Source organism: Thalassotalea sp. SU-HH00458 (assembly GCF_040362795.1).
Lineage (GTDB): Bacteria > Pseudomonadota > Gammaproteobacteria > Enterobacterales > Alteromonadaceae > Thalassotalea_H > Thalassotalea_H castellviae.
The window spans coordinates 57672-115342 of sequence record NZ_BAABWW010000002.1; the positions used below are offsets into that span (position 1 = coordinate 57672).

The window sequence follows — 57671 nt, forward strand, 5'->3', positions numbered from 1 at the left end:
ATTAAGCCCATTAAGAACACTTCCCCATTTTCTGTGACAACTTTAATATTGGTAGCATCAAGCTGATCACTGGCAAATAAAGCTGTTTTTACTTTAGAGGTTAACCAAACATCATTACTTTTGGTGGTAACAGAGACAGTATTGCCAATGCGGATTTGATCGTAGATATGCTCAATCCCTTCAACTTGATTAATGGTTTTAATGGCTAAATCTTTTAAATAGCTATTTGGTGCTTGACCAACAACCAAAACCTTACCGTTGAAACTGACCACTTGTAGGTTAGTATTATCTGAAAGTCCGTTTACTTTCGCTAAATTATTATGAGCAACGAGTTCAATTTTTTGATCATCGACTTGGTTGCCTAAACTGCGATTATCGTTAACAACTGTTGCTCCGCCAATAACTCCTACAACAGCTGCAGCAACACAACCTTGCAAAATAACGGCTGTGGAAGCAATAAAAATAAATTGTTTTAATTTCATGCGGGTTATTCTTCTTGTGGGAAAAGGGTGGTATCAATAATGTCGCATAAACAATGAATGACCACTAAATGCACTTCTTGAATTCGAGCTGTACGTGAAGATGGTACACGGATCTCAACATCGCCTTCGCCTAATAAACCTGCGATATCGCCACCATCTTTACCGGTGAGGGCGATTATCGGCATATCTCGAGCTACGGCGGCTTCAATTGCTTTAATGACGTTACGAGAGTTACCACTGGTTGAAATGGCTAATAACACATCGCCATTATTCCCTAGCGCACGTACTTGCTTTGAAAACACTTCATCAAAGTGATAATCATTGCCTATTGAAGTTAACGTTGAACTGTCGGTGGTTAATGCGATAGCTGGTAAAGGAGGACGTTCAGTTTCATAACGATTTAATAACTCCGCAGAAAAGTGCTGAGCATCGCCGGCAGAGCCGCCATTTCCACAAGCTAAAATTTTATGCCCCGCAAGTAGGCTTTGTACCATCACCATACCCGCTTGTTCAATTGGACTGGCAAGCGCTTCGCTTGCAGCAATTTTAGTTTGAATACTTTCGGTAAAATTGCTTTTAATTCGTTCTAACATAAATGAACTTTGCTCCATATTTTAAGCTGGGTAATTAATTCTATTATAGACTTTAGCTAAAAGCATTTTTTAGCCACTGTATCTTTGGGTTGTTGGCATCGCCTTCAATGGCGACGATGTCAAACCGACAGGCGGTATTATATTCATTTAAGTTTTGCTGTTGTAGGAAAAATGTTGCTGTTTTGATGATTTTTTGTTGTTTTTGTTGGCTAACCGCCGAAATAGCGCCACCAAATTGATTATTCTTACGGTATTTTACTTCAACAAAGACAAAACAGTCGTTTTCTTTCATGATCAAATCAATTTCGCCTTGGCGACTATGAAAATTTTTACTTAATAAGCATAAGCCATTGTCGGTTAAATAACGCTCAGCGTAAAGCTCCCAAAAGTCACCTAACTCTTTGCTGGTTACTTTGCTCATTTGAGTTGCTTGACGGGTTTTATTCTGTTTGTTCCACAGCAATTTCTTGTACCATATCCATTTGGTAACGCCCCCATAATAAACTACGCGTTAATACCGTATTATTGTTTAATTTCAAAATACCCGTTTGCCCATAATGTCTGATATAAGGGTATTGCTTGAACATGTTAAATTTATCAATCAGCGATAAGCTGTCATAACCCATAGCAAATATGCGTTGTAGGCTATCACTTTTGTTGGGCCAAATAGTTTCTGTTAATTGCTTTAACGGTTGATTTTGTTGTTTACTTGGTAAGATCCAAGGCATTTCAGTAAACTGTAATCCTGTTAAATCACGACTATCACTTTTATCGGCGTTATCACTGTGGCTACGTGAACTAGCAAAAATGGGGATTTTTTTCGCAAAAGGACTGATATTTACATCAATGTAAGGTTTTAATAAACGGGTCTCATTGGGGGAGCCAACGACATAGATCATATCTAAATCACGTCTATTTCTTGCTTCTGTTTTAATTTTTTGCCTAATCCGCTTATCAATATTATTAATACGTGTTTGGCTTGTCGAAACACCAAGGCTGTCTTTCAGTTCATTCTGCATGGTTGCGCCATCATTGACATAAACGGTTTCTGGTGTTTTTCCGGTGATTTTATGCCATTGCTTAGCGAATGTTTCAGCGATACGTTTACTGACATTATCTTTTTGACTAAAAATAATAGGATGGTGAAAGTTTTTTTGGCTTAAGGTGGTTGCTGCCTGAATTGCTTCGTCTGCAGGGTTCATTGAAAGCACCATATGTTGATCTTTTAAAGCTTCTTTTGTCGGTGAATTAAATAACAATGTAGGTAAGGTAAGGTCTGGTTGAGCAAGGTATAGATCAACATTTTCTTTTAGCAAAGGGCCAATCACGTAGTTAATTTCTTGAGTTATAAAGGTTTGACTCAGGGTCGTCATATCAAGATGATTGGAATCGATAAAATAAAGTTTCTTGCTTTGATCATTATTATACGCCGATAAAATGCCTTGTTGTGCCGACTCTCCCGCTGCTTTCTGTCTTCCCGAAAGTGGTAGGATAATGGCAATGTTTTGCTGGTGTTCAGCAAAAGTTAATTGTTCGTTCATTAATTGTGGAATTAATGGGTTCGCAGGATGAAGTGGAAATTGCCTTTGCCATTGGGTTAAGTAACGGTTAAAGCTGGTTGAATCATACCCAAAGCGATGAGCAAAGTTTAACAGTTGCTGCCAACCATCGATATGAGGCGGCTGCGCTGAAACGAGTTGTTCAATTTCCCATTGGGATAATTGATTAAGGGCGAGCCAGAGCGTTTCTACATCTATATTCGTGATGTTGGGATGTAACTTAAATGCTCTTAAACGAGCATCTACAGCAGCTAAATTCAACCCTCGTTGGTGTTGAACTTCTGCGAGTGTTTGATAGTAGGTAAGCTGAAAAGACTCTGAAAGCAAATTAACTTGTTCAATTTTTTTAAGGCTTTCTAGTGATAACTCGGGATTATTTGCCAGGAGTAAACTTTGTGCTTTAATTAGCAAAAGTTGTTTTTGCTGAATGTCACTTTCCGTAAGAGGTAGTGTTTGGTCTGCGAGCCATAAAGCTTTGGCTAGTTGATTTTCCTCAATAAAACGAGCACTTGCTGCTATCAATAAATTGATTGACTGTTGAATAGGGGCTTGCTTAGCTTGTCTGAGATATTCTGCTGCGCTGACGGCCTTGTCTTGACGAATTTCAACAGTACTTTCAGTCGGGATCGTTTTTTTTGGGCTGACTTTGTTAGTGGAGCAACTAAACAATGTACTCGTTAGCAAGAATAAGATCAGTAGGGAAAAAGTGCGCTGTGATAATAAATTTTTGTTCACAAAGAAAAGCCCGTAATTTATCTAGTTACTGTATAATAAACGTCATCTTCAATTGGCTCAACACAAGTATAGATAAATGACAGATAAAGCAGAACTTTTAGGTACCTTATATATTGTTGCCACCCCGATTGGTAATTTAGCCGACATTAGTCAACGGGCGTTAGATATCCTTGCAAGCGTCGATATTATTGCCTGTGAAGATACTCGACATACTAAGAAATTATTGTCTGCTTTTTCTATCTCGAATAAAACCTTATCACTGCACGATCATAACGAAAGACAAAAACAAGACTATGTTGCCAGCTTATTGCAAGAAGGTAAAAATATTGCTTTAGTCTCCGATGCAGGTACTCCATTAATCAGTGACCCTGGATTTCATTTAGTTAGGCACTGTCGGAGTTTAGGTTTGAAAGTATCACCTGTACCTGGCGCTTGTGCTGCGATATCAGCATTGTCGGTAGCTGGTTTACCAACAGATAGATTCAGTTTTGAAGGATTTTTACCGTCAAAATCTGGTGCCCGAAAAACGGTTTTACAATCGCTAGAACATGAAGTCAGAACTATGGTGTTTTATGATGCGCCTCGAAGAGCAATTGATACAGTCAAAGATATCGTTGAAACTTTAGGTGGTAATCGATATGTTGTTATCGCAAGAGAGCTGACTAAAACCTTTGAGACAATATACTCTGACATGGCAGAAAATTTACTGACATGGTTAGAGCAAGATCCTAATCAATTAAAGGGTGAAATGGTTTTAATTATTGAAGGCTATAAAGCGGATGTTAATGAAATATCTCCACAAGCCATTGCGACGTTAAAATTATTATTAGCAGAAATGAAGCCTAAAAAAGCGTGTGCCATCACGGCTGAAATTCACGGCATTAAGAAAAATGCTCTTTACGATATAGCATTATCGTTTAAATAACTTATTATCTTGGTTATTAAAGCGAAAATCTTCGCTTAATTGGAAAGAAAAAAACATGGATTTTAGACGAAGATTTTTACATCGTTCATTCAATAAAATTTATATTTTATTATTATTTTTCAGTGGTGTACTCTCTGCTGAGTCAACCAAAAATACATTTAAAATAACAGCTCCAGATATCGCAGCTGTCTTACCTAGCGTTGAAAATACACTGCTTGAGTCCTATCAAAAAATTGGGGTGGATGCTGAAATTGTTCGTTTACCGACGATAAGATCATTAGCAACGGCTAATAACAGCGATTGGGTGGATGCTGAGCTTGTTAGGTCAGCAGAACTCGCTCAAAATTTAATTGACTACATTATGATACCTATTCCTATCTTATCACTCTCAATGAGAAGTTATGGCAATAATGTAAACCAATGTTTTTCAACATGGGAGTCGATAAAGTCTAGCAAAGTTGCTTTTTTAAGAGGTTTTATATCAATTAAGTCTCGTTTAATAAAACATAATATTGAATTTTTGGAAGTAGAGACCAATGAACAGGCTTTGGCAATGTTACAAGCACATCGCGTTGATGTGATTATTATTTCTGAAAAATTACTACCTGAAACAGTAAGATCTCGCCTAGAAAATAATAAAAACCATTGTATGAAAGAATTAGAAGTTATTGAGCTTTATCATTTTATTCGTAAAAGGCATCAAGCGATAGTGCCCCAGCTAACACAGGCCATTAAAGAATCGTTTACAGGGAAAGTTATTAACTAACGACTTTATCTGTTGGCCTTGGTGGTTCTATCAGGTAGAATGCGCCTCGAGTTGACTAGACAATCGCTGCCTAATTTATTTCGATATTATTAGGGGGAGGAAAGTCCGGGCTCCAATGAGCAGGGTGCCAGGTAACGCCTGGGCGGCGTAAGCCGACGACAAGTGCAGCAGAGAGAAGACCGCCGATGGTTATCTTTCGAGATTTCACAGGTAAGGCTGAAAGGGTGCGGTAAGAGCGCACCGGATTGCTGGTAACAGTAATTGCAAGGTAAACTCCACCCGGAGCAAGACCAAATAGGAATTCGTATGGCGTGGCTCGCGTTGAATTCGGGTAGGTTGCTTGAGCTATAGAGCGATTTATAGCCTAGACGAATGATTGTCACTTTTCTTCGGAAGAGATACAAAACCCGGCTTATGTGTTAGCTCATCAATTTTAGTAACCGCTTGAATTATCAAGCGGTTTACTAAAATCCTTTCATATCAAATCGTTACATTAAAAAAATTGGTACACGGATTGGTACACGGTTTTACTATTCAGCATCAAAATTTCATTTCAAAAAATTGACTCAGGTTTTTGTTTCTACTTTAATTTTTGCCTGATACGATCTATTCAAATTCTCAAAATTAAGCAGTAAAAATTGGTACACGGTGTGATACACGGTGACTAACTAACCTAATTTAATGAAAGCTGTTACTGGCAATAAGTACTTATACCTACGTAAACAGCGGTTCTATTTTCGAATAAAACTGCCAAAGCGGTTAGGCACTAGGGAAATCCGTATTGGACTACAAACTCAAAACCTGATTTCAGCAATCAAACGTGTTAATCAATTCAAGCCTTACATTCAACAGTTAAAACAACTTGTTATCATTTCAAAATCATTAGACACTAGTGACGTTAAGCCCATGCTAATGAAGATAAAGGACGCCATGCTAAAGCAACTTTCGGTAAGTGACATTGATGTTTTAATTGCAGAGCTTGAGCAAGGCTATTCTAATGGCGCACATGCTATTAAGGTTTTAGGCCAAACAAACCTGCTCAGTGACGATAATCACTTTAAAGAACAGCTTACGTATATTGCTCAAGCCCCTAGTAACGAAACGCGAACAAAGCGCCTGCAAGAAGTCATTGCTGGTTTATCAGAAGATGATAAATGGCCATTTATGGACGAGTTATCTTCAATGGTTAAAGTACTAGTTGGTTTATCTGATGATGTTGATGAAAGCGGTATTGATGAAATGGCAAGGCAGTTACTATTAAGTAAAGGCTATGAAGCGAATACCTCATCATTAGCATTTAAAATGTTAGTGAGTAAGTTAACCACATCAGTTAACGTGAAAAATGACTTACTACAGGCGGTTTTTGAAAGCGATACCACAACCGAGCGACAATTACAGCAACTCTTATCTTCCAATACTGCTAGTACGGTATTACCAAGCAAACCTGAAAAGCCTGTCTCAACGAAACCGTTATTCTCTAAAGTTTATACTGAGTTCTTAGACCATAAAATTAAGAAAGATAAACTTTCGGATAAAATGCAAAAGAGCTATGAGCGATTACATATTATCTGGCAAGCAATTGCTGAAGATAAACCTATTGATACCTATACACCACAAGATATAGGGCGTTTTATAGATAGGTGTTTTGAATTACCGCGAATGAATATTGCGCCATATAACAAAATGACTTGGGAACAACGATTGGAAGTTGATGTTCCAGATGAAGACTTACAATCACCTAAGTCGGTTGAGCAATATTATAAATGGATAATGAGTGTGTTTTCTTATGCGAAAAAAGACACCATCGCCTATATCACGAATTCTCCTTGCTCTATAAAGCGTAACTTTAAGGCGAGAACTCGTGGCATATTCAGTGATAATGAATTAATGCGGATGCTAAATGCAGCCGATAAAGAAAAAACGCTGTGGAAGAAGTGGATTATTCGCATTGGAATATACACAGGTGCAAGACGAGGTGAGTTGGTACAGCTTAGAAAAAGCGACGTTAAATATGATGAGAGTACTAAACGTTATTATCTACTTATTACTGATGAGCATGAAAGTCAAAACCTGAAAACTGTTAACTCTAAAAGAAAAATACCTGTGCATAATGCTTTAGTTGAAGCTGGTTTTATCGATTATGTTCAAAGTTGTAAAGATAGAGTTTTTGAAACATTAACTAATGTTGAAATAGTTACAGGCTGGATGCCTCGCCATATGGCAAGCTTAGAAATTCCACCGACGAATGAGCTAGATCATATTCGCTCATTTCATAGTATTCGTCATACGTTTATTACTAAATGTATGAGTGAGCCAGATGTGAATATTAATTTACTCCAACAAATTGTTGGTCACGAAATTAGTTCATTCGGTATTACCAGTAATTACACGCACAGAGTAACAGAGATTAAAAACCTGATACCGATTATTGATTCGTTTGAAATTTAAGTATTATTCTTATTAATATGTATACACGAGGGATACAAAATCCATTGTAGCAATGCGTGGCGGTTCGAGTCCGTCCTCCGGTACCATTATTAAAGCCTTATTCTTAATTGGATGGGGCTTTTTTTGCTTAAAATAAATAAAATCACTATTTCAGAATTAAATAGAACATAGGATTAAGTAAAGAAAATACATGGAGTTATTTCATTTTAAGTATAAAAGTGGCAGTATTAAATCATATTAATAAGAGCTACGAGAATAGTATGTCAGGTATTAAAAATGGATTTTATGCATATGCGGCAAACCCAAAATCTATTGGACAAACGATAGAGGTAGCGCTAAGTAAAATAAATAAAAGTAAAATATCAGTAAAGTCATGGACTGCAATGGATGTTGTGGGAAGTTTTATTGCTGAAGAAGTATTACAAAGTATTGATGAATCTGACTTTGTAGTGGCTGATATATCTGTTTTAAACTTTAATGTTACTTATGAAGCTGGGTATGCTATTGGGAAAGGTAAAAAGTTATTACTTACAAAAAATGCCAGTATTAAAGACCTGCACCCTTCAATAAGAGATGTTGGAATATTTGATACATTAGGGTATCAAATATATCAAAACTCAGATGAGTTGGCTGCTTTCTTCGAGTCGGTAGATGATTACAAAGTAATAAAAATACCGCAAAAAATTAATATTAAGTCACCAGTTTATTTACTTGAAGGACTATTTAAAACCGATTGGGCAACACGAATAGTTTCTAGAATAAAAAAAGCACGTTATCTATTTCGTTCATTTGATCCTAATGAACAGCCACGCCTTTCGGCAAATGATGCAATTTCTCAAGTATCTCAATCTCATGGTGTGGTCGTTCCATTGCTTGATTCAAGTGATGAAGGAGCAGAAATAAACAATATGAGAGGAGCTTTTTTAGCTGGTTTGTCACATGGCTTGGGAAAGGCCACTTGTATGTTGCAAAATGGTGAAGGTCCGGTTCCAATAGATTATAGAGACATTGTCAACGCAACTTATCACCCTAATGATATAAACGAGGTCATAGCAGATTTTGCAGGAAAAATTGCAGAAGCTTTTCAGCAGGATATTGTTAGCTTGCCTCAAGAAAAAGAGTCATTTCTTCAATCTCTAGAGTTAGGAGCTAGCTCTGCTGAAAATGAAATGAGAACCTTGCAAAATTATTACCTCAAAACGGATCAGTTCTTTAAATCGATCAGGGGTGAAGCAAATATAGTGGTAGGTCGAAAAGGCGCAGGTAAGTCTGCTATTTTTCTACAAGTTAGAGATAAAGAAAGAAATAAAAAAGACAATATTGTTTTAGATTTAAAGCCTGATGGCTATAAATTAATTAAGTTTAAAGAACTAATCCTTTCTTTTTTAGAAGAAGGTACGTTTCAACATACCATAATGGCATTTTGGGAATATGTTTTGTTATTGGAGATATGTTACAAGATTCTAGAGTCTGATAGAGAACAACATGTACATGATCATGACCTTTATGAGCCATACAGAAAGTTAGCAGAATTATATAATGCTGAAGGCTATGTCACAGAAGGCGACTTTTCCGAGCGAATGACTTCATTAATGGAAAAGATAACAACAGAGTATCGTTCGCAATATGGTGATGAAGTATCAGTAGGGTTACCGGTTTCAAAAATTACAGAAATGCTATATTCACATGACGTTAAGGAATTGAGCCAGCAGTTAATATCTTATATGAAAAGAAAGGATACTTGCTGGTTACTTTTCGATAATATAGACAAAGGTTGGCCTACATCTGGCTTACAGCACGAAGATTTATTAATTATTCGAGCATTGATAGATGCTACAAAAAAAATAGAAAGACAATTTAGTCGCTCTAATGTAAATGTTAATACAATCATCTTTTTGAGAAATGATGTTTATGAGCTTTTAGTTCGAGAAACCTCTGATAGAGGTAAAGAAGCGAAAGTTCTTCTTGATTGGACTGACTCAGATTTGCTCCGCGAACTGATTAGGTTAAGAATAGTATACAGTCACACTAACGGTGATGATTCGTTTGAAGGGTTATGGCGTAGGTTATGTGTTAGTCATTATAAAGGGGAAGAGTCGTCAGAGTATTTGATCAACAGATCACTTATGAGACCACGGTTTCTTTTAAACCTAATAAGCCAATGTAAGAGCTTCGCAATTAACCTCAATCACGAACGAATTCAAGAAGAGGATATCACTAAAGGCTTGGCTGCATATTCCACAGACTTGCTTACCGATATTAGTTATGAAATTTCGGATGTTGCCAATAACGCCGAAGATTTACTTTACGCGTTTATAGCTTCAAAAGCGAAAATATCGAAAGCTGAAATAAACAAAGTTTTATCTGATTTTGGAGTAAGTTCAGATCAAATTAATGACGTATTTGAGCTGCTTGTTTGGTATGGTTTTTTAGGCGTTCAGTTAAAAAGCGAAGTTCAATATATTTATAACTTCAATTACAGTATGAAACTGATGGAAGGCGTAATGAAAAAAAATAAAAGCTCAGTGTTTTTTATTAACCCTGCTTTCTGGCCTGCGCTTATGATTGAAACCTAGTTTTGAATAATTAGCTAGCATACCTATTATGTTAGCTAATCAATCATTTTTAAGTATGACCTTACATCTCATTTTTACCTCAGCTAGTACCTCATTTTGTAGTGGTAGAGTGATTTTGCTCTTCTTGTTCAGTAGCTTTTGTGTACCACTTTCTATCAACTTTAAAGGGGCATACAGAGATTGCTATTGTCATATTTAACAATGTGTAGTGTTTTATCTATTACATGTTTAGCAACTTGTTTAGCCATTTATTGAGTGTTTTAGATGTAAATAATATAGAAATCAAGTGTATGCTCAAGAATGTTGTTTTGCATATATTGTGCAAAGTGTGTTTTAGGCGGGTTTAATTTGTTGAAATATAAGCGTTTTAGTTTGGCTTGATACTTCAAAATCCGTTGCAGCAATGCGTGGCGGTTCGAGTCCGCCCACCGGTACCATTTGTCCCTTGAGCCCTTAAAGACCAAAGGGTTCATGGAGTTACTAGCATTAAGCAGGTGTTTAGGTTGACTATATAGGTTGACCAAATGAACTTAGTAACAAACCAACACGGGTCTTATACATTTCGTAAATCGATCAACAAATCCTCCCTTAGGGTATCCTTACAAACCAAAGATAAACTTGAAGCCTTGCGCATTGTAAGCAGGTTAAACTCGCTTATTGATTTGTCTAATTCGAACGCTCCTAAACAGGTTCGAAGAATCATATATGCTGTACTTAGAGAAATGCAACCAAACTTCCAACAGGAGCGTATTGGTCGAATACAAGGCACTTAACAGGGGGGACATGCTTGCGTATATACTTAGTAGCACAGATTCTTCCATTCGTATGCTTTTATTAGTGAATTGTAAACTTGTTGTAATGAGCAATGACTTGTACCAATAGGAGCAACTTTAGGAGTATCTATTGGTTTTATTGTTGGGGTAACTATTGGGCACGTTTGTGGCGGACATATTGGTACAATAACCAGAGGGTCATTACAAATTGCTTTAACAACTCCGTTTACACATATACAGTCACATGAAGCGGAGCTAGGTATCATTTCTTTAGATGAATTAGTCATTGGTTTTACAGACTTAATAGCATTATATCTTGTGGGAGGACTGTGGCTTTTCGATTGTAAATTATCCGAATAGTTACTTAATACATTGTTAGCTGTATTCAGATTACTGTCATCACCAAGAGTATCTGCTGCTAACGTAACCAATGCTGCCACTTTAATAAAATTAAACAGACTATTCATACCTTCGTTATGATCTTTAGTTAGTTCTCTCCAACGCTCTCTGCCTGCTTTAGGATCATGATTTTCAAACATAATATCGATAGAGTTTGAGTGCTTTAAATCGAGATTTATGTCATCAGGATTTTGAATAACTGGAGGAAGCTTTATACCCTGTGAAGCTAATATATTTATTGCCTGAGGATGCCCTAAAGAAGATGCTTTAATCAACCAATCAATACTATTTCCATATCTTGTGTCTGTTTCATCTCTAATCAAGGCAGCGAGGTTTATCATTGATGAGGAGTAACCGTTCGTTGCTGAACAAAGGTAAAACTCTTTTGCTATTCTCAGTTGAGTCCAATTTTGGGTTTCGCGTGGAGAAAATGAGGCTTTAAAAATGCAGTCTTTATTATTTTCGTTGCTTACAGCCCAAATAGGAGTACCGAATGACTCTATTTTGAAGCTATGGGTTGGAAATAGTCCATACTGAGCAAGCTTAGCATAACTATAGTACAGGTATTTCTTTCCTTTTTTTGAAGTAATACCCTCTCGAGCTCCTGTAGACGAGAATACCGCTGTGTCATAACTTGCATAATTAAAAAAAGTCTCAAAGTTTTGTGATGACGTAGGCATTATAGTTGAACAGCTACTAAGAATCAGAACTGCTATTGTGGAGTAGATTAATTGAATTGATTTCAATTTATTTAATTTTAACATTTCCATAATTCGCTAAGTTAATTTTTGTCGAAATATCCGTTTAAATTTGAGGGGCTAATGCTGATTACTAAAGACTTTCAAAGTAAATTCGTCTTGCATAATACAACTAATAAGTATCGAAATGGTCATCAAAGTCTATGTCATCATGTACGATAACTTCAAGAGCAGGGACGTAGACTTCTCCTTCTGTTATTGTCCTGAAGCAATTAACCATCATATCGCGTAGAGAGTTAACATATCGTTGTTGAACGATAAATCCGTCATGGATTGGGAGTACCACTATTCCACTCTCAGCCAACCTAATCATTAATAAACTAGCTTGGTACATCAATCTATTCGCAACGCCGACACTTTGAACCCAGTTCTTGGTTGAAAAGTAATAATCATATTCATCGCCAAAAACTTTGCTAGCCCATATTGCGTCCTCAACTTCTTGAAGCGCAATAATATCGGCATCTAGCTTTTTAGCGTATGTAGATAACTCTAGATAGTCTTTATCTACTCGCTTGTTATATTTATGTGAGCTTAACCAAGCCATATTCCATGAGGCAATCTTCAGTTGCTCGGCTAATATTTCAGAAGATAAAAGCGAAGTGAATACAAGAGCAAACGTTAGGTACTTTTTCATTTTAAATTGCCTTATTTATAATTAGGCTTATTCTTACATGGTGAATTGAGTTCATCAACAGCCGTTGCACTAATCTCTATTGGGGGTGAAGGGATAAAATAATACGAAATATCTTCTTGGGTCAAATCGACATCCTCCCCGAAGTAAGAACAGAGCAATTTATTTTGCATAGTACGTGAGGCCTCTAACCAAACATTGGTTTTATTAAGCCAAACTATAATGTTTGTTTGAGTTGGTAGTTCATCAATTTTATTAAATGGTTTCCAGTTCATTTTGTTAATTGGTGTAGGTTTAAAATGATAAGTGTATATGACTAGAGAAGTTAGAAGGCGTGACAATAAATATACAACATTAATACAATGTTTTAAGTTGGGGATTTAATTGTTAATTGGCTTTGTGACTCTCAATTAGAGTCACGTATTTTAAGGTTTAACGCTAATCTAAGGTAAACTTTATCTTAAACACTTTAGATTCCATCGCATAATAAACAAAGTTCGTTTCCCAAATTTGGAACATTTCTATTGCTTGCTCGATAGGGTATGAGCCAAACAGGTTTTTGAATACCCCAGCGCCGAAATCAAAGTCTAAATCTTTTGCAAGTTCAGCCATATAGCTACTGCCGACAAAACAATAGTCAGTAATATATAAGAAGCGCCACCCATCACCTTCATTTTCTAACCGTATTTCAACAGGGTGATAACCACCGTCATCAGCACTATAATTAGGATCACGAAAATTAATCGTCACAGCTTTTTCATTTTCGTACGGTGCTAATAAATCGGCAATATAAAGTGTAAACATTGGGCTCATTTGTACAGCTAAATTTTCGTGTTTAATTCGAATCATGTCATGTCCTTTGGTTTTAAATTGTGTAGAAGTAGAAAAGCCCTATTGATATGAGTAGGGCTTCATTAGGCAGAGTAGGGTTATTTCTTTTTAGAAAGGTTGGTGGTTACGTTCTCTAATAGCGTATCGAGTTCACCATTAGCAACGGCTTCTATTACTTTTTTTATAGTGGGAACAAGATCTGATTCATCGCCAACTTTGATGCTGAAATTTCCTTTAGATAATTCCAATGGCTTATTACCATAGCGAACTGAAAAATAGTAAATATTGTCAACTTTCAGCCACCATTTAGCCACGTTTTTCTGGACGGAAATTTTGTTCTTTAAGCCTGTTACTTCATCGAGCTTAAACTTTTCTTTCGTTGGTACGTAAGAGTTATTGTTGATTAATGCCTCAGCCATTTTTAACTGTACATCAAGGCGGTTGAGTAACTTCTGCCTTCTTGGGTTGCCTGCATTTTTGTTTATGGCAGGGGTTAACGTGAGTGATTTTAAAATACTCATGGTGTTTTCCTTTTAAGGTTTAGGTTGTGGTTTAAGCATTGCTTTGGAATTAAAGATGCTTCGGTTAAAAATTTGGTTGCTTAATTTACAAAGCCGATAGCTTTGCTTGGTAATTTACGATTGTTTTCTTGGTTTAAAATGTCGAGGTTTTTACTGTCACTTAACGGCTTATTACTCATACGGTTTCTTCTAGAAACTATTGCAAAGTCTCCAGGCGATAAGCAGGTTAACTTGGCTAACTTTTCTTTAATGGTGGTAGAAAAACTACCAAAGTTTTCTTCGTATAATGTGAGTACTTGCTTCGTTGTTAAGTATTCAAAATTCAGTTTGAAATCAAAACGACGTAGGAGTGCACCATCGAGATTTTTAGCGTAGTTTGTTGCCGCGAACACAGTTTGTTCAGTTCGGTCTAATTCAACGAGGATTTGATTTACAAGCTGTCTCTCATGTTGCTGTGAGACAATATCGCGAGATGTTAAAACGCTATCGACTTCATCTAAGAAAATAATCGCATCACTGTCATGTGCTTGCTTAAAAAGTTTGGCAATATTCTGCTCAGCTTCACCGACATACTTTGAAAGTACATCACTCGGTTTAATGGTGATTAACTCTTGCTCTAGTGTTTCGGCAATATGATGAACCAAGGCACTTTTACCTGTACCAGCAGCACCAAGTAATAAACACCTCGCGCCTGTGAAGTTATTTACCGTATCAATCACATGTTCAATTTTGGTATGTGAGCCGCTTAAGTTAATAAAGCGTGAGTCAAAATCCATTTCTGGTTTGTAGCTAGTTACCGAAGTCTGTAAACCACAAGCCGATAAACACTGGTCAATATGATGATTAATACATTCTTCAGCTTTTTTTCCTGTTAGGTGTAACGCTCTAGCAATGCTGCTGGCGTTAACCACATGCGCTGGTGCTAAATCAGGCATGTCGGCGAGTGAATTCTTGTACTCACTTGATAGTCTAAGTCCAGTGAGTGGTTTCGATAATATTTCAGCCTTGATATTTTGGGGCGGAACACCAACTGACAGCACGTAGCTAAATCTGCGAATGACGCTTTCTGGAATTAAATCTACGTGATTAGTGATCCAAAAGGTTGGTAACTCGTTGCAGTGTAGCACACTGTGAAGTCGGTCCTTACTAACCCTTTGGTTCGTATAGCTTTCGGCAAATATATCCTCCGCTTCATCAATTAATAAACAGCTAAACTTATCGGGCTTGAATAGCTTTTGCATTAACCGGAAGTGCTGTAACCGAAGGTGGGCGATATTACTGTCGGTATTGATTTCATCTATATTTCTATACAGGTTTTCTCCCGCGGCTTTAACGGCAATCAAGCTCGCTTTTGCATATCGACTTAATACTTGTGATAGAGATGTTTTGCCTGTGCCAACACTTCCGTATAAAAGAATATTTACACCAACCGTTTTATGACTTATCGCATGCTTTAAGTATTTGCTGATATAGCTCAGTTCAAGGTGTGGATAATCGTTTAAGGTCAAAGAAGTTGTTGGTATTTGATAATAAAGACCATCAAGTAAATCATTATATGACGTGGCTTTTTCCTTCATTAAATTGTTCGCTAACGCATAGGGCATTAACAACAACCCGAAAATAGATTTATCTCCTTGTTCAAAAAGCGAAGTATTTGATATCAATTGCACTGCGCACGTTAGCTCGTCTACAGTTAATGCTAACGTTTCGGCAATGACAATATCGACATCACTTACCCAGTGGCGAAGGTGCTCTTCGAAAAATGCATAAAGGCCTTCATTTATAGTTGTAACAGCACAAAGCTTTAATACCTGCTTACATGTTTCAGGCAATTCAAGCTTCTCGGTTAAAATTTGTAGATTATGGTCAAATGAAACAGTCAAAGACTCATCTATGTTGACCATCGATAATGCTGTTTTAAATGCGGATAGCTTTTTTTGAGGGCAATTGCCATACAGCTTTTTAAAACGTTTACCCGTAATGCGACTGATGATATCTCTGGGTAGTTCTTGTATGAATTCTGCGTCAAAGACTTCAACATCAAACACCTTTTTTGTAATCGTTGATGCAATGTAGCGAGCATTAGATTCGACTGTTTTCATGGACTTCCTTCATATCTGCTTTGGTACCAAGTTAACAGGCTAAATATCGGTTGAAAATGGCGCTTTCTGACAATGTTATTACGGTTGATTTACGCTTGTGATTCGTAATTTTTAACTAGAAAACATTCAGTTATTAGGAAGATGTAATGACCATTAAAAACACACACACTACTAAAACTATTGATACCTCCAATCTTGGGTTTCAATTAGCACAACCGATAAAAAAAGTATTTGAAGACGAAACTGACGCTGAAAATGATTCGTTAATTCAGATATTCATTCCACCTATCATTAAGCCTAAAGCGTTCATGTCTTTTGTTACGGTAGAAAGGAAAGCAAAGGTATGGCAACTAGTTGCACTCGAAGTCTATGAAGTGTTGAGCGATAGAAAAACGGTAGGAGAACTAGGTTATTTAAGATTCGCGAACTCTGATTGGGATGAATTAAAATCAGGGCTTTCTAGAAATAGGCTTATTCAAATGTGGCAAACCGACTTTGTTAATCAATTAGAAAGGCACGGAGGGGTAATGCCAAACTCAAATTTCACACGTGAACACATAGCGTTAATCAGTCAGGCAAATACTTTTTATGCGCAATTGGTAGAGAAGCAACTTCCTAAGTTAGTTTAAAAGGACTAATTAAGCGTTTTTCTCTAAAGAAGTCAGAGGCCATGAAATAGCTATTTTTGTGCCTTTATCGGGAAATGTTACTATTTTTATTTTACCTCCTAACGCATAAACTCTATCCTCTATCCCTGTTAAGCCAAAGCCTCCCTTTGAGTCAGTATGGGGTGAGGACTCATTAACCTCAAACCCTTTTCCGTCATCAATTAAGGTTAGGTCTACAGAGTGAGCGTTTTGTTGGCATTTGATAATAAAAATACTCGCATTGGCATAACGAATAGTATTTGTTATGGCTTCTTGAGTGATCCTGAAGATTGCTACAGTTAAGTTATCGTCTAGCTGATTGATGTCTTTATTAATTGTGGCTTGATATTCAACTTCTGATTTTTCCAATCGATCTTTAAAATAGTTGCCAGTTAAACATTCATATAAGCCAATATCGTCTAATACTCTCGGCCTTAACCAGTTTAATACCGAATACACTGAATCATAAATATGATCTGATACCGAGTCTAATTGCTTAGTAGAAAGCTCAATATTTTGTTTGGCGAGTCTTTTTTCCAATACTTTTAGTTCAACTTTTAACGCACTGATATTTTGACCGACTTCATCATGTAGCTCCTGCGATAGATAGTGACGCTCTTTTTCTTGAACAGAAACTAACTGCTTTGCAAGATTTTGCACCTTGAATGTTAAGCTTGTTAACTCTTTATTAGATGAAGAAAGATTTTCATTAGATTGTATAAGTTCTCTCTGTGCTGTTTGTTGTTCTTCATATAGTGCGCCTAGTAATAATGCCGTTAGTGCGTAACTAATGACATATATTTGGCTCTCTACCAATATTTTGGTTTCGTTGAGTCCAAAGAGGTGAATAAACAGTAAACAATTAAAAGCAAGTGCGCATGCTGTTATGCCAAACCAGCCAAATTTAACCAAAAAGTAAACGAGTGGAATGATAGCCAGAATACGCATCAGATAAAGTGTATCGGGTTGCAGACTGAATAATAATAAGGTCGTTATTATTAGCAATGATAATTGAATTGCGCCGTTTTTTAATTTCGGAATATTTATTCGGTGTCTATATTGCCAAGTACGGAAAACCAAAAATATGGCTAACATCATTGTAGTAATGCCAACGAAGCCACCAAGAAAGTGCCCTAAAATCATCTCAAATTTACGTTCATCAGGAATGTCTTGGTATGAATTTGATGTGAAAGCAATATGAATTGACGTGTATACACGATAAAGCGAACATACGATCAAAGCATAAATGAAACCTCTTAGCTGAGTGAAATGTAAGCTGGTTACTTTATATTTTAATACGGCAATAGGAATTAGGGCCCAATATTGTCTATAGGTAATATCGAGTAGCCTTATGGCTCGCTCCAATACCCAATAAAAATAGTTACCGTTAAAGTTTTTAAGCCATTCAGTTTGCCAAAAAATAGCTTGATAAATTCCTGCTCCCCACTCGTTAGCTAAAAATAAAGCTGGCCAGTAGCGAAACGGTAACAACAAAAACATTACAGACCGTAAACCAACAGGAAAGAACCAACTTACCCAGCCTTCATACAATGAAAAATGAATTGAAAATCGATATAAGACAATTTCTAAAAAAGCGAAAACGACGATAATGAGTAAACTTTTCAGCAACCAGTTTTGCCAACCAAAAGATACTAGTTTTTGTGAAAGTTGAGGGGTAGCTAAACTGAACAAAGCGAAATGTCCGTACTGGTAAGTAACCCGAACTCTAAAGCCTTTTGCAGCAAATCGAATTGGTTATTAACGTCGAATTTGTTATACAGGTTGTAGCGATGCGCAAGAATTGTTTTGTGTGTTACATCTAATTCACTTGCTACTTGCTTAGGAGATAAGTTTTTGGCAAGCACTTTTAAAACGTTTAATTCTCTGTTTGTTAGTGGCTTCTTTAATGTTAGTTTATTACAAGCTTTTAACTTTTTGAGAATTTCTGTGGGGTAATATTCATCGCCATTGATAATTGTATTAATTGCATCAATAAGCTCGTTTGGCGCTGACTTTTTAGAAAGATATGCAAGTACACCATACTGTTTTGCTTCTTTAATATAGTGGGGGTTGGCATACATACTTACGATAAGTTTTTTAATGCTTGGTAATTTTTCATCTAAGTATTTTGCGAGTTCAATACCATTGTTGCCGGGCATGGAAATATCAATAACAGCGACATCGATAGAATCGTCTATTAGACTAATGGCTTCTTCATACGAACTACATATACAAGCAACACTTAGTTCATCTTCAAGTTCAATTAAGTGAGAGAAACCTGCACTTACTAACTTATGATCGTCAATTATTGCTATTCTTGTCATTTGTTATTCTTTTTTGATTTCGAGAATTCAATCCGTCTAAGTAAAATGCTTAGAAAATATTTTCTAAGCATTGTAACTGATTCGGAAAATAAGACTTAAGATTCTTTCTAAGAATTTTTCTTACTGCCAGAGTTAGAACAAAAAGTAATATTGGTAACGTCGTTTTTGTACCTAAAATTTACCTTATTGATGTTAAATTAATTCCGTCTCGTAAATAACTAGGATGCAGTGATTCAACGATAAAATGTGGTATGAATCCTTTTGCACTTGAAACAACAACTTTACTATCAACCCCAACTATTCTGGCATTTATAATCACCCCTCTAGTATTGTAAGTGAGGGTACCACTAAGCACGTAGTCTAATTCAGGAAATTGGCCTAGCTCTTTCCCGTCTCGACTAAAACTAAAGTCACCAGAAGGTGTAACAACCACTTTGCCCATGTGATTAACATCAACGACAGATAAGCCAAACTCTTGCATCTCATTCATGAAGCTTTCAGCAAGCTGGTTACCTAAAATATTTGTTGTTTGTAAGTTGTTATCCAGCTCTACAAAAGAGGTGATTGCAATTGGTGTTTTATCAGACACATATTTCATGTTTTCTATTAGTTTCATTGCCAGTACTTCCGTATAGTCACTTAATAACTTATGGGTAGTTCTCGGGCGGTATACGGTTGATGATAGCTGCCAATCCATCAACTGGTTATGCATCGACTTTTCGTTATGCTGCTTTCCCTGATGAGCCCAGTGTCTATCGTGATGATGATAAGCACAACCAGTTAACGAGATAAGTGCAATACAAAGGGGTATTAAAATTTTTGTCGACATGATAATTCCTAATGTAAAAATGTTTGTGTATTAGTTATCGTCAGAAATGGGAATAACTTTATTTTTATTTTATTTTTCAATGGTTTGTATTTTTATTTGGGTGCTGCTGATTCTCAGAATAGATCTGCATTAACTAACAGTTAAACAATGAAACTCTATTTAAGTTCTATTAATTGCCCCTTAGGTGCTTTAGGTGGAACGGAAGATAAAAACAGTTCTATCACTCTCTTTGGAATGACCTGTTGAGCTGCTGCAACGATAACGTTTGTTTTAACACCGACTAATTTTGCGTTTACTTGAACACCATCATGTCGTTTTGCAAGCGTACCAACTAGGATGTAATCAATAGGCTGCTTTTGTTTTAGCTCTGTAAAGTCTCGGGAAACAGCGAAATCACCTTGTTCAGTTACACGAATAAAGCCTGTAGCCTTGAATGCTACAATTGGCTGTCCGACTTTATGAAATTCATAGGTAAAGCTCTCTTGAATTTGTTTTGCAAATAACGGCGACTTTTTGAAATCACCATCCACATACACAAAGCTTGAGGTTGCAATGACTGAATTAGGTTTAACATGTTCGATATTGCTCAACAGCTCATTCGTCATTTGCTTTATGTAGAACGACAAATCTTTGATTTTATGAAAGCGCTCAATTAGCGCAGCTTGGTTAACTTTTGAAATTTCTTGTTTAGATCTTGTGAAGTCCTGCTCGCTTTCATCTATAGTTGAGCAAGAAAGTACTAGTAATGATAAAAGTAAATAAATACATTGTTTCATAAATAAAAACTCAACCTTAATTACTAGAACGATAAATTAATCCATTATTCATCATCACTTGATTTCTTGGCCAAAACACATCGCTTGGTACGAGCTTAGTCGTTGCAGAAACAACCTCATTGTTACTTAAGTCAACCATTCTCAAGTTTATAATGGCGCCATTGTCTTGATACTTCATAGTGCCTGTTAAAAAGTAATTAAATTCTTGAGAGTTCGATAACTCTGTTAACTGTCTACTCAACATTTGGTCGTAGTTTTCTTTTAAAAGTAACTGGTTAGTACGCCTAAACTCTACAACACGATAGTCACGACGAAGAAATGATGTCATTAGACTTTCTTGAACTTGAAGGCCTAAAAAATTTAAATGATGTGTTTTATCTTGCGCTAAATGGAAACTATCAATCATATTGACTGAACCAACAGCAATTCGACCCAGCTTAATAGCACCATTACCATTAACAATAAGTGCATCAGTCATTCCATCTACATAGTTCTGAATAAATAAAGCACGTTCGTGCTGATAAGGTGAAGTCACAAAAAGTTTACTCTCTTGTTGAGCTGTAGGAGCTCTATGGATAGTAGTACAGCTAAAACACAGAGTGCATAGGACAGTTATGCTCGTTAACGTTTTGTATATGTTCATCAATTTTTTGGAAGCCACTAGACAAAGTTTATAACCCATTATCGACGTCATAACCTCTTACTCAATAAGAATAATTCTTAGGGCTACGCTCTAACACATAATACGATATAATCAGCACGCAAAAATTAGAGTCAAGTCAAAGGACATTCAGGTATAAAGAACTTAGCAGGGTCGCTCAGGAAAATAGGGCTACTGTGGTTCCTGTGGATACTCAAAATACAATTGCTAGTTGGCAATGTATTTCATGTAACCATTATTATCAGGGAAGTTCGGTTGGTTTAAATCCTTGTCCTAAATGTGCTTCACATTTTTATCGTAAGCAAGTGGAATGAACACAACATTCAAGCGTACCTATCAATAATAAGCTCACTCAACTTCTTCAGCATATATTTCTGTAATAATTGCAGTTCTTCATGTGCAATGTTTAATTCATTGGATTGTATAAGTTCATAAACTTTATTCTGTTGTTTTGGCTTTTCGCCTAGCAGGATATTTAGCCAATAAGTAAAACCATATCGTTCAATACTATTGCGTTGTTCAGGTGTTAGCTGTCTCAAAATGCTAGGAGAGTACATTGTTGTCTGATCTAGAAAGTATGGACAGTCCTGTAACTTTGACAATGATAATGCTTTAAAGTCGCGCAACTTGATACGTCTTTCATACCGAGCTATCGGAACATATGAATTTTTGAAAACGGGCAATGTAATATCAGGGTTACCCAGTCCTAGTAATTTGAACACTTTGTCATAAAGTAACGATTTACTACGTTCAGGATTGCCAATTTCCTGTGTTTGAACTCGAAGAGAAAGATCATCTTCTTTGGGGTAGTAATCGAAAAACAGGACTTTTTCTTTATCAGCTAAGATATCTTTAACGTGCACCCCAATAATATCAGCTGCCACATCTACTCTAGTAACGTTTGCTGAGCGCATTAACTTTCGGTAATTAAATAGCTTGCAACTCTTTAACCAATCAAAGAATGTAATCAGTTCATCTCGATTAAAGCGAGCGGGATTAAAAGATATCTTTAATCGACGATGATCAGGGCGTTGCTTTCTAACTTTGTCAGATAGCCCCCAGAAAACATAAATGTGTTTATCTTTTCCAAATGAAAACTTTGAATAAAAAGTAAAAAACTCTGGTGAATCAGGTAGGTCTTCGCGTACTAATCGACATTTTTTAGTTTGCTTAAAGTCTTTGTGATTAAAGTTCAAAAAAGCTTTATGTAGCTTTTGTAGCTGCTTTTCATTTACATCAATGGTGAAAGCTAACGCATCGCAAAATGGCAAAAATCCTGTATGAACAGGGTTTTCTAATACAGCTTGTAGATAATCTTCAAGAAACCTTAGTTCCTCGTTGGATAGGCTTTCATCATAACTTTGCAATCTGAACCAAGATTCCATGATTGAATAGAAGCATCTAGGTTTTTCAAATTGGTACTGGAGTCGTTTTACTTCTGGAATAGTAAGCAGTTTAGAAGTAGTGGTTAAATACTTATATACCGATTCTAGGTAGGTTGGTTTACTAGTAATGGTTCTCACACTGGGGTCTGCATGAGTAGTTGTATTATTGTTTTTTTTCTGATGCTGGGAGATACTGTTAGATGATGAACTGATTTTTGTCATGGTTAATGCCTCATGAAAGTCACACACTTTACATACATGATGAGTGTGTAAAGTGTGTGAATATTTAAAACTACTTAGTTAAATAAAGTGGATTGATTAACCAACGCTCTGAATTAGCTTTGGTAGCCTTACCTTTTTTAAGGACTCTCATTTCAACTAGGAAATTGAGAGCGTCTTGGATCGCTTTTGTATCGCGACCTAAGCCAGACCAATCAAAACGTTTAATATCAGCAGTTGTGAAGTGACCGTCATCAAATCGAGCTAAAGAAGATAAAATCTTTTCGGCATTTTTATGAGTAATATTGGTTTCACTACTAAGGATAAAGTTTGCGTGTGATTTTAAGTAATTGACAAAATTAATTGCTTGAGAAACATATTTACTTCTCACTGTTTTTATCGCTAGCTGTTTGTTGGCATCAAATATACTTGCTAGGTTAAATAGTGTTGCCAGCTTAGCGACTAACGCAGGGTATTTATTGTAATGGCTCGCAATTACTTCATTACCGTTGCCAGATAAGAGCTTTTGAATACTTAGTTCATTATCAATACTGAACTGATCAAACAGGGATTGAGCATTACTACTAAACTGAACACGTTTTTCTGTTAATTTGGTATCTTTAGCAAAACCTAGGTTTGATTTGTCTAAGGTATTTACAAAGTTTCTAAATTCTACCTCTAAAGCAGGGTCAATATCATGAGTTTGGCTTTCAATCGTAGCGATTGGTTGAGGACAAACAAGTAGTTGAAAGCGATTAAAAAAACCATCATTTTGGTCAGTGCCGCTTATGGCCTTGGCGATCATAGGTCGTATTTTATCCGGCTGTGTGGAGCCGATAATAGAAATGGTTCGATCAGAACAATCCCTTTGCTCTTCTGTTTTTAGGGCTTTGTCGTATACACCAAAAGACTCAAATAGTGCTAAGAAAAAACCTCGAAGGCTTTCGTTTTCTTTTCTGCTAAGTTTTTCAAATAATTGAAATAATTCATCTAATTGAAGTAGTAATCCATTAGGATTTTGGATCATTTTTTCAACAAATGCCGCAGGAGTAAAATCAGCTAAGGTATACAGCTTTTGCGGACACTTTTGTTTTGTATCTTGTAACCCTTTTAAGAGCTCTTCAACGTCATAGTTAATTTGCATCTTTTCAGGATCGTCTTCGCTTAACCCTATTATTTCTTTTAAAAGTTTTTCTGCTTCACGTTCTATTGTTTTGTTAGTTAAAGCGTTTTTCTTTTGTAATCGTTCAAATGACTTTTTTTCATGGAAATATTTGTCGTTAGCCTGTTCTTGCAAAGGTTTTAAAAAATCAATCAGATATCGTAATGGTGGAGATTTTTTACTACCAGAAAGCATGATAACTACTCCCCATAAATTAATAGCTAGTAGGAAGTTTCTTGCGTTGTTTGGTTGGATATGAATTTTGTGATGGATTAATGAAGCCAGCATCACCAGCATTGGTATAACAACATTATCCAATGGACATGCAATCGATTTTGCAACTGATTTTGCAAAAGTTAAAAGAAACTTTGGTAGGCAATTATCATTAATTTGGGTTCGACAATCAGGTTGATCGTTAAGGGATAAAGGAGTTAGCCAAATATCTAAACTCATTCGTTCCACAAAGTATTTAGCGTCATAGCCAGCGCCCATGCTGAAAACTGTTTTTACGGTGTAAGATTTACCTTTTGCCCAATACTTTGTTTGTGCTATTGGGATATACGTGGCAGAAATATTGTTTAATTTCCAGTTATTAAGTCTTTCTCCTGTTGCTTTTGCTATCTTATCTCCATCTAATGTATTGCAATTTTCGATGGCGTAGATGATATGAAACCGTTTCGGTGTTAAATGCGTTATTAGGAAAGGCTTAAGAGGAGTATCATCAATAAATTCTTCAACTTTTCTTATATTTGCAACCATGGTCATAGCAAAAACATATACGTTATGATTTGCATTCGACTCAGCATCTACCTTGTATGTTAGATTATAGCCTGAAGCATTAACTTTCTTAGCCTTTAATCCAGAATCTCGTTTCCATTCAATTTTTTTTCGCTTCGAATCACTCTTGTAATATACGAATTGTTGATTGATCTGAATTAGCGAATTACCTGCTCTGTCTACAGGGATAAGTGAGTTCATAGCTGTTACCTCTTGTTAAATGAACATAAAAACAAAATCATTTGATTTGAGGTCATTCTAAGTAGGATAGAAGTTTACTAATAGCGGCAATGATAGGATGTATGAACCAACAAAAAATACTTTTATAACAGCGTGTTATGTATGTAGTGTTTGTGGTTTTGTATTTTGTTAGCACTTGTATATTAGTAGAAATACTCAGCAGCTAGAGTTGACGGTAGTTATGGAAAGGTGTAAATATTAGTTATTGTTATTAAGTCGATGGTTGTAGATTTATGGACTTGAGCGAGTCGGTAGGAACTTATAGAACCCCCCTGAAATTAAACTATCAGATGAAAAAGGATACTCGAGAATTATTTAAAAGCACGGTGACGCCTTATAAGGGGAGTGATGGTGTTAGGTTCAAAGATGAAGTTAAAGCCAATATTTGGGAGGATGTTTTTTATTTGAATTTAGTATCAAACCGTATACTTACAAAAATCGATATAGCTATTGCCGTTGGTATTAAGTTTCTAATAGAAACTAATGAATCAAATAGCTTTGGAGAAGTTTTTTGGACTGCAGAATCTGAACAGTCTTTATATAATATTGGTGAAGATGGCAGTTTTTGGGTTGATTATCGCGGATATTCTTATGCTCAACCAACACCTCTTAGAAATTTGAAATTCGAATTGGAAAATTTAAATATTTTTGTTAAAAATGAAACGTTAATTAAGTCTTTGAGAAAGCTACACGGACTTCATTACATAACAATCACGACAAAACATGGGAATAAGGCGGAAGGGGGAGATCCTAAGGTTAGAAGTGAAATTCGCCATATCAGTATTTATGAAGGAATGGAAAACAGAAAAATTTTTAGAGTATGGCGAAATACTATTAGCTAGGATAAAGCTTTGTATACTGTAGCTCTGACACACCCTAGCTTTTTAGCTATTTGGGTTTTATTATGACCTTGAGCGTATAGTTCACGAATTTGGTCATGAAGCTTGTGGTTAACTCTTTTTCCTCGGTATTTACCTTTGGCTTTAGCAATCTCAATTCCTTCTCGCTGGCGTTCTAAAATCATTGCTCTTTCGAATTGATAGATCCCAGATAGAATGGTCATCATCAACTGTTGGAGAGGATTGTTAGAGCCATCAAAGGTTAAGTTTTCTTTGTGAAATTTTAAGGTGATATTTTTAGCGGTAAACTCTTTGATTAAGCGAAGCAAGTCTTCGGTTGAACGAGCCATTCGGCTGATGTCATGACAATGAATAACGTCGCCTTCACGAGAGAATTCGATTAGCTGAGTTAGTGCTGGTCGATTTGTATCTTTGCCGCTGCATTTGTCCGTAAAAACTTTATCTAATTTTAAATTTAACAATTGGCGAGCTGTATTCTGCTCGACTGTACTTACTCGAATATACCCTATTTGTGCACTCATATTTGTCACCGTATGTTTTAAATCTAGAATTCCAAAATAATTGGATATTTTAAAAGCCACAATACTTAAAACTGACAAAGTAATTACGGAAAATGAACGTTCATTTTGAGTACACTCTAAATAGTCGTTTAACAGATTGAAAACTGTTTAAAGTACTGGCAAGCTGAAGTTCAAATATAGTTTGGGACATTATTTTATATGGACGAATATCACTACAATGAAAAGCAGGCCAAACGTGAAAAAATGGCTGAGATTAGGAAATATAAAAAGCCAACAGAGTCCTTGGTTAATAAGAAAAAACGTTGCTCTGAAAATACAGCATTGGTGGAAGAAACCGAGAGGGAAATAAGCAATATCAATGAAGCAGTTGATACTATTCTACATTCAATAGGTAAGCTTAATAAAGAGGAGGCATGGTCAATTGGATGTGATAACACAAAGCAGCTATTTACCGAGCGCCTTCATTTACTCCCAAGTATTGCTAATAAATTAAAGGAACTGAGCAAGCTAAAAACTACATTTGAACCACAGGGGGTTATTAATGATTTAGTCGTGTTAGATTTTTTCAAACAATTAAATTGTGAAGATCTAGCAAAAACCACTTTAAAGATTATTAAACAAAAGAACAGATCTATTGATTTGGATACAGTTATTAAAACAATAAAGAGGATTCATGTTGAACATCTCAAAAATTTTTATATTCCTGAAGATGTGCTGGTTCGCTTCTGTAATAACCGTTATGTAATGCCAACTAGACCCGAAGCAGATAGCTCTGACCAAACAAGTAATATCCATTTCGAATTTGAAGTTAAGGTTAATCCAACTTTTTCTAGCATTAATAAATCTAAAAGCAGAAGAAGTATAAAACAAAAAATGGGAGTTAATCTCAAGTTGTAATTTTAAACTCATTAATGTTTTTAATCGATAGTGTGAGCGTTATGACTGTACTTAAAACAGCCATTTATTGTTGGTTGGAAAAGATACAATTTTGTGTATCTATTTGGTATTTGTTGCCGTTAAAATCAACAATATATTTAGTGTTGTCTATGCCTAACTCAAATAACGAACAAAATTATCCTTTACTTTGATTTTACAGCCTTTATATTACTATTGATAAGTGATTGTTTTAGTTTCTTTTTGACTCCTGGGTCATCTAACTTGTTCCATGACTTCTACCTATGAAATATAGCAAAGGACGCTACCTCCCTATCACATTGTTAATAAACTTAAAAAATATTCTTAGGATTTTAAATGAACCACACCGCTGAACGCGCTATTATCGCATATCTTGATCACTCTTTTAGGAACTCATCTCACCAAGGCATAGTTCAAGCCGTATTTGAAAAAATTAATGATGAATACTACCCCATTAATACCAAAGAACATTTTTGTGATACTAAGATGGTTTTCGTAACAGCTGGCTACGATGATTTAGAAAGCAGATATACTCATGAATTATTTGAACTTCGCGTCAATGAAACGTCAAAGGAAATGGAAGATGGTAAATGCCGTTATGTATCAACTGGCCAGCATGCTAGTCCGATAAAGTCTAAATTAGTTACAGCTCAGATCATTAAAAATGTTGTTCCCGATCACAACAACATGCTTATCACTACTTCCAACAAACCAATTTCCAAATTAGTTTTCCTAGAAAATGACGATATACTATCAGGCCCCTTTGAAGTAGTTTCAGTCAATATTGAGAATGAATCATTCAACGAATATTTGGTTGAACTTTCTGCCGTATCACAAGAGCAGCGTTCAGCTGATCAAACAAAGTTATTGCAATCATTCCACTACAGTGAAATTCACCTAGGTTTAGTCCATGAAAAAGTGACAACCATTAAGCTTGGCGCAAATGATTTTACTGTTATTAGCGATCTAAAAGACGCGTTAAACCATGCTGAAAAACTCATTGACCATATCAGCGATCACGATCTTGTGACCCGTTACGGCGGAATGTTAGCTTCTAACCCTAATATTCGGAACTTCAGTAAAGGTCAACGTGATCTAATTAGAAAGCAAGTCGGCACCATCCGTGAGTTCAGAGTGCATAAACCGAGATTTAATAAATTATTCGATCTTTTTGATTTAGCTGATGCTTGGCCACATGAAAGAAAAACCCTGCTCGATGAATTTATCGAATCAGAAAAAGGCAAGGAAATACTCCAAGCCTTCATTGACGACAATAAAGACGAATATTTTCAAGAAGAGCGTGCGCGTTTCGAAGAACGACTAACTCAAGACATGGCGGATTTAACTGAGTCCTGCAACCAATTGCGCCAGCAAAAAGCGGCTATAGAAACTCAGGTTCGTCAAGCTAATGAAGAGTTGAAAAACTCTGTCAATATCGACTTCCAAAAAGAGCAAGCGGCTGAAGAAGCTAGCAAGCTAGACTCGACGTTATTAGAAAAAAGAAAGCAGATTGATGACGCAAATAATGACCTGAATCAAATACAAGAAAAGTTCCAGCAATATAGTTCATTAGAAGAAATGGAAAATTATAGAACAGATCTTTCTGCCGCAATTAAGTTTGCAAATAATGATTTAGAAAAACTCGAAGAGCAAAAAGACAACATCCAAAAGCAGATTAGTGATAGCAATGATGAATTACTGCATGAATTAGTTAAACTTAAACCTAGAGTTGATATGCTTAGTGGGGTGCTGAAGAAAGAGCACAAAGAGCATATTTCATTTAATACGCCAGCCAACACTAAACTTGAAAGTTTTGACACAACCGAGCAAAGCCAGTTCATCGAAAGTGTCTCTGAACAATTAACCGATTTCGGGCGTAAAGTCGACTTCGAAGATTTAACGAACATCATCACATGCGTGAGTCAGAGTCAGTTTACGTTATTTAGTGGCTTACCCGGCACAGGCAAAACGTCACTAGCTAAATTAATTGGTAAAGCGGCGGGATTGGATAACCGATTACTCAACATTCCTGTTGCTCGCGGGTGGACTTCTCAACGTGATGTACTTGGTTTTTATAACGCGCTATCTCAAAGCTATGTCCCTTCTGCCACAGGTTTGTATGATTTAATCAATCAAATGCAAGCTCAAAACGATGGCGATGTAAATGCACCAGCAATTGTTTTACTGGATGAATTTAACCTATCTCAACCAGAGCACTATTTCAGTCCATTCATGGAAATGGCGGATAAAGAGTCAAACCGAGTAATCCACACTGGCGACCAAGACAATCCAATGCTTGCTGTTCCTGAGCACATTAGATTTTTAGGCACTATCAACCACGACGAATCGGTACAATCCTTAACACCAAGAATGCTAGATCGTAGCGCGATTGTTCATTTTGAAGAGCAAATAGACGGTTCGGCTATCATCCAAAGCACTTCTGAAAAAGAAGCTAAGGTGAAGCAAATACTAAGCGGAAATGACTTCATAAGATTATTCCAGCCTAAGGCAAATACAGCGCTCCCTGACGAAGTACAAAATATATTAAACGATATTATTAAAGTACTTTATGACGACAATACAAAATTCGGTTCACAAGTGATCGTTTCATACCGAAAGATTAAAGCTATCACCAACTATTACAACGTTGCCTCTAGCTTGATGATCAGTGATAGATTAACAGCATTAGACTACGCGGTATCTCAACATATAATCCCGTTACTAAACGGGTTTGGTGAAGAGTTTGGTGTAAGACTTCAAGCATTACAGCACATTTTACCTGATGCTTTAACCAAAACTAATTCACGCCTGCAGCGAATTATTAACCGTGGTCAATTAAATCTACACACCTATGGTGCATTATTATGATCCAATGGGCGTTATACGTAGAAAGACAAAATTACAAAAATTCTTTCTATCCAACAACGAGTGAAATCATTCAAATTAATGAAACTGATTACATTGACATAGAAGTCACTGTACCAGCGGAGTTATTTGATAATGGTGATCCCTACGTCGTTATTGGTGATGTCCCGTACAAACTACGCTTAGTGTCAGCATCTGACACTAAGCGTACATTCATTACTGTTGAGCCTAGCGAAAAACACCACAAACAAGTGTTTTATAATTACTTTGGTGAGAGTGAAGTTTCATTGTGCTTCGATAATGATTTTATTCACCCTCACACATTTAAAGTAGACATAAGAGCCCGCCGAGCTAACGCTGAATTAGCACAACAAATGATTCAATATATATCGTCTAATCTGGACGATGTATATCTGCTGTGCTTCTCTAAATCTTATACCAGCACTAGCTTAAACAAGGACAATGAAAGCGCGGGTAACCGCTTCGCTCTAATTAAAGATGCCGTTGATTATTTATTTACTAACCAAGCCAAGATAATCAAAGATCATAAATTTAATTGGGAACACGAGATGGTGTTATCTCAACAAGGGCAACCTACCGGTCCTGATAGCGTTCATTATTTACTGAGCCACCTCGATCAAGTCGAACCAAGTGATATTCACACATCAAACATACTGATAAATAATCGGCCATATGTCTCGCATCAGGTACCCAAAGAAATTCTCGCGGAGAATTCGGACGTATTTGAAAACAGAGTTATCTATAGCTTTCTTTTCGCGGCTAAACAGTATCTTTCGAATTTACGTAAGAATTTCTTAAGTGAGCTTGATGATGGCGTCCAAAGAAAAATGACCACTACCGATGATAGCAATGAGTTTGTATCTTTCGATCATACGTTGATAGGTTATAAAAAGGATATTATCGCTCATCAATTAAGTGAAATAGCTAAAGTTGAGAAGAAAAACAAATTCCTGATCTCACTGTATGACAAAAACTTAAATGTTAAACTGGTACCGCAATTACGACCTAAGATGACCCCTTTTGTCACTGCAAGGCCACATTATCGAACCTCGTATATCAAGATAAACCAGTGGTACCTTTCAAAAGCGCCAGACATAAATACAGAAAACGTATTAATGGGATTAAGAAGCCTATCCTCTATTTACGAGATTTGTTGTTTACTCTTTTTAAACTCACTTGTTTCAAAAGAATTAAAAATCCCTAGAACGCTTGAATCCTATATTTCTTATTCTGAGACTTTACCTTATGACGGTGAATTAGCGACAAGACCGAAGGGCCAGACAAATAATTTATTTCTTTATAAAGATCTCGATACAACTATTTCGCTAAAATTCGAGCCTAATATTTATAAATTTCGACAAGGTATTTCTAGACCAGGTGATTTAATCAAAGTCTCTAAACCACCTAGCTCACACGATAAAGCGAAATTTGGAGAACACCATTATTGCCCTGACTTTGTTTTACAAATAGACAACAAAGATTGGGAAGAGCCTTTGGTCATTATTTTGGATGCCAAATTTCAAAATCACACTAATATAATAAAGTATGCAATTCCAAGCACAGAGCAAAAGTACTTAAGAGATTTATTCGAAGTTAAAGAAGATTTCTCAATCGGCATGTCGCCAGTAAAACTTCTTGTCCTCATGTACCCTCATGGTAGCCAAAGTGTTGCAACGAGGCTACTTAAAGAACATTTAGTGGGTGAAGACTTATGCATATTCCCTCAAACAATGGGAATAAAATCGACACCTAGTGCTGTATCTCGCTTATTTAATACAATAATCAAGGCTTATGATTATCACGGTAAAACACAGCGTAAATTGTTGGGAATTAACCAACCAGAGCCATATAACCTTCAAGTTATTAAATAAATATCAATGTAAGTTATCTTAATATCAACAATACTGGTTAGCATAAACGTAGGTTTGGCGTTAAAGCTATATGTTATAAAGTAATTAATCATTTAGGTGTAAAAATGAGTTACAACTGAATATCTGCTATTGGCTGTGAGTTCAATTGTTCGAAGCCGTCTTTACAAAGGTTTTTAATATCTATTGAATATTAAAGAAAGATAATAAAATCAAAGTGTTAAATTTTCTATGAAAGTTAACTTATGTGTTGACTCATAAATTTTAGTAACCGCTTGCTCTATCTATAATAGTGCAAGCGGTATGCTAAAACTTCTTAATATCAGGACGTTAAATTAAGAAAATTGGCACACGGTTTTCTTTTCATATCTAAATTTTTTAAAACTCACTCAAGTTTCTGTTTCTACTTCAATTTTTTCCTGATACGATCTATGAGATTTATTACCTATGTTTTAATATATTTCGTTAAGTCATATAAATTCTACTAACCCAACCAATACAGGCGTTTTCAAATTGCTCTCCCCTTAAAATCTATCTTTTAATAACTAATCTGTTAATATTTCTTATAAACTCATATTACTAACCTTTTCATATCGTAAAAATAAACTGAGTGCATCAGAGTCTGAATATTTAACGTACTCAGTACCTAGAGATAGTTTGCCAAAGGCATAGTTAGCACCAAGGTGATAGGCTTTTTGATTTGGGGCATCTTTTGTGGTTTGAACTTCCAATCCTGCGTAAAGGTTTATGTTTCTAGCCACAGTGTAATGAACAAAGCCGCTACCACCGTAATAGTCAACGTCAAAGCCAGTGTGGCCATTGTTATTACTTAATTCAGCTTCAATGTTGCCGTAGTTTGCACGTACATCAAAATGCATGATTTCAGAAAACGGAATGATGTAACCTAAACTTGCGCTCCAGCGGTCTTCTTCGAATTTAATACCATCTTCTGTATCGTTAAGGTCTCGGTAGCGGAGTTCACCAAACACGTTTTGCCAACGCTTGTTAGCACGTACTTCAAAGCCAGTTAATCCAAATTGGTCAATATCTGAGTATTCAGATTTGACAATTCCATGCACTTGCAAAAAATTATAATCTTGTGAAGCGTTAGCAGAAAGTCCCCCTAAAGTTAACGCAATAATTGAGAGGTTTGACACGATAAATTTCATATTCTTCCTTTAAAAATAGTTTTAGTAAGTAAAGTGAAAGCAAAGATATCAAGCCGAAAGTGAACCAAGGGTGAATAATCTTAGTTAGTATAAAAATATTGCGTCACTTTTGCTTTGCGCTTGGCAACATAGAGGGAATTGAACGGGCCTGACAAACAACGCAAGATTTTACCTTTATTTGACCGTCAGGTAGATACAATTGTTCATCTTCAACATTTATTGGTAAGTCGTTTATCAATTTGTATCAAATGGAATTCTATGAAAAAAACACTCATTACTTTGGCTTTGTTACCGTTGCTATCTATTGCTGGCGAGTACGAAACTACCATAGGCTTAGGCCACCAATACGGCGGCATTATTGGTGCCCAGCTGGGTTACAAAACAACATCAACAAAATACTATGCGGCAATTGGTGCTGTAGGTTTTGCATTGGGCGCCCAAACAACATTTGGCGATGTAAAAAATAAGCATGCATACGGCTTTGTGGTTGGTAAAGAAAGCATTCAGGCCGAAGATGGTTTTATATTTGTGACGTATGATTATCACTTTGACGGATTAGAAAATAATGGTTTTGTCATCGGGACTGGGGTTGGTTTTACTCGAGCTGATGAATATCATTGGTTCGCCGATAGAGGGGAGATTGAAACTACACCATTTATTACGTTAAACATTGGTTATAAATTTTAAATCAATAATTAGATTGTCATAATTGACAATTTTTATACACATTAGCTTATTGGTTATCTCACTTATTCAATAGCCCCTTGCGCTTATGCTGGGGGCTGATTTTTAATTATGATAATCTGTTATTCAATCATCCTGAAAATACTTTTAAAGATTCAGGCTTGATTGAGATTGATAACTCTTCTGCTGAAAAATTTTCACCATCAATGACATAATCTATTGTCTCTTTTGCTTGTATAACAATGTGTTGGGCATCTTTGTATTGAAATAGTGTCGATTTATCTTGTAAGCCTAAACTTGATAAGGTCAGATCGGAGAGTGCTAATAGTCTTCCTCCTAACGATTCACTGTTGTCTAAATAGGTGACATGCAATTGTCCATCATTAACTTTTGGAGGTTTGCCTCCATGAGCTAATACTGTACTAAATGGTGCAATGTTTGCGATAACTAAACTATGTGCTTTAATATTTTCAGTGGTTTCGTCATCAAATGTTACACGTATTTCTTGGTGTTCTTCACTCATCACGGCATTAAAAAAACCCGTTAAGTAGGCCAATTGACCTTGTTCATTTTTTTCCTCTCGATGGGCGTGCGCGATCATTTTTTGCTCAAAGCCAATACCTAATAGCAGCAGTATTGGCTGACCATTACATTGCGCGGTATCAATTTTCTGAATATTATCACTGGTGATTGCATGGCAAGCACTTTCAATTGGCGAAACTTTAGAGTTGATACCATATAGCACATGACACAATGCATTTGCTGTTCCTAAAGGAATAATACCTAGGGTGATATCTCGATGAATAAGTGCGCCGGCAACTTCGGTGACAGTACCATCACCACCGCCGACAATAACCGTTGATACCCCTTGTTTGATAGCGTCTTCAGTAAGGTCTTTTGCCGATAATGATGGTGTTGTTTCATAAACACGCAAGCGCATTGTTTTTGTTAATTCACGCAATAACTGTTGTTGATAAGTTTGCCATTTTCCTCCGCCGGACACCGGATTAATAATTAACCACGTTGGTGATTGAAGTTGGAGTTGCTTGTTGTTTTGGATAGCATGTAATATTTTTAGCTGCGCTCTATTAAGGTTTGCTGTACTTCTGATTTGATTAAGCGAGGTTAGCACTTGTTCTACTGACAAGCTTGTATCTTTACTTAAAATATAAGCGGCGACGACAAATACCGAGCGACCTCTTCCTAAGGCACAATGGACAACAACCGCATTTGATTGTGATATTTGTACATCAATCCAATTGAGCGCGTGAAACAATTGCTTTAACGAAGGTACTTGATGGTCCAGTGTCGGAATATTTAAGTAATCAAACTTTTTATCTGTCATGGCGCTTTCTAACCCAACAAACTCAGCCGTAACATCAACAATACAACTGATACCTTGTTCATTCAGAGTGTGCAAGTCTTCGCTAAATAAGCGGCGAGAAAGGTACAAATTGTCCTGTACTTTTTGGATCGCAGGCGCTTTATCATGTCTTCTTGCCCAAGCATTATATATTTTTGCTCCCGTAAGAAAGGGAATAAATGCCCATTGTATCCAAGCTGAAATTTTACCGTCTTGGCTTTTTCTAAATATTGAAGGCATTTGAAAAGTATAAGCTATGGAAACTAACAGCAAAGAAAGCCCAAGCCATATTAATAGCGCCTGAAACAATACGAAAGTTAAATAAAAAGCCATCAAAAAACATAGCAATGCCGCAGTTACATAGTATTTAACGATAAACATTTAGCCCTCCAGATAATTAATCAAAGATACAATTTGAATGGCAGTTAAAGTGCCATTTCTTGGTCATATTGCTCAGCTAATTTTACTTTTTGGTTATCTGTAAGTGCTTTACCTGCCATTTGGAAAAAGCTTCTCTCTTCTTCTTCTAAATGATGTAACACTTTATGCTGAAGTTTTTTTGCCAGCGTTAACCATGCGGGTGAATTTAAGTCCGTAGCGTCAAGCTCTTCGATAATTTTGTCAATAGTATGATGCTCTGCAATACCATGGCGAGTTAGCTCAATGGTTTGGTCATTCTCTATTAAGGGGGCATAAAAGTATCGTTCTTCGGCACTTGAGTGATTTTCAAGTTCTTCTTTTAGTAATAAGTAAAACTCGGCCCGTGTTTTAGAACCTGGGGATGTTTTCAATATTATCTCAAGCAGTAAGCGTTGTTTTTCATGGCTGTCTTTTAAGGCGTCAAATATAGTATGCATGTCATCTCCATGATTAGTTACAGAGATAACAATCGAAGCAAACGCTTCAAATTGTTATCTCATTGAGTCAGGTTAATTGGTTAATATGTTATTGAGAGTTAACTTGTTTAGTGACTAACAATCGTTAATTCATCTTCGACTTCTTTCACGTCATTAGTGTTTTGAGCAATTGAGACAACTAGATCATGCTCAGTATCAGAATAGACTTTCCCTGATAAAGTAACCACGCGATCTGTTGTGTCTACATCGATATCTGTGCCATCTATATTTTGATCCATCAATAATTTTGTTTTGACTACGGTATTAATTTTCGCATCCGTTAAAGTGTTGATGGTTTTTTCTTGTAGAGAAATAGCCGGATCCGCCATCACAGTTAAGTGATTATTAACGCTTTTCACTTGCTCAAGAGTGAGTAGTAATTCTTCTGCAAGGTCTTTTTCTATTTCGCTATCTACTTTACCTGTAAGCGTTATTACTTGATGATTAACGTCGGTATTAATATCAAATGCACTTAAATTAGTATTAAACATTAAAGTTGTTTCAGCCTTACCGTCAATCCATGCATCAAGCGCTTTATCTTGCCACTTTTGAGCGGCAAGTAACGAAGGTGATGACAATAAGAATCCACAAATCAAGATTGGTTTTGTTAAATTGAACTTCATCAGTTATCTCCTTTTGTTGTAAGGTATTAACCATAAAGCAGTGATTGTGCCAGACAGGTTAAGTCATTGTTATTTAATCAATAACTTGGTTTTTGTTAAAAAGTAAAAGGAGGGTGAGGTCAAAAGTGTGAAAAAATTACATGAGCTATTTGTAATTATTATCAGGATATAATTATCGCGTACTCATTCATTTGAGTGAACAAAGATCGTTAAACGGCCATCAGTTAATGAATAATTTTAGTTCAGTATTTATTCGTGACGCTATTCTTGTGGTTTTTCTGAATCGTCATATTTTTCAAGTTTGTTATATAAGGTTTTTACACTGATATCTAATAAGCGAGCCGTGTCACTTTTGTTACCTTGTTGTTGTTCCAAGGTTTCAAGAATTGCTTGTTTTTCGACTTGTGCAAGAGGGACACCTACCGGAACATTCAAATTGTCTTCGTTTTGTTGTTCTGTTAATACAATGTGATCAGCATCGATCATATCGGTTGCAAGAATATAGGCGCGTTCTATCGAGTATTTCAGCTCTCTTACATTACCCGGCCAGTGATAATCGCTTAGCTTGGCAATTGCCGCTTCTGAAATTGGTTTATTTAAATTTTCATCATTATTTTTGTAAGCTAGAAAGTGTATTGCCAAGCCTTGAATATCATCGCCTCGGCTTCGTAATGGTGGCACGTGTAATAAAAATTGAGCTAACCTAAAATAAAGATCTTCTCTAAAGATACCATCGGCGACTGCATCGGCTAAATCTCGATTCGTTGCCGCGATAATGCGAACATCGGCATGTAATACTTTATTACTGCCAACCGGTGAGTAATCGCCTGTTTCTAAGACACGAAGCAGTTGAACTTGAAGTTCTTCTGGCATTTCGGTGACTTCATCAAGAAATAACGTGCCTCCTTTTGCTTGAGTGAAATAGCCATCTCTTGCGTGATGGGCGCCGGTGAATGCACCTTTTATATGACCAAAAAGATCACTGCTAGCTAACTCTTGGCTTAAAGCACCACAGTTAACAGCAATAAATGGTTTTTCTGCTCTTTCGCTAGCATTATGCAAAGTATGAGCAACGAGTTCTTTGCCAACACCACTTTCACCAACAATTAACACACTAGTATCAAAGGTCGCCACTTTTCGCACACTTCGATAAAGCTTTTTCATCACTCGCGAAGAGCCGTATAAAAGTCCGAACTGATCTAAGTTACTCGACTTTACGACGTGGCTAGCGACATGACTTAATTGCGATTCGTCGAAAAATTCTTCCAAAAGCTCATCAATATGCGTCACTTCAATCGGGGTGCGATAGTGGTAAGCTGCGCATTTTAATACCGCTTTATCGAGTAATTCGTTGGGCATCCCTTCACTGAGGAAAATAAAGTCTGTGTCAGGAAAAAATTTATGCTCAGCTAAAAATTCATAATCATCTTGGCTAAATTGATTCGTTTCTATTATGGCGATATCAGGATTTTCAGATAGCCCATTGAGCCATTGCAACTTTGGTCGTTGCTTCACTGCAAATTTTTTGTCTAAAGATAATGAAGATAGAAGGTTAACAAAGCTTTCACTCGAGACACTAATTAATACAGAAGGGGTATACATATTTACATTCCTGATCGAAGGAGAGATTGTCAAAATTACAAAGTTACTATGTAAAAAGTACTTAGCAAATCAAATATCGCATTCTAGTCAGTAGGATTGCTTAGCTTGCGTAGGTTGGCATAAATCTTGGTTATTGTCATTAGTACTCAGCATTTTTGTGGAGGTAATGTGCGTAATATTGATAGTACAAACGTTAGTTACGGTGATCTAGCACTCATTGAAGAAATAGCTCAAACATATACAGAAGAAATTAAAAATCTCTTGAGTTTGCAATATAACCTGAAAACGAATCAGGTTGGGTTAGATTTTCATGAAGAAATAGACATGAGATTGTTATCTATTTCTAGATTAAATCACCTTATCGCGATGCAATCTGCTAGTTCTCTTCAAACATATTCCCCTTTAAAAAGTTCAAACTATCAATTAGCTGGAATGACATTACTGAATGAGCTTCAACAATTGCGCAAACATGCTAAGCAAAACATAGAATTGATCAATAGTTTAGAGCGTTTTATTGAAAGTAAATCATTAAAAAGACACGTCGAACAATATACCAATGAAATTAAAAACTCTTTACAGGTGATTCAGAAAAAAGAATCAGCCTTAACCGAATATTTAGCGGAACAAAAGAAGTCATTGTAAGGGGCGCTGGTACTTACGAGGTTTTATTGTCAATTTTAACATGAGCATTTGGAGTGAGTTGCAAATTATGAATTTAAACGTGTTAGATAATTTTTCGGGGTTGATTGAAGAGAAGCTACACACATGGTTGCAAGAATTAATCATGCATATCCCCAACGTTGTTGTGGCATTTTTGATCGTGTTTATTTTTTCTTTAATGGCACGATTTTTTGGTAAAGTTATCGGAAACATATTACGTAAAGGGTTAGATTCAAAACAAATTGCTGATTTACTGACTTCTATTGGTAAGGTCAGTATTTTAATCGCAGGTATCTTTATCTCGCTAGATTTTATCGGTTTAAAAGGCACCGTTACTTCTTTATTAGCAGGGGCTGGGATTGTTGGCTTAGCCATTGGTTTTGCTTTCCAAGATATGACAGAAAATTTGATTGCAGGGATTGCCATGGGAATACGTAAACCCTTTCAAGTCGGTGATGTTATTCGTGCTGATAGTGTATTTGGTACGGTAAAAACAATTAACTTGCGTAATACACTGGTGGAAACCTTTTTTGGACAATTAGAAATCGTCCCAAACAAAATCTTGTTTCGTAATATTCTCACTAACTTCTCAGTCAATCGTATTCGGTGTATTGAAATTCCGGTTGGAATTTCCTATGCAGATGATCCTGAAGAAGCGGCTAAGGTCATAGTTGAACAGTTGAATCAATGTGACTTTGTTATTAAAAAAGATGAGACAGCGGTTTATGCTGAAGGATTTGGCGATAGCAGTATTAATTTATTGGTATGGTTTTGGATAGATTATCCTGGCGAAACTGGTTTTATGCAGGCACGTCATCAAGCGGTTGCCGTGATAAACGATGCGCTGAAAAGTGCGAACATTCTTATACCATTTCCAATTAGGACGCTAGATTTTGCTATCAAAGGAGGAGAGAAATTAAACGCTATGTTGAATAAACAAAGCGATGATAATCAGAATGAAATAAATTGATTTATCCAAAAGTACCAACCCAATAATGTGTTTAGTAATTAAAGGCGATAAAATGTTTCAAAAGATACCTTCAGTTTTTCAAAGGTTCATATTAAGTATGTTAACTCTGGTTAGCACAACATTATCTGCTAATCAGATGGCGGTAAAACCGGTTTCAGTATTAAACGAAAGAGTACATTCGCAAAGTAATGCGGTGTTAAATCCTTTTTCCATTTCTCAATATCGGCAAAATTATATTTTGCCATTTAGCTATGTGACAAATCCCAACACCATTACCACAACTGGATTAAATAAAGAAAATGTTGACAATTTGGAAGCAAAGTATCAATTAAGTATCAAACTACCTGTTTATTTAGCTTCACAACGTGGCGATGGTGTCTATTTTGGTTTCACTGCGGTGTCATTTTGGCAACTTTATAATAGTGAAAAATCTAAACCGTTTAGAGAAACCAATTATGAACCTGAATTATTTTATGCGTGGAAAAGCGATACATCATTGTTTGGCTTTAATGTTAATGAGTTTACTTTAGGTCTTTCACATCAATCGAACGGGCGAGGCGGTTTAAAGTCACGCAGCTGGAATCGTTTATATGCGTCGGCAACTGTTAGTAATCATGCCACTTTTGTTCGTTTAAAGGCATGGTATCGAATTGAAGAAGATGAAAAAGCTGACCCTTTTGATGCTTTAGGAGATGATAATCCTGATATTTCGCGTTATCTGGGGTATGGTGAAATTGCTGTGGGTACTCAATTTAAGCAAGTTAATTTTTTAGCTTTAGTGAGAAATAACTTAAGAACAAGTAATAATAAAGGTAGCGTTGAATTGAACCTATCTTACCCAATAAACGAGCGCTATGAGGTATTATTGCAATATTTTAATGGTTATGGTGACTCGCTCATTGAATACAATCGACACCAACAACGCATTGGTTTAGGTGTTCAGTTAACGTTTCTTTAATGGCTTAATCGTAAAGCTGCTTATTAACCTAAGATATAGTGGCCGTTATTAATAATGTATTGTTGTAGTGCCAATTGACGTAAAAAAAACTAGACCTTAGCTTGGCGTATTTGCGTTTGCTAAGGTCTCGTTATTCTCAGTATTGTAAGTGTTAATGATTTGCTATGAATAGACTAAACAAAAGTATTCATTAGCACGTTCATTAACAGTCTTTATCTTCAGATTTTACTTTATCTTTTAGTTCTTCACAGGCATCTTCAATGGCATTGCCAGCGTCTGTGATCGCCTCATCTACTTTCTCTCCTGTTTCTTCTGCTGGTCCTTGTTCACATGCCGTCAATGCGCTTAGGGTAAATAATGTCAGAGTCGTTGTTAGTAACAATTTAAATATATTCATAATTAGATCCTCTTATAAAAGTAAAGATGTCGAATTTAAGTTAACAAAAAAGTTAAAAAATACTGTTAAGGCTTGGGAGCTTTACCACGCGTGATGTTCAGAATGAATGAAATAATCATCAAAACGATAAAAATGAGGAATATAACTTTTGCAATACTTGTTGCGGCACCAGCTATACCACTAAAGCCTAATATCGCAGCAATAATGGCAATCACTAAAAAAGTAAACGCCCACTTTAACATGTCAATCTCCTATCTTTGTTGATATCAAAAGTGTTATTGCACAAAAAGTGCCAGACATTATTGGATTGTTTAACGCAATGAATTTAAAGGGGTTACTTTGCTATTGAAGGAAAACTTTAATGGGAAATTTAGCGGAGTGAACATTAATATGAAAAAATTACATGTTGAATATGTAAATTGTTCTCACTGAATCAGTTAAAGACGATTGGTTTTTAAGTCTTTTGTCGATTTCAGCCCCATTTTTTACTTGGCATAAATGTTGGATAGTCAATATTGATATATTCTAAATGAATACCATTGTGTGCACTGCTAATTGCAGAAACCTGGAGTTTTCGTTATGCAATCAAATTATGTCAAAAAGCTTGTTAGCAAACTATCCGATACCTTTGCAGAACAACCTGAGTACTTACAAGCGATAGAAGAATTAATTGCATTTAGTGAATTAGATCCTGCGCTGGTTGAGTCTTGTGAACAATATAATGTTTTAGCACGTATATTACAGCCAGATAGAGTGATCAGCTTTAATGTCGTTTGGCAAAACGATCAAGGTGAAGTTCAGGTTAACCGGGGGTGGCGAGTTCAACATTCAAATTTAATCGGTCCTTACAAAGGAGGGCTAAGGTTTCATCCTGATGTCAATGAGTCAGTGTTGAAGTTTTTAGCGCTTGAACAAACGTTTAAAAATGCCTTAACTGGGCTCCCTATTGGTGGCGCGAAAGGGGGGGCAAATTTTGATCCTAAAGGCAAGTCGACTAATGAAATTATGCGTTTTTGTCAGGCGTTTATGGGAGAACTTTATCGATATATTGGCCCTAATACTGATATACCTGCTGGTGATATTAACGTTGGACCTAGAGAAATTGGTTACTTGTTCGGTGCTTACCGTCGAATAAATAATAAATTTTCAGGGGCTCTTACGGGTAAAGATGTGGGATTTGGCGGGAGTCATGTACGTATCGAGTCAACCGGTTTTGGTGTTATCTATTTTGTTGAAGAAGTACTTGCGGATAAAGAACAGTCGCTTGACAACTTAACTCTGATTCTTTCAGGCGCAGGTAATGTCGCATTAAATACAGCCAAAAAAGCCATAGAGCAAGGCGCCAAAGTGCTTACTTTATCTAATTCTTCTGGCTACCTATTGGCAACCAAAGGATTACGTGCAGCACTTATCGATGAGCTGCTTGCTCAAGAAGCTAAACCCGACTTAAGTCAAATAGCCAATGGTGCGGATATCAAATGGTACTCAGATAAGAAACCTTGGGAAGTTGACGCTGATATCGCGATTCCATGCGCGACACAAAATGAGTTGGATATTAATGATGCCAAAAAATTGGTGAAAAATGGTGTGTTATTTGTGTTCGAAGGAGCCAATATGCCTTGCACAAGTGAAGCCATTCATTATTTTAAAAAACATAAGATAAGTTTCTTACCTGCGAAAGCGGTTAATGCGGGGGGCGTGGCAATGTCTACCTTCGAGATGGGGCAAAACGCGAACTTTTATCCTGAGTCTTTCGAAAAAATGGATGAGAAGTTAGCGTTAACAATGAAGAAAATTCATCAGCACTGTGTACAAACAAACACTCAAAATTACTTAGTTGGCGCCAATAGTTTCGCGCTCAATAGATTAGTTAAAGCTGCATTAGCTCAAGGTATTTAATTTTTCTATAAACGCTTATTAAAGCAAAAGGAATCAAGACGTTGAAAATTAATATAAAAGAACAAAATCGGGAAAGAATGCCACTTGAACAACAGTTCGAAAAGGTTATTTCTCCGCTACAAGCTTTTATTCATAGCCAGTCTTCGGCAGGATTTTTATTGTTATTTGCTACCGCAATTGCATTGTTTTTAGCAAATTCTAGCTGGCATGAACACTATGTATGGTTAACCAATTTTAATATTGGCTTTATTTGGGGAGATAACCAACTTTATCATTCTGCCGTTGACTGGGTTAATGAAGGCTTGATTGTATTATTCTTTTTTTTACTCGGACTTGAAATTAAATTTCAAGTATTAGCCGGCGAATTAAAAGATGCCAAAAGTTCAATACTGGCAATTTCAATGGCGCTTGGCGGTATGGTTGTTCCCGCGTTAACTTATTTAATGGTCATGTCGGTTTTAGGAGGAAGTGACTGGCAGGGCTGGGGCATTGTAATGGCAACAGATACAGCCTTTGCTTTAGGGTTGTTAGTGTTATTGGGAGCCCGAGTCCCTAAATCGGTACTGGTATTAATTACTGCACTGGCTATCGTGGATGATATAGGTGCGGTATTGGTGATAGGCCTTTTTTATACCGACAATGTGTCATTACTGTATTTAGGTTATGGCGCTATTGTATTAGCCGTGATGTTTATCGCTAACTTGGTAGGTATTCGCGCTGTTTGGTTTTATTTATTTTCAGGTTTAGTTCTTTGGTGGTTTGTTTCTCACTCCGGTGTTCATGCAACTACTGCAGGTATTCTTGCGGCGTTAACCGTGCCGACAAAGCCTTTAGCTGACACCAATTGGTTCGCACATTCAATGGAACGCTTAATCGCAAGGTTTAAACGAATCGACCATCACGACAAAACGATTTTAGATCAGCAAAAACAGCATGAATTAGCTGAAGCGGCTGAGGTTATTGCGAAATCAGCGACAACGCCGGTTCAGCGCTGGCAAAGTAAATTACATAGTCCAATTAGTTTGCTTGTATTACCATTATTTGCCTTGTTAAATGCGGGAATTGTTCTCCCTGAAAGTTCAGCTGAAATTATGTCTATGCCGGTATTTTGGAGTTGTTTGTTAGGTTTATTGATTGGCAAACCGCTAGGGATCGTCTTGTTTTCATCGCTTTTTATAAAATTAGGCTGGGCGGAAAAACCTATTGATATGCAATGGCGTGACTTCGCTGCTTTAGGCTGTTTTGCAGGCATTGGCTTTACGATGTCGTTATTTATTACCAATTTGGCGTTTATCGGGGATATCGCTACCATTGAAAAAGCGAAGCTTGGTATTATTTGTGGTTCATTATTATCTGCCGTTTTAGGATTTATTTTATTTTCTAAAAGTGAAAAGCCCCGCTAATTATTTTAAGTAACTTTTAGCTTTATTGTTATTCAGCCTATAGCCGCTTGTTATCAAAGGATAATAAGCGGTTTTTATTTTTAATATTCACAAGTTAATACTCAACTTCATTTTGTTAATGCATCTGTCGTTTTGAAAACTCACTAACACTTGCCATGTTTGATAACTCTTCTACACAATCCTCACAAATAGGGTGATTTTTACTGAATGCTAAAATCGGTGGGAAGGTCAGTGACAGTCCTTTTAATGCTAGTAACTTAATATCGTTGTCAGCTTTGTTTGATTGGCTAACTTTTTTAAGATAATCGTGAGGTACGGTTAAAAACTTTAGCGATAAGGTTAATTTATTCATTCTTTCATAGAGGGAAGATAAATTATGGCAACTACAAATCCATGCCATCATAGTTTCAATACATTGCGGATTATTTCTATAGCCAAATGCAAGTAGATCATAAGCTTCAGAATAAAAGTATTCAGCTTTTTGCCACTGATTTTCTTTAAAACAATTATTCCCATTGTTTAATAGTGACTTCCATTGCTCGCTTTCCATCAAGTTATCCTTTTAATTGCTAAAAAGTAAATAATAATGATTTTCATTTGCATTTCAAGTGATGGATATAATTTTCTTAGATAAATTGAAACCCACAGTGGAGAGTTAAACAAACTAAACACCTTAAAACAGTTCATTTGTACAATAAGTTTACGCTAATGATAGTAATTCGTATTTACATTTGTGTTTGCGGTGGTATGATATGCCCATAAATGAGTTTTTACTCTAATAAATATGAATAAGGTTCTAGAGCTGATCTATAACCAACTTACCCTTAATTAGGATCGAAACGTGAAAAATATGAAATTATCTGCGCTTTCTTTAGCGTTATTATTGGCAACCAATGCAAGTGCAAATGATGAAAAAAATGAAAGTGAAATAGAACGCATTGAAGTAAAAGGTAGTTATTTAAAAGGCTACAATGCCCACAGTGCCAGTGGCGCTTCGAGGTTAGAGCTCGATATTATTGATATTCCGCAGTCGGTTTCGGTGATCACGGCTAGTCAAATGAAAGATTATCAATTAACCAATATTGATGCTGTTTTAGATACCGCCACAGGGGTGAATGTGGAACGCATTGAAACGGATCGAACTTATTATACCGCTCGTGGTTTCGATATAACCAATTTTCAGGTTGATGGCGTAGGTTTACCACTTAGTTCTGGAAATAATCATGCTGATGAAGATACCTCAATTTACGATCGCATCGAAGTGATTCGTGGAGCCAACGGTTTAATGACTGGTGTAGGCAACCCATCTGCCACGATCAATTTTATTCGCAAGCGTCCTACTGCGGAAAATGAAATAAATATCAATGGCACATTAAGCAGTTGGGATAACCAGCGTTTAGAGCTTGATGGTAGTTATAATTTCACTGACAGTACGGCGATAAGAACGGTAATTGTTAAGCAAGATGCTGATTCATATCTAGACCGATATCACAAAGAGAAAAATGTTTTTTATGTCTTTTTAGCACATCAATTGACAGAGAATACTAAGTTTTCGTTAAGCCATACTATCAACGATAGTCAAGCGACAGGCAATAACTGGGGCGCGAACCCTTTATTTTACACCGATGGTTCAGCAACTAATTATGATATTTCAACCAGTACTTCAGCAGATTGGTCTTACTGGGATATCAGCAAAGAAAATACGGTGCTAGAAGTGAGTCATGCCTTTGATAATGGATGGCAACTGCGTGGTACCTATTCACATAAAAGTACAGATGAAGATTCGGAGTTATTTTATGTTTATGGTACGCCAGATAAATCAACAGAGTTAGGACTGTTTGGTTATGCCAGTGAATATGACAATGACGACAAACACGATTTAATCGATATATATCTATCGGGTGAATTTGAATTTTTTGGCCGCGAGCATGAATTTGTTGTTGGGGCAAATCACTCTTCCATGTCGGGGGAAGAATTATCGCTATACGATTATACCACCGGCAATGGGTTCCCAGTGATGCCTCCTTTAACAGAGTGGGATGGTAACACGCCTAAAGCTACGTTTGCTGATGGGAAAACAGGTTCAGATGTATCACGCGATCAAAAAGCATTGTATTTTACGGCACGATTCAGCCTCACTGATCACTTTCATTTAACGGCGGGTGGCCGCCAAAATGACTGGGAGATAAAAGGTGAGTCATATAGTGTTGTGCAAGATGCCAGTGATGAGCAATTTATTCCGTATATTGGCGGGGTTTATCAAATAACCGATAACCTTGTGGCATATGCAAGTTACACCGAAACCTTTGTTTCGCAAACTGAGTTAGACATCAATAACAATGTTTTAGCGCCAATCACAGGTAAGAGCCAAGAAGTAGGTATAAAAAGTAACTTATTTGACGATAAATTTTTAGCGACGGTCACCTATTTTGAAACCAGTCAAGAGAATGTTGCAAGGTATGATGATCGTTCTTCGCCGGGAGATTCTCGTTTTATTGGTACGAAAGGCGTAGAAAGCTCAGGTTTTGAGTTTGACTTAGCAGGGGAGTTATTGCCTGGCTTACAAACTAGTATTGGCTTTACACATTTTAATATTGATGTTGAAGATGAGATAGATGCTAACGTTGCTGACTATACCCCTGAAACGTTATTTAAAGTGGCGGCGACTTATCGCGTACCGCAAGTTGAAGGCTTGTCATTGGGCATGAATATGCGTTGGCAAGACGATATTTCACGTTTACAAGGTGTTGTTGCTGAAGGTTTTAGTAATGCCGGGCAAGAAATCATTACCAAACAAAAAGCGTATGCGGTGGTTGGTTTAATGGCGCGTTATGAATTTACAGAACAGCTTGCATTAACTTTGAATGCCTACAATGTGACAGATGAACAATATATAAACAGCTTATATTGGGCACAAGGTTATTATGCTGCACCAGCAAATTATTCTGCAACGATTAGTTGGTCATTGTAATTATCGCGAAATGTTTATTCGATGAATAATAGACAAAACATTGCTTTGGCAGTGTTTTGTCTTTTTGGATTTAATTATGAGAAAAAAACTTTTTAAATGGCATTCAGTGAGTGCGCTAATAGCATTAATTCCTTTAATGGTTATTGCGGTTACCGGTAGTATTTTGGTGTTTAAAGTTGAGATTGATACCTGGTTGATGCCCGAGCATATGACTGTCAATGCTGATGAAACTACACCAAGACTGAATTTAAATACCTTGATCAACAAAGTAGAAACGGCTAACCCCCAGTTCTTAATGGGCAGTTGGGAGTTATTCGATGATAAGTCTCGTGCTGATACCGCTTATATTATTGAAAAAGCAACGGGTCATTGGTATAAACTTTATCTCAATCAATATACCGGTGAATTACTCTCCAAACCTGTCACCGTTGTACACGATATTACTGACTGGTTGTTGTCGTTACATTATACGTTTTTATTAGATTTTACCGGCACTGTGTTAGGCTCAATTTTTGCCATTATTTTATTATTTCTAGGTATCAGCGGTATTATTTTATATCGTCAATTTTGGAAGAAATTATTTACTCTCAGATTTAAAGCGGCAAGGCGTATCTTTTATAGTGATGTGCATAAATTTATCGGTATTATCTCATCGCCGGTGCTCATTATATTAGCGATCACTGGGGGCTATTTTAATATTGCCGCGGTTGTTCATGAAGTGAGTGAACATATTGAGCCTCATCCGTTGTTAACTAAGCCTCTCTATAGTCAAAATATAGATTTTCAAAGGTTAGTGGATAAGTCTCAAAAAGATATCAAAGGGTTTAATCCTACCTATTTCATTTTCCCTTTTGAGCCAGAGTTACATATTACGTTTTTTGGTGAAGTGCCGACAGCAAATCCGCTTATCAGTGAATATGCTAGTACTGTTACTTATGATCGAGTATCAGGAGAATTAATGGCCGCTTTAGATATTCGTACCCAATCGACTATAACGGTTGTTATTGATACCTTTAGAAAGCTTCATTTTGGTTATTTTGCGGGAATACCAAGTAAAATTATTTGGTGTGTTTTAGGGCTAACGCCTTTATGGTTAGCATTAACTGGGCTGTATTTTTATTGGTTTAGAAAACGTAAACGACCAAGTAAAGTTTTTAGCAAAGTACCCGCAATGTAATATTTGGGGGAAATTACTCAAAGGCAACTATCATTAGTTCCTGATATAGCCGCTTATTCTTTTTAGTAGAATAAGCGGCTTTTTAATTTCTCTTATATTGGACTTTTTAGTTGAATATGCCGGAACGAATCTTAATGATTTAGCATTTAATATCACACTTTCTAACTTATTCCTTAATGGTTTAAACAAATGACTTTGCTAAATTATTGCCAGTATTTAGCTTGTGAAAATGGAAAACCAATACTCTAAAATCCTTAGTTAACCTAGCCTAGAGAGTAAAACAAACAATTGTTAGTATCTTCTTTTTAAAGAGAAGTTAACGGGACTTTACGTCATCTAGGCAATTATGCCGGTTGATTTTATAGCGGTTATTAGTTAGAGTACTAATTATTAGAATGCTAACGATTAAACAAGAAGGAAACAAAATGAATATCATACGTGATATTTCAAAAGACAGTAGTAACAAGGGTTATTTATATTCTAGAACACCTTTAAACCATCACTTCCCTCCTGCTTGTCATTTCAATCGTTATATTAATTTATTCAATCCTCCTCCTATATTTAATTAGTACTATTTGTATTTTTATTTTTCATTAATCGTTTTTATATGAAACGAAGGTAAGCTTTGTTCAAAAAAACAGGTTAAATAAATATTAAAATTCAAGGGTTTAGGAAGAACAGGCTTTACAAAGAGCCTTAATCATCAACTTTTGGGTATTTAGATACTCAACACATTTATCGTCATTAGTGCTTAGTCATAAGTGCTATGTAACTTTTAAGGGTTTCATGTGAGTTTTAAAACTTGGCAAAGAATAGTTATTAAAGTGGGTAGTGCGTTATTTGCACCGAACCAAAATGGATGTAGTAGTCAATATTTATTGAGTATTGCAAATTTTATTGTCCGTTGCCGTTTATCAGGCATACAAGTGGTATTAGTTTCTTCTGGTTCCGTGGGGGCTGGTGCTCATCTCTTTGAGGAGTCGGGTGAAGATAATATTGTGATAAAAAAAGCTATGGCAGCTGCAGGTCAATCTGAAATGATGGCTACTTGGGACAGACTTTTTGATTTCCCTACCGCACAATTATTATTAACGCATGGTGATTTACGTAATCGAGATCGTTACGAAAGTATTCGAAATACCATAGATACGTTATTAGTGAATAATATTTTACCTATTATCAATGAAAATGATGCCGTTACCACCGACAAATTGAAAGTCGGTGATAATGATAATTTATCGGCAATGGTTGCGACAGCTGCAAAAGCTGATTCATTGATCATATGTTCCGATATTGACGGACTTTTTGATGCCAATCCACATTTAAATGACCAGGCAAAACTATTGTCAGATGTGTATCAAATTAATGACGACATTTATGCCATGGCGGGCGGTGCGACAAGTAGTGTTGGTACAGGTGGAATGAAAACCAAAATTCAAGCCGCCGAAAAAGCCATTGCTCATGGTATTGATACTTTCATCGTTAATGGTTTTAAAGAACAAAGCTTTAATTCGTTATTAAAAGATGAGAATCCTGGTACACACTTTTATCCTCATAAAGACCCGATGCACGATGGCGTGCACTGGATGCGTCATACTACCCGTGCGCAAGGGGAATTAATCGTGAGTGAGGATTATGAGATCACTGCCAATCAACTTAACGATATTTTAGATATTGATGACTTAGTCAGTGTAAAAGGTAATTTCTCGTCTGGAGATACCGTCTTACTTAGAAAGCATAGTGGTGAAAAACTGGCAAAAGTAAAAACCAATTACAGTAGTTGCTTACTTAACTTTATCGCGTGTAGCGATAATTCATCTTTTTCTGAAGAACTAGATAAAACGGACGAACCTATTTTATCTAATCAATTTATTGCCTTAATGGAGTCTTAATGAGTTTAATTACCAACATTGCAAAAAAAGCTGCACAAGCCGCTAAAGTTATGGCCATTCAAACAAGTGAAGCCAAAACAAAGTTATTAAATGATATGGCGAATGCGCTGCGCGACCATACAAAAAGCATTCTTGAAGCAAATGTGCTTGATATTGATTTTGCTCGACAAAAATCGTTAAGTGATGCAATGCTCGACCGTTTACAATTAAATGAAGCGCGTATCGAAGATATGGCAGTAGGCTTAGAAACAGTTGCAGGAATATCTGAAGTAGTTGGAACGCTTAGAGAGCAAGATGTTAGACCTAATGGTTTGAAAATTAGCAAAATGCGGGTGCCTTTAGGGGTAATTTGTATGATTTATGAAGCTCGCCCGAATGTGACCGCTGATGCCGCAGGTTTATGTATTAAGTCAGGTAATGCCGTCATATTAAGAGGCGGGAAAGAAGCGTTAAACAGTAGTTTAGCCATTGCGAACGTTTTACAACAAGTACTCGTGCAACATCAATTACCAAAAGAGATTGTCACTGTCATTGATCAACCAGATAGAGCTTTAATGACAGAGTTACTCACGCAAAAAGATTACATTGATTTAGTGATCCCTCGCGGCGGCGAAGGCTTAATCAATTTTGTCAGTGAAAATAGCCAAATTCCAGTGATCCAGCATTATAAAGGCGTTTGTCATTTATTTGTCGATGAAAAAGCTAATATCGACAAAGCATTAGCTTTACTGTTAAACGGCAAAACCCAAAGAACCGGTGTTTGTAATGCCTTAGAAGGTTTACTTGTTCACCAAAAGGTTGCGGATAAATTTTTACCTTTAGTTGCAAAACGTTTTCAAGAGCTTGGTGTGAAAGTCAATGGCTGTGCTCGAACGGTACCTTATTTTGACGACATAGTGCCTTTAGCTGATTCAGAGTTTGGTGAAGAATATTTAAGCTTAGAGATTGCGATTCGTGTGGTAGATGATTTTGGTCAAGCCATTGATCATATTGATCAGTTTGGTAGTAACCATACCGAGGTTATTTGTACGGAAGATCAACAAAAAGCGATGAATTTTCAACGTTTAGTGGATGCTTCAGTGGTCATGGTGAATGCTTCTTCACGTTTTTCTGACGGCTCACAATTAGGACTTGGTGCTGAAATTGGCATTGCTACCTCGAAATTACATGCCTACGGACCAATGGGCATAGAGTCATTAACGACAGAAAAATATCTCGTTAATGGTGAAGGCCAAGTTAGAGCTTAAACCGTCTTAAACAGATAAAAGCTTTTTAATCAGTCAAAGAACACTCGCATAAATCAGTTAAGTTTGATTCAGCGAGTGTTTTTATTTTTTATTGGCCAATAAAAAATAACTAAGAAATGCGAACTTTTTTATCGATTCACTTATAATGCAGCCACGTTAATTTTACTACTCGCTTTGTTATGCTCTCTGGTGAATCTTGCTTTACCCCTTTTAAAGAATCGATAGCGAATCACTGTTTACCACAGCGCTTTACTTACCCGTTTTATTATCAGCCCCATCCTTTGGCACTTGTGGCTGTGAAAGAGTTGCAGCAATATTTAACCAATCAATGCCAATGGCATCATAATTTTGGTATTCCATCTCATCAACCCACGACTCCGTCGGCAATTCCTGAAGAAGTTAGTGGTAAAATGTTTGGCGTATTGGTTGTGAAAAATAGCCATGGTGAGTTAGGGTATTTATCTGCATTTTCCGGCAAACTTGCCAATCAAAGTTGTTTAGCGAAATTTGTCCCTCCTGTGTTCGATATCCAGCAAGAAGATAACTTTTTTATTGAGAAACAATCAGTTATTAATAATATTAATCAACAAATATCGAGACTTGAGCAGAACCCCGCTATTGAACAATTAAGTTGTCAGTTAATTGAACAAAATAGTCAGTTTGAAAGTGAGCTACAAGCGCATCGTGAAAAAATGATAAGGAATCGCCAAGCGCGAAAGCACAAGCGCTTAATCGCTGAGCAAGCGTATAATGATGGTGATTTAAATGCGCAGGAATATAAAGCTCATAGCATTCAAATGAGTCGAGAAAGTGTTGAAGACAAACATGCTTTAGCGGATTTAAAACAACATTGGCAAGAAAAAATTGCGGCGATTGAATCAACACTTAAGCCGTTAGAAGCAGCGCTTGCTGATTTAAAAAAGCAGCGAAAAAAATTATCAAATGCGCTACAAAAGTACCTTTTTAAGCAATATCAATTTCTTAATCAAAGTGGCGAAGCACAAAATTTAATAACCTTGTTTAAAGATTCACTTTTTCAAACACCCCCAGCAGGCGCGGGTGATTGTGCTGCACCTAAGCTATTACAATATGCGTTTCGTCATCATTTAACGCCAATCACTATGGCAGAATTTTGGTGGGGAGCAGCGCCTAAATCTGAAATTCGCCAACATAAAAACTTTTACCCCGCATGTCAGGGAAAATGCCAACCGATTCTTACACATATGCTGGCAGGAATGGCATTGGATGAAAACCCATTGTTAACAAATCCTGCGGCTGGTAAGCCTTTGCCGATTGTTTATCATGACCAAGATATTGTCGTAGTGAATAAGCCCGCTGAATTTCTTTCAGTACCTGGAAAATCGATAACCGACTCTGTTTATAGCCGTATTAAAGAAAAATTTCCTCAGGCAACGGGCTCATTAATTGTCCATCGCTTAGACATGGCAACGTCAGGGCTTTTGATATTGGCGCTAAACCCAAGAGCGCACAAAAAACTTCAACAACAGTTTATAAACAAAACCATTGAGAAACGATACGTCGCTATTATTGAAGGTGAGCTAACGACAGAAACAGGCAGCATAGATTTACCTTTAACGGTAGATATTAATGACAGACCACGCCAGTTAGTGTGCTTTACTCACGGTAAAAAAGCATTAACTCGCTTTGAAAAATATCATCCACAGCCAACATTTACATCTGATAAAAAACTGACCAAAGTTTATCTTTATCCTAAAACAGGCCGAACTCACCAATTACGCATGCATTGTGCTCATGTCGATGGCTTAAATATGCCCATTTTAGGGGATGATTTATATGGTAAAAAAGCCAATCGGCTTCATTTACATGCCGAATATTTAGCGTTTGAACACCCAGTCACTAAAAAAACGATGGCTTTTCAACAAGACGCCGAGTTTTAAGGGATGTGCTAACTTGGTGTCTCGCAATTGCGACTGAACATTAAATAAACTGTCCCAAAAGTGACACAGTTGAAATTGCTGTTGTTGTTTCCTTTCTTAAAAGTTCTTTTATATTAAGGGTTTATAATGCTTCTGTGTTATGGCATAAGACTTGTAATTCATTCATCTACAATAAATAACAATATTGATGATTATGGACGTACAAAGACCATTTGTTGCTAAACCATGGTGGAAAAAACATTGGTATATTTTTCCAGCGGTTGCTTTGCTCACAACTATTTACCTTTTAAAAAGTTATTTAGGAGATGCTTCCTATTTTCTCGATAAGAAATCATTTGTCACCGCGAAAGTTCAACAAGGAAACTTTACAGTTAATGTGCGTGCTTCTGGTTTATTAAAGCCGTTAAATATCCGTTGGGTTTCTTCACAGGTTGCCGGAAGAGTTGAAGAAGTTTTGGTGAAAGCAGGCGCTAAAGTTAATGTTGGAGATGTGCTTGTAAAATTATCAAATCCTGAACTTCATCGTGAATTAGAAACTGCTCGCTGGGAACTTGAAGCCAATAAAGCAGAAAGTCATGCCGCCTATGTAGCACTTGAATCGCAAATGGTTGATTTACAAAATTCAGTTGTCTCTGCTGAATATAGTTATCAATCAGCTAAATTAAAACTAGATGCCGAAACTATGTTAATGCAACAAGGAAATGCCACCGTTTCTGCACTTGATTATCAAAAAAGTCAATTAGCGGTTAAACAGCAAATGCAGTATTGGCAAGCACAGCAACAAAAAGCTGAGAAAATGAAAGCAAATATGGCTGCCACTAAAATAGCGCAAAATGCCCGTATGGGGTTAGTCGAAAATAATTACCAACGGGTGGTCGATAAGGTGGCGGCATTACAAGTGAGAGCAAATACCGAAGGGATCATCCAACAAGTCTCTCTTGAGCTAGGAGAGCGAACTCAATTGGGAGATAGCGTAGCCTTAATCGCCGACCAACATTCTTTATTTGCAGAGTTGCAGGTTCAAGAAGTCAGGGCTCGAGATATTTCCATAGGACAATTTGTCAATATTGATACTCGAAGAAGTGAAATTTCAGGCAAAGTGACTCGCATCGATCCGGCAGTGAAGAACGGCATGGTATTAATAGATGTTGCGTTGACGAGTCAATTGCCGAATGAAGCTAGACCCGATTTAACCGTCGATGGCTTAATTGAAATTAGTAATATTGATGATGCGTTATATATCAAACGCCCCATGTATGCACCAAGTCATAGCACGGTTAATCTTTATACCTTAAGTGAAGATAAAGCGTTTGCGAATAAACGAGAAGTTAATTTAGGCCAAGCTTCTGTGAATAACATTCAGATATTGACGGGATTATCAGTTGGAGATGAAGTTATTATCTCAGACTCAACGGCTTGGCAAGATCATCAACAAATTATGATTAATTAAAAAATACAGACACTAAATCATCACGTAACTCAATAACAAGTTAAAAAACAACGTTAGATTTAAAAAATAACGTGTTAAATAAAGAGATAAAAATTATGACACCATTAATTACCTTAAAAAATATCAGTAAAACTTTTTTCACAGAAGAGATAGAAACCCGCGCATTAAATGATATCAATTTAGTGATTAATAAAGGTGAATACATTGCTTTAAGTGGGCAATCTGGCTGTGGTAAATCAACGTTATTATCTTTGCTAGGTTTGCTCGATGCGCCAAGCGGTGGCCAATATTTATTAGCCGATAATGATGTTTCTTCATTAACTCGTGACCAACGCGCAACGATTAGGTCTGAACAAATTGGCTTTGTTTTTCAATCGTTTAATTTAATTTCAGATTTAACCGTCTTTGAAAATGTGATGTTGCCGTTAACTTATCAAACGCATAAATCTAAACAATTTATGGAAGAAAAAGTTAACGAGGTTTTAACTAAGGTTGAGATGAGCCATCGAAAAAATCACTTTCCTTCGCAATTATCCGGTGGTCAACAACAACGTGTGGCCGTTGCACGTGCGTTGGTCAATGATCCTAGTATTATATTAGCTGATGAGCCAACAGGTAACTTAGACTCTAAAAATGCCGAAGCTGTTTTACAGTTATTTGATGTTTTACATCAAGATGGCGCTACTATTTGCATGGTAACCCATGATCATGCATCCGCTAATAGAGCGAATCGTTGTTTAGAAATGTTTGATGGTCAGTTGATTAAAGATCATTTTACTAAGCCTAAGTCAGCCACGGTTAGTCCTGATGAAATTGCTGTGGGGTAACAAAATGTCAATGTTTATCGATATAAAATATGCCGTGCGCTTATTGTTTCAATCGCCAAAATTTACCGCCATGACTATTGGTGTGTTAATTGGTGGTTTATCCATAAGCTTATTTACCTTTTCGTTTCTCTATTCAACCATATATAAACCTTTGCCTATTCCGGAAGGTACGACGGCAAAATCTGTTACGGTTTATCATAATGAAAGGTTTCGACATATCACGGGTTATGAATTTGAAAATGTAAAAAATGATTTAACTAGTTTTGACGAATTTGGTATTTATGAAAATGCCAATATTCGCGTTTCGGTTGAACAATCAGGAAAGAATTATTCTGGTAGCTATATTCGCCCTGGCTTTCTCGAATTTAGCCGTGTACTGCCGATTCAAGGCCGAGTGATACAAGATAGTGACCTGCTCGAAGGTGCAAAACCTGTGGCATTAATCAGCTATGAATTATGGCAAGCGGATCACCAAGGAAGCAACGATATCTTAGAAAAAACCATGGTGATTAATGGTCAAATCACCGAAATTATTGGTGTCATGCCAAAGGCTTATCGATTCCCACATTCTTCGCAAATTTGGTTGCCATTAACCAATGAATACTTCAATGATGATCCTGAAAAAAGCACCAGTTATTTTGCCTATGCCCGATTAAAACAAGGGGTTGAAATTGCACAAGCTGAGCAAGAGCTTGGCCAAGCCATAAATCAAATATATCAGGAAAATGTCAAATTGTATGGCTTGCCAGAATTAAATAAAACCGTGCAACTCATGACGTTTCAAATGGCTCAAACAGGTAATGATGGCAATATTGTATTTGCTTTCTTAATGCTTATTTCTTGGTTAATTTTGTTACTGGCCTGTATTAATGTCGGTAATTTATTATTCGCACGAACCATTGAACGACAAAAAGAAACGGCCATCAGAGCCGCTTTAGGTGCAAAAACAAAACGATTAGTCAGTCAGTTAATGTGGGAAGGAACGCTTATAACATGCCTAGGTGCATTGCTTTCCGTGTTATTAGTGGCAGCCGTGCTTGACTATACCGAAGTTGTGCTAAGTTCATGGTTACCCAATGGTGGTGCGTTTTGGTGGCACTATGGTATGGATAGTGAAACATTAGCGATGGCTATTTTATTTACTTTAGTTACCATTTTGTTATCGACTTTTTTACCCGCTTGGCGGTCGGCAAATCAAGATATCAACTTAGTATTAAGAGATGGTACAAGAGGAGCACAGAGTAAAAAGTCAGGACGTTTTTCTCGAATATTAGTGACTACGCAAGTGTTTTTAGTGGCCGTGTTAATGCTTATCGGGTCGATATCTGCTTTTATTGCCCATAAATTTATTAACATGGAAATGGGCGATAATTACCAAGATGTGATGACCGCTCG

Annotated in this window: 49 protein-coding genes and 1 other RNA gene (2 of these 50 cut by a window edge); 25 read left to right on the plus strand and 25 right to left on the minus strand. The window is 36.6% G+C overall.

Going from position 1 to position 57671, the window contains the following annotated elements:
• The 4 genes in view from dolP to ABXH06_RS03255 are tightly spaced (at most 52 nt apart) and all read right to left on the minus strand, a layout consistent with a single transcriptional unit that may run on beyond the window.
• Nucleotides 1-482, minus strand: the 5' portion of a protein-coding gene (gene dolP, locus ABXH06_RS03240) for a division/outer membrane stress-associated lipid-binding lipoprotein (protein WP_311584329.1). The gene continues 91 nt to the left of window position 1, outside the view; the window shows 482 of its 573 coding nt (coding positions 1-482); its start codon is at nucleotides 480-482; its stop codon lies beyond the left edge, outside the window.
• 5 nt (nucleotides 483-487) lie between these two features.
• Entirely contained in the window at nucleotides 488-1075 is a 588-nt protein-coding gene (locus tag ABXH06_RS03245; protein WP_303449478.1) for a phosphoheptose isomerase, read from the minus strand.
• Nucleotides 1076-1127: 52 nt separating this feature from the next.
• Nucleotides 1128-1496, minus strand: a complete 369-nt coding sequence (locus ABXH06_RS03250) for a YraN family protein (RefSeq protein WP_353517277.1) — start codon at nucleotides 1494-1496, stop codon at nucleotides 1128-1130.
• 19 nt (nucleotides 1497-1515) lie between these two features.
• Nucleotides 1516-3369: a penicillin-binding protein activator gene (locus ABXH06_RS03255; RefSeq protein WP_353517278.1), complete on the minus strand. Its 1854-nt coding sequence runs from the start codon at nucleotides 3367-3369 to the stop codon at nucleotides 1516-1518.
• Between the two features lie 76 nt (nucleotides 3370-3445).
• Between ABXH06_RS03255 and rsmI the strand changes: the two genes are divergently transcribed.
• The 5 genes from rsmI (at nucleotide 3446) to ABXH06_RS03280 (ending at nucleotide 10084) form a co-directional block, all read left to right on the plus strand.
• Nucleotides 3446-4294: a 16S rRNA (cytidine(1402)-2'-O)-methyltransferase gene (gene rsmI, locus ABXH06_RS03260; RefSeq protein ID WP_353517279.1), complete on the plus strand. Its 849-nt coding sequence runs from the start codon at nucleotides 3446-3448 to the stop codon at nucleotides 4292-4294.
• Nucleotides 4295-4349: 55 nt separating this feature from the next.
• Nucleotides 4350-5060 (plus strand): transporter substrate-binding domain-containing protein, encoded by a 711-nt coding sequence (locus tag ABXH06_RS03265; protein WP_353517280.1) that lies wholly within the window; start codon nucleotides 4350-4352, stop codon nucleotides 5058-5060.
• A gap of 47 nt (nucleotides 5061-5107) precedes the next feature.
• Nucleotides 5108-5491, plus strand: an RNA gene (rnpB, locus tag ABXH06_RS03270) — RNase P RNA component class A.
• 250 nt (nucleotides 5492-5741) lie between these two features.
• The gene (locus tag ABXH06_RS03275; RefSeq protein WP_353517281.1) at nucleotides 5742-7508 is read left to right on the plus strand and encodes a DUF3258 domain-containing protein; all 1767 of its coding nucleotides are present in this window, start codon (nucleotides 5742-5744) and stop codon (nucleotides 7506-7508) included.
• Between the two features lie 260 nt (nucleotides 7509-7768).
• Nucleotides 7769-10084 carry a P-loop ATPase, Sll1717 family gene (locus ABXH06_RS03280; protein WP_353517282.1) on the plus strand — a complete coding sequence of 772 codons (2316 nt, stop codon included), beginning with the start codon at nucleotides 7769-7771 and terminating at the stop codon, nucleotides 10082-10084.
• Between the two features lie 799 nt (nucleotides 10085-10883).
• Here the strand turns inward: ABXH06_RS03280 and ABXH06_RS03285 are convergent.
• The 5 genes from ABXH06_RS03285 to ABXH06_RS03305 form a co-directional block, all read right to left on the minus strand.
• Nucleotides 10884-12020: an SEL1-like repeat protein gene (locus ABXH06_RS03285; RefSeq protein WP_353517283.1), complete on the minus strand. Its 1137-nt coding sequence runs from the start codon at nucleotides 12018-12020 to the stop codon at nucleotides 10884-10886.
• 106 nt (nucleotides 12021-12126) lie between these two features.
• Nucleotides 12127-12648, minus strand: a complete 522-nt coding sequence (locus ABXH06_RS03290) for an exonuclease/endonuclease/phosphatase family protein (protein ID WP_353517284.1) — start codon at nucleotides 12646-12648, stop codon at nucleotides 12127-12129.
• A 435-nt stretch (nucleotides 12649-13083) separates the two neighbouring features.
• Nucleotides 13084-13494 carry a DUF2787 family protein gene (locus tag ABXH06_RS03295; RefSeq protein ID WP_353517285.1) on the minus strand — a complete coding sequence of 137 codons (411 nt, stop codon included), beginning with the start codon at nucleotides 13492-13494 and terminating at the stop codon, nucleotides 13084-13086.
• Between the two features lie 80 nt (nucleotides 13495-13574).
• Nucleotides 13575-13997, minus strand: coding sequence for a DUF6641 family protein (locus tag ABXH06_RS03300; protein ID WP_353517286.1), 423 nt, complete (start codon nucleotides 13995-13997; stop codon nucleotides 13575-13577).
• A gap of 80 nt (nucleotides 13998-14077) precedes the next feature.
• The gene (locus tag ABXH06_RS03305) at nucleotides 14078-16099 is read right to left on the minus strand and encodes an AAA family ATPase (protein ID WP_353517287.1); all 2022 of its coding nucleotides are present in this window, start codon (nucleotides 16097-16099) and stop codon (nucleotides 14078-14080) included.
• Between the two features lie 146 nt (nucleotides 16100-16245).
• Between ABXH06_RS03305 and ABXH06_RS03310 the strand changes: the two genes are divergently transcribed.
• The gene (locus tag ABXH06_RS03310) at nucleotides 16246-16728 is read left to right on the plus strand and encodes a hypothetical protein (RefSeq protein WP_353517288.1); all 483 of its coding nucleotides are present in this window, start codon (nucleotides 16246-16248) and stop codon (nucleotides 16726-16728) included.
• 9 nt (nucleotides 16729-16737) lie between these two features.
• On the opposite strand, the gene ABXH06_RS03315 is transcribed toward ABXH06_RS03310, so the two are convergent.
• The 7 genes from ABXH06_RS03315 to ABXH06_RS03345 form a co-directional block, all read right to left on the minus strand.
• Nucleotides 16738-18438, minus strand: coding sequence for a histidine kinase (locus ABXH06_RS03315; RefSeq protein ID WP_353517289.1), 1701 nt, complete (start codon nucleotides 18436-18438; stop codon nucleotides 16738-16740).
• Nucleotides 18426-19070 carry a response regulator gene (locus ABXH06_RS03320; protein ID WP_353517290.1) on the minus strand — a complete coding sequence of 215 codons (645 nt, stop codon included), beginning with the start codon at nucleotides 19068-19070 and terminating at the stop codon, nucleotides 18426-18428. The genes ABXH06_RS03315 and ABXH06_RS03320 overlap by 13 nt, the downstream gene beginning before the upstream one ends.
• A gap of 178 nt (nucleotides 19071-19248) precedes the next feature.
• Nucleotides 19249-19899: a FlgO family outer membrane protein gene (locus tag ABXH06_RS03325; RefSeq protein ID WP_353517291.1), complete on the minus strand. Its 651-nt coding sequence runs from the start codon at nucleotides 19897-19899 to the stop codon at nucleotides 19249-19251.
• 155 nt (nucleotides 19900-20054) lie between these two features.
• Nucleotides 20055-20675 carry a FlgO family outer membrane protein gene (locus ABXH06_RS03330; RefSeq protein ID WP_353517292.1) on the minus strand — a complete coding sequence of 207 codons (621 nt, stop codon included), beginning with the start codon at nucleotides 20673-20675 and terminating at the stop codon, nucleotides 20055-20057.
• A 16-nt stretch (nucleotides 20676-20691) separates the two neighbouring features.
• Nucleotides 20692-21210 (minus strand): FlgO family outer membrane protein, encoded by a 519-nt coding sequence (locus ABXH06_RS03335; protein WP_353517293.1) that lies wholly within the window; start codon nucleotides 21208-21210, stop codon nucleotides 20692-20694.
• Between the two features lie 449 nt (nucleotides 21211-21659).
• Nucleotides 21660-22943: a hypothetical protein gene (locus ABXH06_RS03340; RefSeq protein ID WP_353517294.1), complete on the minus strand. Its 1284-nt coding sequence runs from the start codon at nucleotides 22941-22943 to the stop codon at nucleotides 21660-21662.
• Between the two features lie 70 nt (nucleotides 22944-23013).
• A complete protein-coding gene (locus ABXH06_RS03345; protein WP_353517295.1) occupies nucleotides 23014-25080 on the minus strand; it encodes a DUF3987 domain-containing protein in 2067 nt (688 codons plus the stop codon).
• A 272-nt stretch (nucleotides 25081-25352) separates the two neighbouring features.
• On the opposite strand from ABXH06_RS03345, the gene ABXH06_RS03350 reads away from it, so the two are divergent.
• Nucleotides 25353-25961, plus strand: coding sequence for a hypothetical protein (locus tag ABXH06_RS03350; protein WP_353517296.1), 609 nt, complete (start codon nucleotides 25353-25355; stop codon nucleotides 25959-25961).
• On the opposite strand, the gene ABXH06_RS03355 is transcribed toward ABXH06_RS03350, so the two are convergent.
• Nucleotides 25958-26500 carry a recombinase family protein gene (locus ABXH06_RS03355; RefSeq protein WP_353517297.1) on the minus strand — a complete coding sequence of 181 codons (543 nt, stop codon included), beginning with the start codon at nucleotides 26498-26500 and terminating at the stop codon, nucleotides 25958-25960. The genes ABXH06_RS03350 and ABXH06_RS03355 overlap by 4 nt on opposite strands.
• Nucleotides 26501-26698: 198 nt before the next feature.
• Here ABXH06_RS03355 and ABXH06_RS03360 point away from each other — a divergent pair, with 198 nt between their 5' ends.
• From ABXH06_RS03360 to ABXH06_RS03370, 3 genes are all read left to right on the plus strand, one after another.
• Nucleotides 26699-27397, plus strand: a complete 699-nt coding sequence (locus ABXH06_RS03360) for a hypothetical protein (protein ID WP_353517298.1) — start codon at nucleotides 26699-26701, stop codon at nucleotides 27395-27397.
• Nucleotides 27398-27751: 354 nt separating this feature from the next.
• Nucleotides 27752-30283: a DUF8727 domain-containing protein gene (locus ABXH06_RS03365; RefSeq protein ID WP_353517299.1), complete on the plus strand. Its 2532-nt coding sequence runs from the start codon at nucleotides 27752-27754 to the stop codon at nucleotides 30281-30283.
• Nucleotides 30280-32172 (plus strand): hypothetical protein, encoded by a 1893-nt coding sequence (locus ABXH06_RS03370; RefSeq protein WP_353517300.1) that lies wholly within the window; start codon nucleotides 30280-30282, stop codon nucleotides 32170-32172. The genes ABXH06_RS03365 and ABXH06_RS03370 overlap by 4 nt, the downstream gene beginning before the upstream one ends.
• A 560-nt stretch (nucleotides 32173-32732) precedes the next feature.
• Here ABXH06_RS03370 and ABXH06_RS03375 read toward each other — a convergent pair.
• Nucleotides 32733-33338, minus strand: coding sequence for a porin (locus ABXH06_RS03375; RefSeq protein WP_311584312.1), 606 nt, complete (start codon nucleotides 33336-33338; stop codon nucleotides 32733-32735).
• Between the two features lie 258 nt (nucleotides 33339-33596).
• On the opposite strand from ABXH06_RS03375, the gene ABXH06_RS03380 reads away from it, so the two are divergent.
• On the plus strand, nucleotides 33597-34025 hold the full coding sequence (locus ABXH06_RS03380) for a hypothetical protein (RefSeq protein ID WP_311584309.1): 429 nt from the start codon (nucleotides 33597-33599) through the stop codon (nucleotides 34023-34025).
• 127 nt (nucleotides 34026-34152) lie between these two features.
• Here ABXH06_RS03380 and ABXH06_RS03385 read toward each other — a convergent pair whose 3' ends face one another.
• The 4 genes from ABXH06_RS03385 to ABXH06_RS03400 form a co-directional block, all read right to left on the minus strand.
• Nucleotides 34153-35766, minus strand: a complete 1614-nt coding sequence (locus ABXH06_RS03385; protein WP_353517301.1) for a diacylglycerol kinase family protein — start codon at nucleotides 35764-35766, stop codon at nucleotides 34153-34155.
• 44 nt (nucleotides 35767-35810) lie between these two features.
• Entirely contained in the window at nucleotides 35811-36242 is a 432-nt protein-coding gene (locus ABXH06_RS03390) for a hemerythrin domain-containing protein (RefSeq protein ID WP_311584302.1), read from the minus strand.
• A gap of 107 nt (nucleotides 36243-36349) precedes the next feature.
• Complete coding sequence (locus ABXH06_RS03395; RefSeq protein ID WP_353517302.1) at nucleotides 36350-36904, minus strand: BON domain-containing protein; 555 nt, start codon at nucleotides 36902-36904, stop codon at nucleotides 36350-36352.
• A 261-nt stretch (nucleotides 36905-37165) separates the two neighbouring features.
• Nucleotides 37166-38506, minus strand: a complete 1341-nt coding sequence (locus ABXH06_RS03400) for a sigma-54 interaction domain-containing protein (protein WP_353517303.1) — start codon at nucleotides 38504-38506, stop codon at nucleotides 37166-37168.
• A 168-nt stretch (nucleotides 38507-38674) separates the two neighbouring features.
• Here ABXH06_RS03400 and ABXH06_RS03405 point away from each other — a divergent pair, with 168 nt between their 5' ends.
• The 3 genes from ABXH06_RS03405 (at nucleotide 38675) to ABXH06_RS03415 (ending at nucleotide 41094) form a co-directional block, all read left to right on the plus strand.
• Complete coding sequence (locus ABXH06_RS03405) at nucleotides 38675-39148, plus strand: hypothetical protein (protein ID WP_353517304.1); 474 nt, start codon at nucleotides 38675-38677, stop codon at nucleotides 39146-39148.
• A gap of 67 nt (nucleotides 39149-39215) precedes the next feature.
• Entirely contained in the window at nucleotides 39216-40136 is a 921-nt protein-coding gene (locus tag ABXH06_RS03410) for a mechanosensitive ion channel family protein (protein ID WP_353517305.1), read from the plus strand.
• A gap of 97 nt (nucleotides 40137-40233) precedes the next feature.
• Complete coding sequence (locus tag ABXH06_RS03415; protein ID WP_353517306.1) at nucleotides 40234-41094, plus strand: phospholipase A; 861 nt, start codon at nucleotides 40234-40236, stop codon at nucleotides 41092-41094.
• A 202-nt stretch (nucleotides 41095-41296) separates the two neighbouring features.
• On the opposite strand, the gene ABXH06_RS03420 is transcribed toward ABXH06_RS03415, so the two are convergent.
• Together ABXH06_RS03420 and ABXH06_RS03425 are read right to left on the minus strand one after the other, a co-directional pair.
• Nucleotides 41297-41491, minus strand: coding sequence for a hypothetical protein (locus tag ABXH06_RS03420; RefSeq protein ID WP_311584286.1), 195 nt, complete (start codon nucleotides 41489-41491; stop codon nucleotides 41297-41299).
• A gap of 65 nt (nucleotides 41492-41556) precedes the next feature.
• Nucleotides 41557-41733: a DUF1328 domain-containing protein gene (locus tag ABXH06_RS03425; RefSeq protein ID WP_353517307.1), complete on the minus strand. Its 177-nt coding sequence runs from the start codon at nucleotides 41731-41733 to the stop codon at nucleotides 41557-41559.
• 337 nt (nucleotides 41734-42070) lie between these two features.
• On the opposite strand from ABXH06_RS03425, the gene gdhA reads away from it, so the two are divergent.
• Both gdhA and nhaA read left to right on the plus strand, forming a co-directional pair.
• The gene (gdhA, locus tag ABXH06_RS03430) at nucleotides 42071-43390 is read left to right on the plus strand and encodes an NADP-specific glutamate dehydrogenase (RefSeq protein WP_353517308.1); all 1320 of its coding nucleotides are present in this window, start codon (nucleotides 42071-42073) and stop codon (nucleotides 43388-43390) included.
• Nucleotides 43391-43431: 41 nt separating this feature from the next.
• A complete protein-coding gene (gene nhaA / locus ABXH06_RS03435) occupies nucleotides 43432-44793 on the plus strand; it encodes a Na+/H+ antiporter NhaA (protein WP_353517309.1) in 1362 nt (453 codons plus the stop codon).
• Between the two features lie 115 nt (nucleotides 44794-44908).
• Here nhaA and ABXH06_RS03440 read toward each other — a convergent pair whose 3' ends face one another.
• Nucleotides 44909-45343, minus strand: coding sequence for a DUF2753 family protein (locus tag ABXH06_RS03440; RefSeq protein ID WP_353517310.1), 435 nt, complete (start codon nucleotides 45341-45343; stop codon nucleotides 44909-44911).
• Nucleotides 45344-45643: 300 nt separating this feature from the next.
• Between ABXH06_RS03440 and ABXH06_RS03445 the strand changes: the two genes are divergently transcribed.
• The 9 genes from ABXH06_RS03445 to ABXH06_RS03485 form a co-directional block, all read left to right on the plus strand.
• The gene (locus ABXH06_RS03445; protein ID WP_503012483.1) at nucleotides 45644-47764 is read left to right on the plus strand and encodes a TonB-dependent siderophore receptor; all 2121 of its coding nucleotides are present in this window, start codon (nucleotides 45644-45646) and stop codon (nucleotides 47762-47764) included.
• A gap of 76 nt (nucleotides 47765-47840) precedes the next feature.
• On the plus strand, nucleotides 47841-48941 hold the full coding sequence (locus tag ABXH06_RS03450; RefSeq protein WP_353517312.1) for a PepSY-associated TM helix domain-containing protein: 1101 nt from the start codon (nucleotides 47841-47843) through the stop codon (nucleotides 48939-48941).
• A 425-nt stretch (nucleotides 48942-49366) separates the two neighbouring features.
• Nucleotides 49367-49510 (plus strand): hypothetical protein, encoded by a 144-nt coding sequence (locus ABXH06_RS03455; RefSeq protein ID WP_353517313.1) that lies wholly within the window; start codon nucleotides 49367-49369, stop codon nucleotides 49508-49510.
• A 219-nt stretch (nucleotides 49511-49729) separates the two neighbouring features.
• The gene (gene proB / locus ABXH06_RS03460; protein WP_311584256.1) at nucleotides 49730-50833 is read left to right on the plus strand and encodes a glutamate 5-kinase; all 1104 of its coding nucleotides are present in this window, start codon (nucleotides 49730-49732) and stop codon (nucleotides 50831-50833) included.
• Nucleotides 50833-52080 carry a glutamate-5-semialdehyde dehydrogenase gene (locus ABXH06_RS03465; protein ID WP_353517314.1) on the plus strand — a complete coding sequence of 416 codons (1248 nt, stop codon included), beginning with the start codon at nucleotides 50833-50835 and terminating at the stop codon, nucleotides 52078-52080. The genes proB and ABXH06_RS03465 overlap by 1 nt, the downstream gene beginning before the upstream one ends.
• Before the next feature lie 179 nt (nucleotides 52081-52259).
• Entirely contained in the window at nucleotides 52260-53999 is a 1740-nt protein-coding gene (locus tag ABXH06_RS03470) for an RluA family pseudouridine synthase (protein WP_353517315.1), read from the plus strand.
• A gap of 193 nt (nucleotides 54000-54192) precedes the next feature.
• Nucleotides 54193-55449 (plus strand): efflux RND transporter periplasmic adaptor subunit, encoded by a 1257-nt coding sequence (locus tag ABXH06_RS03475; protein ID WP_353517316.1) that lies wholly within the window; start codon nucleotides 54193-54195, stop codon nucleotides 55447-55449.
• Nucleotides 55450-55544: 95 nt separating this feature from the next.
• The gene (locus ABXH06_RS03480; RefSeq protein WP_311584240.1) at nucleotides 55545-56276 is read left to right on the plus strand and encodes an ABC transporter ATP-binding protein; all 732 of its coding nucleotides are present in this window, start codon (nucleotides 55545-55547) and stop codon (nucleotides 56274-56276) included.
• 4 nt (nucleotides 56277-56280) lie between these two features.
• Nucleotides 56281-57671 carry the 5' portion of an FtsX-like permease family protein gene (locus ABXH06_RS03485; protein WP_353517317.1) on the plus strand. 1033 nt of this gene lie beyond the right edge of the window, so 1391 of the gene's 2424 nt are visible here — the first part of the coding sequence; the start codon lies at nucleotides 56281-56283; its stop codon lies off the right edge, out of view.

Bases quoted from the DNA above. Each gene is read 5' to 3' on its own strand.
- gdhA (WP_353517308.1), top strand. From the start codon at position 42,071: ATGCAATCAAATTATGTCAAAAAGCTTGTTAGCAAACTATCCGATACC.
- ABXH06_RS03465 (WP_353517314.1), top strand. From the start codon at position 50,833: ATGAGTTTAATTACCAACATTGCAAAAAAAGCTGCACAAGCCGCTAAA.
- ABXH06_RS03275 (WP_353517281.1), top strand. From the start codon at position 5,742: ATGAAAGCTGTTACTGGCAATAAGTACTTATACCTACGTAAACAGCGG.
- ABXH06_RS03385 (WP_353517301.1), bottom strand. From the start codon at position 35,766: ATGTTTATCGTTAAATACTATGTAACTGCGGCATTGCTATGTTTTTTG.
- ABXH06_RS03400 (WP_353517303.1), bottom strand. From the start codon at position 38,506: ATGTATACCCCTTCTGTATTAATTAGTGTCTCGAGTGAAAGCTTTGTT.
- ABXH06_RS03425 (WP_353517307.1), bottom strand. From the start codon at position 41,733: ATGTTAAAGTGGGCGTTTACTTTTTTAGTGATTGCCATTATTGCTGCG.
- ABXH06_RS03265 (WP_353517280.1), top strand. From the start codon at position 4,350: ATGGATTTTAGACGAAGATTTTTACATCGTTCATTCAATAAAATTTAT.
- ABXH06_RS03345 (WP_353517295.1), bottom strand. From the start codon at position 25,080: ATGAACTCACTTATCCCTGTAGACAGAGCAGGTAATTCGCTAATTCAG.
- ABXH06_RS03410 (WP_353517305.1), top strand. From the start codon at position 39,216: ATGAATTTAAACGTGTTAGATAATTTTTCGGGGTTGATTGAAGAGAAG.
- ABXH06_RS03285 (WP_353517283.1), bottom strand. From the start codon at position 12,020: ATGTTAAAATTAAATAAATTGAAATCAATTCAATTAATCTACTCCACA.
- ABXH06_RS03350 (WP_353517296.1), top strand. From the start codon at position 25,353: ATGGACTTGAGCGAGTCGGTAGGAACTTATAGAACCCCCCTGAAATTA.
- ABXH06_RS03310 (WP_353517288.1), top strand. From the start codon at position 16,246: ATGACCATTAAAAACACACACACTACTAAAACTATTGATACCTCCAAT.
- ABXH06_RS03290 (WP_353517284.1), bottom strand. From the start codon at position 12,648: ATGAAAAAGTACCTAACGTTTGCTCTTGTATTCACTTCGCTTTTATCT.
- ABXH06_RS03445 (WP_503012483.1), top strand. From the start codon at position 45,644: ATGAAATTATCTGCGCTTTCTTTAGCGTTATTATTGGCAACCAATGCA.
- rsmI (WP_353517279.1), top strand. From the start codon at position 3,446: ATGACAGATAAAGCAGAACTTTTAGGTACCTTATATATTGTTGCCACC.
- ABXH06_RS03280 (WP_353517282.1), top strand. From the start codon at position 7,769: ATGTCAGGTATTAAAAATGGATTTTATGCATATGCGGCAAACCCAAAA.
- ABXH06_RS03415 (WP_353517306.1), top strand. From the start codon at position 40,234: ATGTTAACTCTGGTTAGCACAACATTATCTGCTAATCAGATGGCGGTA.
- ABXH06_RS03330 (WP_353517292.1), bottom strand. From the start codon at position 20,675: ATGAAACAATGTATTTATTTACTTTTATCATTACTAGTACTTTCTTGC.
- ABXH06_RS03470 (WP_353517315.1), top strand. From the start codon at position 52,260: ATGCTCTCTGGTGAATCTTGCTTTACCCCTTTTAAAGAATCGATAGCG.
- ABXH06_RS03375 (WP_311584312.1), bottom strand. From the start codon at position 33,338: ATGAAATTTATCGTGTCAAACCTCTCAATTATTGCGTTAACTTTAGGG.
- ABXH06_RS03250 (WP_353517277.1), bottom strand. From the start codon at position 1,496: ATGAGCAAAGTAACCAGCAAAGAGTTAGGTGACTTTTGGGAGCTTTAC.
- ABXH06_RS03355 (WP_353517297.1), bottom strand. From the start codon at position 26,500: ATGAGTGCACAAATAGGGTATATTCGAGTAAGTACAGTCGAGCAGAAT.
- ABXH06_RS03440 (WP_353517310.1), bottom strand. From the start codon at position 45,343: ATGGAAAGCGAGCAATGGAAGTCACTATTAAACAATGGGAATAATTGT.
- ABXH06_RS03475 (WP_353517316.1), top strand. From the start codon at position 54,193: ATGGACGTACAAAGACCATTTGTTGCTAAACCATGGTGGAAAAAACAT.
- ABXH06_RS03320 (WP_353517290.1), bottom strand. From the start codon at position 19,070: ATGACAAGAATAGCAATAATTGACGATCATAAGTTAGTAAGTGCAGGT.
- ABXH06_RS03360 (WP_353517298.1), top strand. From the start codon at position 26,699: ATGGACGAATATCACTACAATGAAAAGCAGGCCAAACGTGAAAAAATG.
- ABXH06_RS03365 (WP_353517299.1), top strand. From the start codon at position 27,752: ATGAACCACACCGCTGAACGCGCTATTATCGCATATCTTGATCACTCT.
- ABXH06_RS03300 (WP_353517286.1), bottom strand. From the start codon at position 13,997: ATGAGTATTTTAAAATCACTCACGTTAACCCCTGCCATAAACAAAAAT.
- ABXH06_RS03390 (WP_311584302.1), bottom strand. From the start codon at position 36,242: ATGCATACTATATTTGACGCCTTAAAAGACAGCCATGAAAAACAACGC.
- ABXH06_RS03325 (WP_353517291.1), bottom strand. From the start codon at position 19,899: ATGTCGACAAAAATTTTAATACCCCTTTGTATTGCACTTATCTCGTTA.
- ABXH06_RS03480 (WP_311584240.1), top strand. From the start codon at position 55,545: ATGACACCATTAATTACCTTAAAAAATATCAGTAAAACTTTTTTCACA.
- ABXH06_RS03305 (WP_353517287.1), bottom strand. From the start codon at position 16,099: ATGAAAACAGTCGAATCTAATGCTCGCTACATTGCATCAACGATTACA.
- ABXH06_RS03380 (WP_311584309.1), top strand. From the start codon at position 33,597: ATGAAAAAAACACTCATTACTTTGGCTTTGTTACCGTTGCTATCTATT.
- ABXH06_RS03370 (WP_353517300.1), top strand. From the start codon at position 30,280: ATGATCCAATGGGCGTTATACGTAGAAAGACAAAATTACAAAAATTCT.
- ABXH06_RS03420 (WP_311584286.1), bottom strand. From the start codon at position 41,491: ATGAATATATTTAAATTGTTACTAACAACGACTCTGACATTATTTACC.
- ABXH06_RS03395 (WP_353517302.1), bottom strand. From the start codon at position 36,904: ATGAAGTTCAATTTAACAAAACCAATCTTGATTTGTGGATTCTTATTG.
- ABXH06_RS03455 (WP_353517313.1), top strand. From the start codon at position 49,367: ATGAATATCATACGTGATATTTCAAAAGACAGTAGTAACAAGGGTTAT.
- ABXH06_RS03450 (WP_353517312.1), top strand. From the start codon at position 47,841: ATGAGAAAAAAACTTTTTAAATGGCATTCAGTGAGTGCGCTAATAGCA.
- ABXH06_RS03295 (WP_353517285.1), bottom strand. From the start codon at position 13,494: ATGATTCGAATTAAACACGAAAATTTAGCTGTACAAATGAGCCCAATG.
- ABXH06_RS03245 (WP_303449478.1), bottom strand. From the start codon at position 1,075: ATGTTAGAACGAATTAAAAGCAATTTTACCGAAAGTATTCAAACTAAA.
- ABXH06_RS03340 (WP_353517294.1), bottom strand. From the start codon at position 22,943: ATGACAAAAATCAGTTCATCATCTAACAGTATCTCCCAGCATCAGAAA.